The sequence below is a fragment of the Streptomyces sp. JK94 genome (assembly GCF_053613315.1).
On sequence record NZ_JBSICH010000014.1, the window covers coordinates 56,641 to 113,175 of the forward strand.

Below are 56,535 nucleotides of genomic sequence, written 5' to 3' on the forward strand. Positions count from 1 at the left end.
GAAGGCGTGCTGCGGGCCCGCGACGAAGCGCGCGACCTGCAGGGGCCGGGAGACCGCCCAGTTCTTGGGCACCAGCTCGCCGATCACCATCTGCACCGCCGAGGCCAGCAGCATGCCGACGACGACCGCGACGCCGGGTACGGCGCCGTCGGGGATGCCGGTCGCCGTGAACGGGCGGTCCAGGAGCCGGGCGAGCGCCGGTTCGGCGAGCATGCCGACCACGAGGGAGGTGAGGGTGATGCCGAGCTGGGTGCCGGAGAGCTGGAAGGACAGCTCCCCGAGGGACTCGACGACCCGGCGGGCGCGTCGGTCGCCGTCGGCGGCGGCCTGTTCGGCGTCCGGACGTTCGACGGTCACCAGGCCGAACTCGGCGGCGACGAAGAAGCCGTTGGCGAGGATGAGCAGGAACGCGGCTGCCAGGAGCAGCAGGGGGGTGGTCATGATACCGCCGCCTGGGGGGAGTCACAGCAGGGGGCGGCGCAGGTACTGCAGGACGATCCGTCCATCGCCGGAGGGGGTCACTCCTCGGGTAGCAGGAACCCCCGCGCCCCGGGCGGAGCGACAGGGGTGAGGACGCGGCGGCCGCGTCGTCGTTCCCAGATTAATCAGGAAAAGGGCGCCTGCGGCAGGGGCGCCGCTCCCGCGTCAGTCGCGGGGCCCCTCGGGGGCGGCGGTGGAACGGGCCTCGACCAGGGCGCGCAGGGCCCGCGCGTCCTGGATGGCGCGCTGCCGGGCGATGCCCGGCTGGATGCCGAGGGCGGGCAGGCTGGTGCCGTCGCTGAGGTCGAGGAAGGCCCAGGGGTCGCCCTGCCGGAGGTTGACCCGCAGGATCTCGGCCCAGGCGAGGCGCCGCTTGTTGGTGAGGTTGACGACGGTGACGCCCGCCTCGTCGGCGGTGACCCGGGGCCGGGCCAGCAGGCACAGGACCCCGGCGAGGAGGAGGGCCGTCAGCGCGAAGCTGAGGCGCTCCCCCGCGCCGAGTCCCTCCAGCAGCATGCCGACCGCCGTGATCGCCGCGAAGGTGATCACGGCGAGGACGGTCAGGACCGCACGGGTGCGCCCCGGGCGGAAGGTCACCGGCAGGGCGGGCAGGTCCGGTGTGGTGTCGGGCATGGCGTCGCTCCGGGTCGTACTCAGAGACGGCAGGCGTGGATGGCCGTGGTCAGGATGGCCCGGGCACCGATCTCGTACAGGTCGTCCATGATCCGCTGCGCCTCCTTGGCGGGGACCATCGCGCGGACGGCGACCCAGCCCTCGTTGTGCAGCGGGGAGACGGTCGGGGACTCCAGACCGGGGGTGAGCGCGACGGCCCTCTCGAGCTGCTCCACGCGGCAGTCGTAGTCCATCATCACGTACGTCCGGGCCACCAGGACGCCCTGGAGGCGGCGCAGGAACTGCTGGACCTTGGGCTCGGTGGTCTCGTCGGGCTCCGCGCCGGCCCGGCGGACCACCACGGCCTCGGACGTCATGATGGGCTCGCCGAAGACCTCCAGACCCGCGTTGCGCAGGGAGGTGCCGGTCTCGACGACGTCCGCGATGACCTCGGCGACTCCCAGCTCGATGGCGGTCTCGACGGCTCCGTCGAGGTGGACGACGGAGGCGTCGACGCCCCGGTCGGCCAGGTAGGCCGCGACGATGCCCTCGTAGGAGGTGGCGACGGTGCGGCCCTCGAGGTCGGTGACGCCGTTCGCGGTGCCCGGCTTGCCGGCGAAGCGGAAGGTGGAGCGGGCGAAGCCGAGCGGGAGGATCTCCTCGGCCTCGGCGCCGGAGTCGACCAGCAGGTCCCGGCCGGTGATGCCGATGTCGAGCCGGCCGGAGGAGACGTAGATCGCGATGTCGCGGGGGCGCAGGTAGAAGAACTCGACCTCGTTCGTCGGGTCGACGACGCGCAGTTCCTTGGACTCGCGGCGCTGCTGGTAGCCGGCCTCATGCAGCATCTCCCCCGCGGGGCCTGACAGGGAACCCTTGTTGGGGACGGCGATGCGCAGCATGAGGTCGGCTTCCTTTGCGTGGTGGGGGTGGAGGAGGGGGGTCCGGCTTCACAGGTGGGCGTAGACGTCGTCCAGGGAAATGCCGCGGGCGACCATCATCACCTGGACGTGGTACAGCAGCTGGGAGATCTCCTCGGCCGCCGCGTCCTTGCCCTCGTACTCGGCGGCCATCCAGACCTCGGCGGCCTCCTCGACGACCTTCTTGCCGATGGCATGGACCCCCTTGTCCACCAGCTCGGCGGTGCGGGAGGTGGCGGGGTCGCCGTTCGCGGCCTTGTGCTGGAGCTCGGTGAAGAGCTCCTCGAAAGTCTTCTTGGACATGGTGGCGCCCACTTTACGCTTAGTGCCGGCCGGCCTGACGCCACGGTTCGGATACTGAGCGGAGCGTGGCCGCCGTGGCGACGGCCGCGGTCACCGCCTCGTGCCCCTTGTCCTCGCTGGACCCCTCGATACCGGCCCGGTCCAGGGCCTGTTCCTCGGTGTCGCAGGTCAGAACGCCGAAACCGACGGGGACACCGGTCTCCACGGAGACCTGGACGAGGCCCTGGGTCACGCCCTGGCACACGTAGTCGAAGTGGGGGGTGCCACCGCGGATGACCACGCCGAGGGCGACGATCGCGTCGTAGCCGCGGCCCGCGAGGACCTTGGCGACCACCGGGAGCTCGAAGCTGCCGGGCACCCTGAGCAGGGTCGGCTCGTCGATGCCCAGCTCGTGCAGGGCGCGCAGCGCGCCGTCCACCAGTCCGTCCATCACCTTGTCGTGCCACTGCGCCGCGACGACGGCGACCCGCAGGTCCCCCACGTTGCGTACGGACAGGTCCGGTGCGCCCTTGCCGCTCATGTCTCTCCTGGAGTCCTTGCTTACTGGTTGCCGCAGGTGGACACGGGGGTCGTGTCCAGCCAGGGCAGGTCGTGTCCCATGCGGTCCCGCTTGGTGCGCAGGTAGCGGAGGTTGTGCTCGCCGGCCTGGACGGGCATCGGTTCGCGGCCGGTGACCTCGATGCCGTGCCGTTCCAGGGCGTCGCTCTTGTCCGGGTTGTTGGTCATCAGGCGGACGGCGCGCACGCCGAGGTCCCGGAGGATCTGGGCGCCGGCGCCGTAGTCGCGGGCGTCGGCGGGCAGGCCGAGTTCCAGGTTGGCGTCGAGGGTGTCCCGGCCGCGCTCCTGGAGTTCGTAGGCGCGCAGCTTGGACATCAGGCCGATGCCGCGTCCCTCGTGGCCGCGCAGGTAGACGACGACGCCCCGGCCCTCGGCCTGGATACGGTCGAGGGAGGCGTCGAGCTGGGGGCCGCAGTCGCAGCGCTGGGAGCCGAAGACGTCGCCGGTGAGGCACTCGGAGTGGATGCGGACCAGGACGTCCGCGCCGTCACCCAACTCGCCGTGCACGAGGGCGACGTGCTCGACGCCGTCGACGGTGGAGCGGTAGCCGTACGCCGTGAACGCGCCGTGCCGGGTGGGCAGGTGGACCTCGGCCTCGCGGCGGACGGTGGGTTCCTCGCTGCGGCGGTAGGCGATCAGGTCCTCGATGGAGATGATCGTCAGGCCGTGCTTGCGGGCGAACGGGATCAGCTCGGGCAGGCGCAGCATGCGCCCGTCCTCGCCGGCGATCTCGACGATGGCGCCGGCCGGTCGCAGGCCGGCGAGGCGGGCGAGGTCGACGGCGGCCTCGGTGTGGCCGTTGCGGACCAGGACGCCGCCGGTACGGGCGCGCAGCGGGAAGATGTGGCCGGGGCGGACCAGGTCGTCCGGTTCGGCGGTGCCGCTCGCCAGGAGCCGGAGGGTGGTGGCGCGGTCGGAGGCGGAGATGCCGGTGCTCACGCCGTGGGCGGCGGTGGCGTCCACCGAGACCGTGAAGGCGGTCTTCATCGACTCGGTGTTGTCGTCGACCATCTGCGGGAGGCGGAGCCGGTCCAGTTCACCGCCCTCCATGGGGGCGCAGATCAGGCCGCGGCACTCGCTCATCATGAAGGCGACGATCTCCTCGGTCGCCTTCTCGGCGGCGATGACGAGGTCGCCCTCGTTCTCGCGGTTCTCGTCGTCGACGACCACGACCGGGCGGCCGGCGGCGATGTCGGCGACGGCCTGCTCGACGGGGTCGAGGAGCAGGTCCTCGGGGCCGTCGGTGCTGTAGAGGACGGGTGCCGTGCTCATGCGGGCGCTCCTTCCGGGACGGGCCGCGCCGCGGTGCGGGAGCGCAGCCACCAGTCGCGCAGGCCCCACAGGACGAGCGCGCCGTAGATGACGTAGACGAAGCCGGAGAAGGCGAAGCCGTTGGCGAAGTTCAGCGGGACGCCGACCAGGTCGACCAGTAGCCAGGCGAACCAGAACTCGACCATGCCCCGGGCCTGGGCGTACATGGCGACGACGGTGCCGACGAAGATGTACGCGTCCGGCCAGGGGTCCCAGGACAGGGTCGGGTAGGCGGTGAACAGGCCGCCGACCGCGAGGGTGCCGACGGCCGCGGCGGCGGCCAGGGCGCCGCGTTCGCGCCAGGTGGCGAACCGGACGGCGATGGAGCCGTCCTGGGTCTGCCGCCGGCCGCGGTTCCACTGCCACAGGCCCCAGGTGGCGACGATCATGACGACGACCTGCTTGCCCGCGCTGCCGGAGAGGTGGGCGGTGGCGAAGGCCGTGAAGAGGACGAGCCCGGAGACGAACTGCACGGGCCAGGTCCAGATCGAGCGCCGCCAGCCGAGCGCGAGGCCGAGCAGACCGATCACGTTGCCGATCATGTCCGACCACTTGATGTGCTGGCCGAAGAGCGTGAACGCCTCGGAGTTGAGCCAGTTCACCGGGTGCCCCCCTGGGCGCCGAGCAGGCGCTCGACGTACTTGGCGATGACGTCCACCTCGAGGTTGACCGGGTCGCCGGGCTGCTTCAGGCCCAGCGTGGTCAGGGCGAGGGTGGTGGGGATGAGGCTGACGGTGAAGAAGTCGGGGCCGGCGTCGACGACGGTGAGGCTGATGCCGTCGACGGTGATGGAGCCCTTCTCCACGACGTAGCGCGCGAGGTCCGCGGGCAGGGAGATCTTCACGATCTCCCAGTGCTCGGAGGGCTTGCGTTCGAGGATCTCGCCGGTGCCGTCGACGTGGCCCTGCACGATGTGCCCGCCCAGGCGGGCGCCGACGGCGGTGGGGCGCTCCAGGTTGACGCGGGAGCCGACGGTGAGGGCGCCCAGGCTGGAGCGGTTCAGGGTTTCGGCCATCACGTCGGCGGTGAACTCGTCACCCTCGTGGCCGACGACCGTGAGGCAGACGCCGTTGACGGCGATGGAGTCGCCGTGCCGTGCGCCTTCGGTGACCGCGGGGCCGCGCAGGCGGAAGCGGCAGGCGTCGTCGAGGGTCTCGACGGCGGTGATCTCGCCCAGCTCTTCGACGATTCCGGTGAACACTTCCCGGGTCCTCCTGCCTCTTCGGGCACGGACTCCGGGGCTGTCGAGAGCGACAGACGTCGCGAGCGAGGACACCGGGGGCGACGCCGGACGGGACCCGCCCGGCAACGGGCGAGCCCAGAGATCGGCGGCGCGCACGTGTGCTCGCCCGCCGCGCACTGCCTCCCATCCGGACTTTAACCGTCGGTCCAGGAATTTCACCTGGTCAACCGGTCGCTGGAGGCGACCGGGTCGCGGACTGTAACCGCCGGTTCGGACTTTCACCGACCCCGGAGTGCGCTGCTTCTGGTACAGGGTCAGTGTGCCACGCCCGGTCGCGGTCCATGCGGACGGAGTGTGTGGAGTGGCTCACAGACCCCGGCTGCTTCGCCGACGACGGCACCCGCGTGGACTCGGGCGGCTTCTACTCGATGGCCGCCCACGCCGGCGGTTCGGTCGACCAGGCGGGCGTCGACACCTTCGCGGACTCGGCGGTGGACTTCGTCCGGGCGTACGGCTTCAACGGCGTCGACATCGACTGCGAGTACCCGACGACGACGAAGGCCGCGGGCAACCCGCTCGGCCGGTTCTTCGCGGGCGGCCGCCGGGCAGGGCCGGTCGAGGGCTGCGCGGCACTGATGAAGACGCTGCGTGAGAAGCTCGACCGCGCGGGCGCCGCGGACGGCAGGCACTACCTCCTCTCCGTCGCCACCTGCCGGTGTCGACGCCGTCGAACTGGACGGTGGCGTTCGGCGGGAGGACGTACTCCCTGACGCGCGACCTGGCCCGGGGGACGACCGCGGTGGAGCCCGGGACGGACACACCGGCCCCGACGCCCACGCGCACCGGGGCGCCGAGCCCGACGGACGGCGCCGGGCCGTGCGCGGCGGGCGCCGGGCCGTGCGCGGCGCCGGCCTGGAACACGGCCACGCCGTACGGGGGTGGAGTCATCGTGTCCCATGTGGGGCACTCGTGGAGGGCCAAGTGGTGGACGAAGGGCGAGGAGCCCAAAACCACCGGTGAGTGGGGCGTCTGGCAGGACCTCGGCGCCTGCTGACCCCGGCGGGACCGGCCCGGCGGCGGTGACGACGGCCCTTGCCCGCCGCCGGGTCTCCCGAGGTTCGCCGCCGGGCTTCTGGCAGGGCGGGACGCGTGATGACCGCGACCGCCGAGGAGTTCGAGCGCCACCGGCCGGGTCTGTTCGCCCCGGCCGACCGCATGCTGGGCGCCGCCCACGAGGCCGAGGACGCCGTGCAGGACGCCTACCCGCGCTTCAGCGCTCGACGGCGTGGACACGGTGGTGCACCGCGCGTCCAGCCCGCGCGGGGGTGACGAGCAGGCGGCGGCCCACCTGATCACGACGGCGCGGCGGGCCGGGGCGGGGTATCCGGTTCACTTCTCGATCGTCGGCGTCGCCCGGGTGCCGGCTACCACCGCTCCGAGTTCGCGGTCGAGCGACGGGGTCAGGAGGCGGGGCTCGGCTGGACCGTGCTGCGGGCGGCGGCCCGGTTCCACACAGTGGTGGTGCAGGTCCTCCGGGGGCTGAACTACCGCTCCGGCGGTGCGAACAGGGTGTCCTGGGCGCGATCGCGGGCGGTCAGCAGTGCCCCGCGCAGGACGGCTCCGCCGCCCAGCGTGGTGGGCCGCACCTCGGTGGCCAGCGGCGACATGCGGCTGAGGCGATGCTGGACGCGGGTGGCCAGCGCGTCGGCGCCGGCCCGGCCGACCTCGCCGGCCAGCACCACGCAGCCGGGGTCCAGGACCGAGACGACGGCGGCGGTCCCGAGGGCGACCCGGTCGGCGAGCGCGTCGAGGAAGCGGGCGGCGGCCGGGACGGTGCCGGACCGGCGCACCGCCTCCCGCACCAGCGCGGCGGCGTGCCGCTCGGGCTCGTCGGGCGGCGCCGTCACTCCGTGCTCCGCCGCGAGGGCCACGACCGCCGCCGCACCGGCCACGGAGTGGAAGCCGCCGTCGCAGTCGGTGGCCGACGGCAGTCCCGACGTGCCCGGCACCGGCAGGAAGCCGATCTCGCCGGCGCCACCGGACACACCCCGCCGCAGCGTGCCGTCGAGGACCACCGCGGCACCGATACCGAGGCCGAGCCAGAGCAGGACGAACGTGTCCCGGTCCCGGGCCGCCCCGTCGCGCTGCTCGGCCAGGGCGGCGAGGTTGGTCTCGTTCTCGACGCCGATCCGCGCCTCGGGGAACGTCTGCTGCAACGCCGCCACCAGCCGGCGGTGCCACTCGGGCAGTCCGGTGGAGTCCCGCAGCTCGCCGTTGGCCGGATCGATCAGGCCGGGAGCGCCGATGCCGACGGTGTGCAGCCGCGCGGCGCCGGCCTCCTTCGCCGCGCGCTCGACCAGACCCACCGCCCGCTCCACCGCGGGCCCCGTCCCGGCGTCGTCGCCGATCGGCGCGGACCCCTCGGCGAGCACCCGGCCGAGCAGGTCGGACACCAGCACGGCGACGCCCTCGGTGCGGACGTCGAGGGCGGCGAGGTGGGCGCGGTCGGCAACGATGCCGTACAGCTTGGCGTTCGGCCCGCGGCGCTGCTCGCCGGACTCCCCGGCGACCTCGATCAGGCCGGAGGCGGTGAGGCGTTCGACGAGGTCGGCCACGGTGGGCCGGGACAGACCGGTCAGCTGCTTCAGCCGCCCCGCCGTCAACGGGCCCTCCTGCTGGAGCAGGCGCAGGGCGAGCCGGTCGTTGATGGCCCGGGCGGTGCTCGGGGATGCGGGCATGCCGGGATCCTTCCAGATCGGCGGCGCGGAGGCTCACACCGGTGCGCCCTATCTATCAGGCAGGGTTCCTGATAGTTTACGCGGCGCAGCGAAGCGGTGGCCCGGTGGCGCAGCGAACCGGCGGTACCGGGAAGCCGAGCCGGCGAGGCCCGACGGAGGGGATGCGAGCATGAGCACAGTGGTCTACGGGCGACGCGAGGTGAGGCGTGCCCGTCACGCCGTGGCGGCGGTGTTCGCCGTGCACGGCGCCGTCACCGGCTCGTTCGCGACCCGGGTGCCGTGGATCCAGGACCACGCCGGGGTGAGCGCCGGCCAGTTGGGACTCGCGCTCGCCTTCCCGGCGCTCGGCGCCTCCGTCGCCATGCCGCTGGCCGGCAGCGTCAGCCACCGCTTCGGCGCCCGCACCGCCCTGCGCGGGCTGCTGGCCCTGTGGACCCTGGCACTGGTCCTGCCGTCCCTCGCGCCGAACCTGCTCACCCTCTGCTTCGCCCTGTTCGTCTACGGCGCCACGGCGGGCATGTCGGACGTGGCGATGAACGCGCTCGGTGTGGAGGTCGAGAACCGGCTCGACAAGTCGATCATGTCCGGTCTGCACGGCATGTGGAGCGCGGGCGCCCTGATCGGCTCGGCGGCCGGCACACTCGCCGCCCACCTGGGCTCGGACGCCCGGCTGCACCACGTCCTGGCCGCCGCGGTGCTGACCGTGGCGGGCCTGGTCGCCTGCACCTGGGTGCTGGACCTCCAGCCCGCCGAGGACGAGGACCCGCCGCCGAGGTTCGCGCTGCCGCCCCGGTCGGCGCTGCTGATCGGGGCGGTCGGGTTCTGCGCGGTGTTCGCGGAGGGCGCGAGCCTGGACTGGTCCGCGGTCTACCTGCGGGACGAGTTGGAGACCTCGGCCGGCCTGGCGGCGGCGTGCACCACGGGCTTCACGCTCACCATGGCCCTGGCCCGGTTCGCCGGCGACAAGGTGGTGGACCGGTTCGGCGCGGTGCGCACGGTCCGGGTGAGCGGTGTGCTGGCCGCCCTCGGCGGTCTGCTCATCGTCCTCGGGGGGCATCCGGCGGTGGCGATGACCGGCTTCGCGCTGATGGGCCTCGGCATCGCCGTGGTCGTGCCACTGTGCTTCGCCGCGGCCGGGCGCGCCGGCTCCAACCCCAGCCTGGCCATCGCGGGCGTCGCCACCATCACCTACACCTCGGGCCTGGTCGCGCCGAGCGCGATCGGCGGCCTGGCCGAGGTGACCAGCCTGGTGGTGTCCTTCGGCCTGGTGACCGCGCTGACCTGCTGTCTGGTGGTGTTCGCGAAGGTGCTGCGCGCCGGGGACCGGGACCGCCCGAAGATCAGTCCGTCGACCGCAGGAGTGCCCGGCCGGCAGTCCTGAAGGTGTCGCTCCACGGCGCCGGACGCAGCGTCTCGGAGTCCAGCCGGACCAGCACCCGGGTGCCGCGGGCGTACGTGGTGGCGCCGTCCGCCGAGCAGAACCGGAAACCGTAGGTCAGCCCGGTCGTGCCGAGCCGGTCCAGCCAGAGGTGGACGGCGTACGCACCCGGCCGGGTGACCGGCGCCTCGTACGTGATGGTCAGTTCCTTGACCGCGTTGCAGGCGTCGCCGGCCGCCGCCCAGTCGCCCTCGAAGCGGAACCCGTACTCGGTCCACAGCCCGGCCCAGGCCCGCTCGACCATCACGGGATAACGGGCGTTGTGCAGCAGGCCGAGTGCGTCCAGGTCGTCGAAGTGGACGGTGACGGGGACGAGCCGGCCGTGGGAGAGGGCGGGGTCGGTGGGGGCTTCGGTGGTCACGGCGGGCTCCTGGATGGTGCGCGGTGGTGCTGATGAACGGACGATCCCCTCCATCCTAAGCGGACGCTCAGCATGCTCTTTCGGGAAGGTGCAGGTCAGTGGCACGGCCGGGCACCCCTGACAATGGTCCGGACAGTCCTCAGTACAGAGAAAGCGAAACCTCACCATGGACCTCGGCGTGCGCTGGAAGCTGCACGGTGACGGGCGCACGCCCGCACCCGGAGCGGTGGTCCGCCCCGACGAACGGCTCTCGTGGCCCCGTACGGCCGGGCTCGGCGCCCAGCACGTGGTGGCCATGTTCGGGGCGTCCTTCGTGGCTCCGGTCCTGATGGGCCTGGACCCCAACCTCGCGATCATGATGTCGGGCGTGGCGACCGTCATCTTCCTGCTCGCCACCCGCGGCCGGGTGCCCAGTTATCTGGGCTGCTCGCTCTCCTTCGTCGGCGTCGCCGCGGTGATCCGCGCCCAGGGCGGCACCAGTGCCACGGTCACCGGCGCGGTGCTGGTCGTCGGCGCCGCGCTGTTCCTGGTGGGTCTCGCCGTGCAGCGGTTCGGGGCGCGGATCATCCACGCCGCGATGCCGCCGATCGTCACCGGCGCGGTGGTGATGCTGATCGGCTTCAACCTGGCCCCGGTCACCGCCTCCACCTACTGGCCGCAGGACCAGTGGACGGCGCTGCTGGTGATGCTGTTCACCGGTCTGGCCGTGGTCTGCCTGCGCGGTTTCTGGTCCCGGATCGCGATCTTCCTGGGGCTGGTCTTCGGCTACGTCCTCTCCTGGGCCCTCGACCGGGTCTTCGGGAGAATCCACTCGGTGGACGGCAGCGGCAAGCTCACCGACCACTGGCGGCTGGACCTCTCCGCCGTGGGCCAGGCCGACTGGATCGGCCTGCCGGCCTTCCACGGACCGAGCTTCGAGTGGTCGGCGATCCTGGTCGCCCTGCCCGTCGTCATCGCGCTCGTCGCGGAGAACGCCGGGCACGTCAAGGCGGTCGGCGAGATGACCGGCGACCCGCTCGACGACAAGCTGGGCACGGCGATCTCCGCGGACGGCGTCGGCTCGATGCTGTCCACCGCGGTCGGCGGTCCGCCCAACACCACGTACTCCGAGAACATCGGCGTGATGGCCGCGACCCGCGTCTACTCGACAGCCGCCTACTGGGCCGCCGCGGGCTTCGCCCTCCTCTTCGGCGTCTGCCCCAAGTTCGGCGCGGTGGTGGCCGCGATCCCCGGCGGCGTCCTCGGCGGCATCACCGTCATCCTCTACGGCATGATCGGCCTGCTCGGCGCGCAGATCTGGGTCAACGCCAAGGTGGACCTGCGCAACCCGCTGAACCTGGTGCCGGCCGCGGCGGGCATCATCATCGGCGTCGGCAACGTCAGCATGGAGTTCACCGACACCTTCTCGCTCAGCGGCATCGCGCTCGGCACCGTGGTGGTCATCACCGGCTACCACGCGCTGCGGGCCTTCGCCCCGGCCCACCTCAAGACGCAGCAGCCGCTGCTCGACGAGGGCACGTCGTCGTACGACCGGGGGGCCGGGGCCTCGCACGACGAGAGGCCCGGCGGCGGCGACGGGGCTCAGCGCGCCAAGTCGTAGGCGTAGGACGGCGTGAAGGTGCCCGGCTCGCCTCTGCAGCCGTCCGACTCCCCCGGCAGCTTGACCCACAGGTAGGCGTCGATGCGCTCCGAGCCGGTGTTCAGCGTCGGTGCGCGGCCCAGTGTGCGGCCGTCCGGGTCGCACCACTCGCCGTCGGGCGGGGCGCCGTTGCCGTTGCGGCTGGTGTCGATGACGGCACCGAGGCTCGCGGGGCCGCCGAGGGCGTCGAGGACGGCGCGGTCGTAGGCGACCTCGTCGGCGGTGGCGTGGAAGTTGGAGACGTTGCTGAAGACACCGTCGGAGGAGGCGGCCGAGGCGGCGCCGGCCTGTTTCAGCCAGCCCGCCTGCTTGGCGGGCGCGTGCCAGCCCGAGTGCCCCGCGTCGAAGTAGACCCGGGCGTTCGGGTTGGCCTCCTTCAGCACCCTGCCCGCCCGGGCCAGCGAGGCGAAGCGGTCGGCGCGCTCACCGGCGGACAGGCACTCCGCCTGGGCGACCGAGTCGGGCTCCAGCACGACGATGACGTCACCGGAGCCGAGTCCGGCGGCGAACCGCTCGATCCAGGCGTCGTAGGCACCAAGGTGGGGCGCCCCGCCCTCGCTGTGGCCACCGCAGTCGCGGCCGGGTATCGCGTACGGCACGACGACCGGCACCCGGCCCTCCGCGGCGCCCCCGGACGTGACGGCCCGGACCCGGGAGGTGATGGTCGCGGGGGTGTGGTCGGCGAACCACACGGCGGCCGGATGGCCGGCTATCCGGGAGCCGATGACGTCCTGGCGCGGATCGTCGGGGTGGGACCGGACCCAGTCGAGTACCTGGGACTCGGGGTGGCGGTAGAGCCGGGTGGCGGTTTCCGCGCTCGGGGGCGCCTTCTTCGCGGGCCTCTTCTGCGGCGAGGGGCCGGAGCCCGCCTTCTTCGCCGACGGCGACGGCGAGGCGCCGGCCGACGGTGTCACCGACGGAGCCGAGGACGGGGACGGGGACGGCACGAGGGACGGGGAGGGCGGTCGCGGCGACCGCGTCACCTCCGGCCGTGCCTCGTCCGCGCCGCCGCCGCCGTCGTCGAGCGCGGACAGCATGCCGGTCACGGCGCCCATCACGACCACGACGGACGCCGCCGCGACCATGGCGCCGCGGCGGGCGGTACGCCTGCGTTCCGCCCTGCGAGCGGCCAGGCGCCGGGCACGAAGGCCTGACACGTACGGTTCCCCCTCCCACGCGCGGCGGGCGCGTTCCCCCGTTATGGGGAAGCGTCGGGCCCGCCGGCACTCCGGCCAGCCTAAAGCTGGGACCCTGCCGCCATGGCGCACTGCGAACAAGTACCGGTGGCCGTCCGGACGGTGGACTCGGTCCTCGCCCGGATGCGCGCCCTCGACGCGGCGCTGCCCGCCCGGGACGGGGTGGCGGTCTTCAACCGCGTCTACCTGACCGTCACCGGGGCGGCCGGCCGGCGCCCCGACGACGGCCGGTTCGCGGACGGCCGGGCCGCGAACGCGCTGGACGTGCGGTTCGCGGAGCGCTACCTGGCGGCCGTCGACGCGCTGGAGGAGGGGCAGCGGCCGCCCGCGTGCTGGCGGCCCCTGTTCCAGTTCCGCCGCCATCCCGGCGTACGGCCGCTGCAGTTCGCGCTGGCGGGCGTCCACGCGCACATCGGTCACGATCTCGCGCTGGCGGTGGTGGACACCTGTCGTACGCTCGACTGCGATCCCGTCGAGCTGGAGGACGAGTTCGACCGGGTGGGCGGTCTCCTCCTGTCGCTGGAGGAGCGCATCCGCGACGAGCTGATGCCGGGCCCCGACCTCCTCCGGGTCGCCGACCCGCTGACGCATCTGCTCGGTTCCTGGAGCCTGGACCACGCCCGGGACGCGACCTGGGCCGCGGCCCGCGCCCTGTGGGCCCTGCGCCGGCTCCCGGACGTCGCCGGGGAGTTCGCGGAGCGGCTGGACGCGGCGGTCGGCTTCGCGGCGCGGCTGCTGCTCACGCCCCTGCCGGACTGATCCGACCGTGCTTCCCGGCGCGCCCCGTGACGGCCGTACGGTGGGCGGACGGACCTCGCCGTCCACGCGCGCAGACGCCGGCGGGCGGCGGCCGGACGGCGGGCGACGCGGCCGGGACCGGCCTGGACGAGATCCTCATCGGTCCCGGGCGCTCCGCGCGGGGGCGCCCCCGGGAGGCTCCGCGCGGGGAGTCCGGGGAGCCGGCGGACACGGCCGCCGAGGGGGACGAGAGGCCGGGGCGGCCGGGCGCGGGTCCGCGGCCCCGCGGGCCCCCTCCCGGGTCAGTCCTCGGGAAGCTCGACCGGCGCGATCTCGTCGTAGACGTCGCCCGGTCCGGGGTTGGTCGCGTCGGTCGTCCCGCCGAAGTGGTGCATGACGCCCCAGACGGCGTTCAACGCGGTCTGGACGGCTCCCTCGGCCCAGCCGGCCGTCCAGGAGACGTCGTCGCCGGCGAGGAAGATGCCCCGCTTGTCCTCGGGCAGGTCCTCCTGCATGAAATGCGTGAACAGGCGCCGCTGGTAGCGGTAGTGACCGGGCAGGTTGGCCTTGAACGCACCCATGAAGTAGGGCTCGTTCTCCCAGGAGACCGTCACCGGGTTGCCGATGACGTGCTTCCTGATGTCGACCTTCGGGTAGATCTCGCCGAGCGACTTCAGCATGACCTCCATCCGCTCGTTCGCGGAGAGCGGCAGCCACTTCAGACTGTCGTCGCACCAGGTGTACGAGAGGCAGATGACGGCGGGCCTGTCCGGGCCGTCGTCCAGGAGGTAGGTGCCGCGGGTCATGCGGTCGGTGAGCGTCATCGACATGACGTCCCGCCCGGTCTCCTCGTCCTTGTCCAGCCAGAAGGGCCGGTCGACGGGTACGAAGAGCTTGGAGGACTCCATGTAGTGGGTGCGCTCGATCGCGGTCCAGTGGTCGATCGGGAAGAGCGAGTCGTCGCAGGCGATCTTCGAGAGCAGCATCCAGGACTGGGCGGTGAAGATCGCCGCCCGGTAGGTGCGGATGTCCCCGTCGGCGTCGGTCACGGTGATCCGGTTGCCGGCGGTGCGGTCCAGGCGCGTCACCGCGGGGCGCGGCTCGCCTTCCACGTGCAGGGACTTCAGCGAGGTGCCGTACGGCCAGTGGACGATCTTGTCCGGCTCGCGCTCCCAGAGCCGGAGCGGCAGCTGCTGGGAGCCGCCGACGATGCCGCGGTGGTGGTCGTCGGCCTCGGTGTAGACGACGCGGAGGATCTCCAGAATGGAGTTGGGGAAGTCCGTGTCCCAGCCACCCGTGCCGAAGCCGACCTGGCCGAAGATCTCGCGGTGCCGGAAGGACCTGAAGGCCTCGGAGTCGCAGAGGAAGCCGTAGAAGGTCTGGTTGTCGAGCTTCTCGACCAGCTGCGCCCATATCTCACGGATGCGCGGGACGTCGCGCTCGCGCAGGGCGCGGTTCATGTCGGAGAAGTCGGCGCCCTCCTCCAGGCACCTGGCCCAGGCGTCGGCCACGTCCCGGTAGACCTGCGGCAGGTCGTCGAGCGTCTCGGCGTAGTGCGACTCGCCCTTGAGGTCGACGACGGTCGAGGGCGTCGCCTCGGCGAGGGGGTTGGGGAACGGCCGGGTCTCCAGTCCCACCAGGTCGATGTAGTGCTGCAGGGCGGTGGAGGAGGGCGGGAAGCGCATCGCGCCCATCTCGGCGGTCAGGGACGGGTCGCAGCCGTCGAAGCCGACGGTCCGCAGCCGGCCGCCGATCCTGTCGGCCTCGTAGACGACGGGCTTGAGGCCCATCTTCATCAGCTCGTAGGCGGCCACGATGCCGGACATGCCGCCGCCGATGACGGCGACCTCGGTGCCGTGCTCGGTCGCGGGTACCTGGCCGAGACCGGCCGGGTGGGCGAGGTAGTCGTCGTACGCGTACGGGAAGTCCGGACCGAACATGGTGATCGGCGGCTGCTGGTCGTCTGCGTGCTCGATCGCGTTGGGCACGGTGGACGTCATGGGGTACGGACTCCTTGCACAGGTGGAACGGGGTGAGGGCGCGCGGGACCCGGGACTCGGACGAGGGCCCCGTAGAGACCGGGGCGGCGGTCCTCCAGGTACGGGTTGGCCTCGCGGGAGGCGGCGAGGAAGGCCGGGTCGACGTCGGCGAGGACCAGTTCCTCGGCCCGCCCGGCCCGGGCGCGGGCGGTTCCGTCCGGTCCGGCGAGTGCGGACAGCCCGACGAACTCGAACTCGCCCTCCCGGCCGACGCGGTTGACGTACGCCACGTACATCTGGTTCTCGAAGGCCCGCACCGGCACGACGGATTCGGCGACGAACTGGAAGGGGTGCATCTGCGCGGTCGGGACGAGCAGCAGGTCGGTGCCGGCCAGGGCGTGGGCGCGGACGTTCTCCGGGAACTCCACGTCGTAGCAGATCATCAGGCCGACGGTGACCCCGTCGAGCCGGGCCTGGACGACGGACCGTTCGCCGGGGGTGAAGTGGTCGCGCTCGAAGCAGCCGAAGAGGTGGGTCTTGCGGTAGTTGGCCAGGCGGCTGCCGTCGGCGGCGATCAGCTGGACGGAGTTGAACACGTCCGCGCCGGCCCGCTCCGGGTAGCCGTACGCGACGGCGAGGCCGTGGCGCCCGGCGATCTCCGCGACCGCGTCGGCCGAGTCGCCGTCGGCGGGCTCGGCGAGGGCGGCGACGGCGTCGCCGATCGCGTACCCGGTGAGGAACAGTTCGGCGGTGACCAGCAGCCCGGAGCCCGCGGCGGCGGCCCGGCCCGCGGCCTCGTCGAGGACCTTGAGGTTCTCGACGGTGGAGCCGGGCCGGCCGGAGCTCTGGAGCAGGGCGGTACGCATGCGTGTTCCTCACCGGTGGGAGGGGGGTCGGGGGCCAGATAGACGGTACGGTCGGCGGACTCGGCCGGACAAGCGGCACCCGTTGCGCGGTGGTGAACGTTTCGTTGCGTCCGCCGCGCACCCGGCGGCGATTCGTTGCGCACCACCGCTCCCGGACCACTCCCGCAGCCGCGCGGCCCGACCAACCGCCGCCCCCGGACCGCGCTCCCGGACCGCTCCCGGGCCGCTGGACCCCGGCGGCCTGCCGCCCCCGAACCGCCCCCACAGTCACTCGGCCCCGCCGAATCGCTCCCGGGCCACTGGGCCCGGCGACCCGCCGCCCCCGGACCACCCCCCGCCCACCCGGCCCCGGCGACCCGCGGGCCGGCTCGCCGCGCGGCCCTCCCGCTCGCCCCCGCGCGGTCGCCCCGGCGGGCGGGTCAGGAAGCGGGCCGTCGGTCTCGGGAAGGTGCCCCGGCAGCCGCGGACCCGGTCCGGGCGGTGGGGGCGAGCAGCAGCGCCGTCACCAGGTACGGCACCGCGAACCAGGCGAACACCGTGCCGTGCCCCGTCACCGTGGCCGCCGCCGCGTAGACGCCGAAGGTGGTGAGGGTGCCCAGCTCGGTGGCCAGGCCCGCGACGGAGGTGAGCGTGGCCCGGCCGGTGGCGTCGATACGGCGCTGGAGGCGGGCGTCGGCCAGCACGGTCGCCAGCTGGAAGCCCCCGAAGGCGAACGCGACCAGCACCAGGGCGAGCGGGGTGCCCGCCGCCGCGCCCACCGCGAGGGCGAGCGCGGAGCCGGTGAGCAGGGCCGCGAACCCGGTCGTCGACAGGTCTTCGGCGGCACCGGCCAGGAGACTGCCGACCGTGGCACCGGCCCAGATCACCAGCAGCAGCCACGGGACGGTCCGCTGCGCCACTCCCGTCTCGTGCACCAGCAGCGGCGTGTACTCGTCGAGCGCGCCCCACACCGCCGTGACCGCCGGTACGAGCAGCAGCGCGCCCCGCACGGAACGGTCGCCGCGGGCCTCGGCGAGTCCCGCGCGCAGTGCCGCGGTCCAGCGGTCGCCGGCGTCGGACGGTGTGCGGTGCTCGGGGAACCGGGCCGCCACGGCCGCCCCGGCCAGGCAGGTCAGCACGCTCGCGGCGCCCACCGCCTCGTAGCCGCCCCAGGCGAAGACCGGACCGGCCAGGCCCATCGCGGTCATCGTCGCGGCGATTCCGGTCGCCCGCGCCCGGCCCATGACGCGGGCGTACCGGCTCGCCGCGCCCACCCGGTCCAGTTCGTCGTGGACCAGCGCCTCCAGCGCCCCCGAGCCGAGGGCTCCGCCGGCGCCCCACAGCACGAAGCCGGCCGCGAAGGCGCCGTAGGACGGCACGAGTACCCACAGGGCGAAGCCGGCGGCGGTGAGCAGCGGACCGAGGACCAGCAGCCGCCGCCGGGAGACGGCGTCGGCCCAGACGCCGGAGGGCACCTCCAGAACCACGTTGGTCAGCGACCACAGGGCGAACAGGGAGGAGATCTGCCAGACGGAGAGACCGGTGTCGCTGAACAGCAGCGCGTACACCGGGTAGAGCAGGACGAAGTCTTCGCAGAACGCGGACGCGTACAGCGTGCGCGTCAGCCGCCGGGTACCGGCGGTGGCGGGGACACGCTCGGGTGAGAGAGTCATGAGGCCTTCCCGAAGGGGCGGATCGGACACCGGGGGTACGGCGTCCGAGGCGGCCCTCGACAGGAGGCGCGGCGGGTGGATCAATGTCGCCAGGTCATGGCACCGATGCTAGCGCGCGCCCGGCTCCGGGGTCTGCCCGATGGGCGAGCGGGCATCGCCGTACTACGTGGGCGATCCCGACGAGAAGCGCCGCAGCAGGGGCGACAGCACCAGCACGGACCTGGTCCGCTCGACGAACGGCTCCCCGGCGATCCGCTCCAGGACCCGCTCGAAGTGGCGCATGTCGGAGGCGAAGACCTGGGCCACCGCGTCCGCGTCACCGGTGACGGTGGACGCGGCCACGACCTCCTGGTAGCGCTCCAGGCCCCGCTGGATGGTCTCGGGCGAGGTGTTGCGGCGGCAGAAGATCTCGACGAACCCCTCGGTCTCCCAGCCGAGCGCGGCGGGGTCGACCCGTACGGTGAATCCGGTGATGGCTCCGGTGGCGCGCAGCCGGTCCACGCGCCGTTTCACGGCGGGCGCGGACAGGCCGATCGACTGCCCGATGTCCGCGTAGGAGCGGCGGGCGTCCTCGGCGAGGGCGTGCACGATGCGTTCGTCGAGATCGTTCAGCACTGCGGGTGGTTCACTTCACTTCTGGAGCTGCCGTCGCTGCTGGAGCTTCGGGACTACTGGAGCTTCGGGACTACTGCGGCTTGGGGACTTCCGGGGCGGCCGGGGCGGCGAGCCGGGAACGGCGGTGGCCGTACCCGAAGTAGAACACGAGCCCGACGGCCATCCAGACACCGAAGACCACCCAGGTGACGGTGGACAGGCTGCCCATCATCCAGACGCAGAAGGCGAGGCCCAGGGCCGGCAGGACCGGCGACAGCGGCACCCGGAAGGTGCGGCGCATGTCCGGGCGGGTCCGGCGCAGCACCACGACGGCCACGTTGACCAGGGCGAAGGCGAAGAGGGTGCCGATGCTGGTGGCGTCGGCGAGCTGCCCGAGCGGGATGGCGGCGGCCAGGACACCGCAGAACAGGGAGACGATCAGCGTGTTGGCGCGGGGCGCGCCGGTCCTCGGGTGGACCCGGGAGAACACCTTGGGCACGAGCCCGTCGCGGGACATGGCGAACAGGACGCGGGTCTGGCCGTAGAGCACGGTCAGGACGACGCTGGCGATGGCGATGACGGCGCAGAACGCCAGCAGGGTGCCCCAGAAGTCCTGTCCGGTGACGTCGGTCATGATCTGGGCGAGGGACGCCTCGGAGTCGGTGAAGCTCCGCCAGGGCCTGGCGCCGACGGCGACGGCCGCGACGAGGACGTACAGCACCGTGACGATGACCAGGGACAGCATGATCGCGCGGGGCAGGTCGCGCTGGGCGTTCTTCGCCTCCTCACCGGCGGTGGAGGCGGCGTCGAAGCCGATGTACGAGAAGAACAGCGTCGCGCCGGCCGCGCTGACGCCGGCCATGCCGAGCGGCATGAAGTCGTCGTAGTTGCCGGAGCGGAAGCCCTGCACGCCGATCGCGCAGAACAGCACCAGCGCCGCGATCTTGACGACGACCATGATCGTGTTGGCGCGGGCGGACTCGCGGGCACCGCCCAGCAGGAACGTCATGGCCAGGAGCACCACGATCAGCGCGGGCAGGTTGAAGACGCCGCCCTCGCCCGGCGGGGCGGACAGCACGGCCGGGACGGTGACGCCGAGGGTGCCGTCGAGCAGTTCGTTGAGGTACTCGCCCCAGCCGACGGCGACGGCGGCGACCGACACGCCGTACTCCAGGACCAGGCACCAGCCGCAGACCCATGCGACCAGCTCGCCCATCGTGGCGTACGCGTAGGAGTACGAGGACCCGGCGACCGGGATGGTCCCGGCCAGTTCGGCGTAGGACAGGGCGGAGAAGAGCGCCGTGAGACCGGCGATGACGAAGGACAGTGTGACGGCGGGCCCGGCCTTGGGGACGGCCTCGCCGAGGACGACGAAGATGCCGGTGCCGAGGGTGGCGCCGATGCTGATCATCGTGAGCTGCCACAGGCCGAGGGAGCGGCGGAGGCTGCCGCCCTCGCCCTGGCCGCCCTCGGCCACCAGTCGTTCCACGGGCTTGCGGCGCATGAGGCGCGCGGCCAGGCCCGGGGACGGCGGGGTGGCCGGTGTGTCGTGGTGCGGGGGTGCGCCTTGGTCGAGCACGCGTTGACTCCTTTGTCGCTGCCGGTCGCACCGCCGGTGATGAGCGGGCGGGCTCCCGGCGGGCCTCTGGAGCGGCGGGGACCGGCGGACGCCCCCGTGCAGGAGCGGGAACCCACCGAGCGGGGTCCCCGCCACGCCACGTACAGCGCAGAACACTACGAGGGGGGCGGTGTCCGGGTAATGCAGCAACCTTGCGCGTTCCCGCACGATCGTTGCGTTGGCCGGGGCGCGGCGCGTGTTCGTTGCGCGGAGGGTCGTGAAGCGTTGCGTACGGCGTCACGACGCGGTCGTCCGCCCCTGGTCAGCGCCTGTCCGGCCGCCCCTCGACCGCCCGTGCGGCCGACCATCTGCGCCCATACCGCGTCCGCCTCCACCCGGGCCTCAGCCACCTCCGCCCGCGCCCCGGCCGCCCGCGCCGGGTCGGGACCACCGGTCCGTCCGGGGCCCCGGGCGGGAGGTGTCCTGGTGGGTACGCGGCCCGCTCGGCGGACGCCCGCCCCGGGACGCAGCACGGCCCCCGGCCCTCCCGGACGACGGGACGGTCGGGGGCCGTGCGAACGGCTGGGCGTGCTCAGCTCCAGCTGGCGTGCAGCGGCTTGCCCTCGGCGTAGCCGGCGGCGCTCTGGATGCCGACGACGGCCTTCTCGGCGAACTCCTCCAGGGAAGCGGCGCCGGCGTAGGTGCAGGAGGAGCGGACGCCCGCGATGATCGAGTCGATCAGGTCCTCGACGCCCGGGCGGGTCGGGTCGAGGAACATCCGGGAGGTGGAGATGCCCTCCTCGAACAGCGCCTTGCGGGCCCGGTCGTACGCCGACTCCTCCGAGGTGCGGTTGCGCACCGCGCGGGCGGAGGCCATGCCGAACGACTCCTTGTACGGCCGGCCGTTGGCGTCGTGCTGGAGGTCGCCCGGGGACTCGTACGTGCCCGCGAACCAGGAGCCGACCATCACGTTGGACGCGCCGGCCGCGAGGGCCATCGCCACGTCGCGCGGGTGGCGGATGCCGCCGTCGGCCCACACGTGCTTGCCGTGCTTCCTCGCCTCGGCGGCGCACTCCAGGACGGCGGAGAACTGCGGCCGGCCGACGCCGGTCATCATGCGGGTGGTGCACATGGCGCCGGGGCCCACGCCGACCTTGATGATGTCGGCGCCCGCCTCGACCAGGTCGCGCACGCCCTCGGCGGAGACGATGTTGCCCGCGACGATCGGGACCCGCGGGTCGAGGTCGCGCACCAGCTTGACGGCGCCGATCATCGACTCCTGGTGGCCGTGCGCGGTGTCGATGACGAGGGTGTCCACGCCCGCGTCGAGCAGCTGCTTCGCCTTGCCCGCCACGTCGCCGTTGATACCGACGGCGGCGGCGATGCGGAGCCTGCCGTCCGCGTCGAGGGCCGGGGTGTACAGGGTGGCGCGCAGGGCGCCCTTGCGGGTGAGGATGCCGGCCAGGCGGCCGTCCTTGTCGACGGCCGGCGCGTAACGGCGGTTGGCGGCGTCGAGGGTGTTGAAGGCCTCGCGCGGGTCCATGTCCGCGTCGATGAGGATCGGGTCCTTGGACATGACCTCCTCGAGCCGGGTGAAGCGGTCCACACCGGTGAGGTCGGCGTCGGTGACCACGCCGACCGGCCGGTCGTCCCCGTCGACGACGACACCGGCGTTGTGCGCCCGCTTGGGCAGCAGGGACAGCGCGTCGGCGACGGTCTGGTGCGGGGCCAGCACGATCGGGGTGTCCAGTACGTGGTGGCGGCTCTTCACCCAGGTGACGACGTCGGTGACGACCTCGATCGGGATGTCCTGCGGAATGACCACGAGGCCACCGCGCCGGGCCACCGTCTCGGCCATCCGGCGGCCCGCGATGGCGGTCATGTTGGCGACGACCAGCGGGATGGTGGTGCCCGTGCCGTCCGGGGAGCCGAGGTCCACGCCCATCCGGGAGCCGACGGCGGAGCGGCTCGGCACCATGAACACGTCGTCGTACGTCAGGTCGTACGAGGGCTGGATGTCATTCAGGAAACGCACGTGCTGCACATCCCAGTCGATCAGAGGTGGCCCCCGGACAGGTCAGCCAGGGGGAAAGAGCACGTACTTCATTCTCCCACGGCCGGCGGCCGAGAAGCCCCGGGCAGATCATCCAGGCCGGACGGAGACCTTCTCGGAGGATCGTCCAGGGCTCAGCCGGGGCCGAGGGTGACGAAGAGCCCCGGACCTCGGTCCGTCGCCTCCGCGAAGACCTCCTCGGCGACGGCCCACTCGTCCGGCCGGGCCTCGGCGTACGCCCGCCAGCCCCGTACGACGAGGACCAGTCCGCGCTCCGCCGTCCCCCCGGGCCGGACGGAGGGGGCGGCGAGCGCGTCGGCGAGCGCGTCCCAGTCCCGGCCGAACCGGTCGGGCAGGGCCAGGTCACGGGCGCAGCGGTCCATCAGGCCCGCCTTGTCCGTGACCCCGTCGAGGTCCAGCGTGACCACGAGCCGTCCCGCGGGATCCTCCGTCATACCGCGCCCTCCCCTCCGCTTCCCGGGAGCCCGCCGGGCTCCGCCCGGGCCGTCCCCGTTCGGATCGTTCCCGCCCGGACCGGCCCCGCCCGGACCGCCCGAACCGTCAGACTCCGTCCGGGTCCGTCCGGTTCAGCGTCGACTTCGGCGCCGAGCCCGCCGTCATCAGGTAGTCCGCGGCCGACGTGTCCGTCACCAGGCTGGTGACCAGCCCGGAGCGCAGCACCGCGTCGATGGCCGCCGCCTTGCGCTGGCCGCCCGCGATCGCCACGACCTCGGGGATACGGCGGAGCTGGTCGGCCTTGACCGTGATGCACCGCTCCCCCAGGTCCCGCCCGACCCGGCGCCCCTCGGCGTCGAAGAGGTGCGCGGACATCTCGGCGGCGACGCCGAGCGAGGCGTAGTGCGCGCGCTCCTCGTCGCTGAGCATGTCGTGCACCGTCGAGATGCCCGGCTCCCAGGAGCCGATGGAGACGCAGGCGACCGTGACCTTGTCGAAGTACTCGAAGGCCCGGGCGATCCCGGTCTGGTGGCGCAGCGCCTGCGCGGTGGCCGCGTCCGGCAGCAGCATCGGCCCGTAGATGGGGTGGGCGTCACCGCCCGACACCTGGGCCGCGCGGCGGACGGCCTCGACCGACCCGCGCTCGGCGGTCCCGGCGTCGTACACGCCCGTCAGCTGCACCACCGTGCACGGCGGCAGCCGGTCCAGCGCCGCCGCCATGTGGATGGTGGACCGGCCCCAGGCCAGGCCCAGCACGTCGCCCTCGTTGACCAGCTCACCGAGCAGGTCGGCGGCCACCTCTCCCAGGTTCTCCGGGTCGGGCGTCTCCTCGGCGTCGGCCGGGGACTCCACCACGACGGCGTGCCTGAGGCCGTAGCGGGCCCGCAGGGCGTCCGAGCGTTCGGCGTCCAGTTCGGCCGGCACCCGGATCTCGATTCGTACAAGGTCCCGCTCGAGGGCGGTCTCCAGGACCCGGGCCACCTTGAAGCGGCTGACGCCGAACTCCTCCGCGATCTGGATCTTGGACTTGCCCTCGAGGTAGAAGCGGCGGGCCATGGCCGCCGCCTGGACCAGCTCAGCGGGTCCCATCCGCATCGCTGAACGGCCCGCCGACATACCCGACACGGCGATCTCCTCACTGCTGTTCACACTCTGGATTCGCCGTTCATCCTTGCAGATTCGGCGCGCTTGATCAGCCCTGATGGGAGCCGTTCACGTTCTGTTCCTCAGTGGTCGCACGCCCAGGACGCCTCGGCGGTCACCGACTCGGCCTGCGTGCGCAGTGCACGTACCGCCTCGGCCGGGTCGGACGCCCCGTACACGGCGGAGCCCGCGACGAAGACGTCCGCGCCGGCGTCGGCGCACCGCTCGATCGTCGACGCCGACACCCCGCCGTCGACCTGGAGCCACAGCTCCAGCCCGTGCTTCTTGATCAGCTCCCGGGTGCGCCGGATCTTCGGGAGCATGATGTCCAGGAACGCCTGCCCGCCGAAGCCCGGTTCAACCGTCATGATCAGCAGCATGTCCAGCTCGGGCAGCAGATCCTCGTACGGCTCGACCGGCGTCGCGGGCTTGAGCGCCATGGAGGCGCGGGCGCCCTTGGCCCGGATCTCCCGGGCGAGGCGCACCGGCGCGGCGGCGGCCTCGGCGTGGAAGGTGACGGAACCGGCGCCGGCCTCCACGTACTGGGGCGCCCAGCGGTCGGGGGCCTCGATCATCAGGTGGCAGTCCAGCGGGGTGTCCGTCGCGCGGGCCAGCGACTCGACGACCGGCACGCCGAGCGTGAGGTTCGGGACGAAGTGGCTGTCCATGACGTCGACGTGGAGCCAGTCGGCTCCCTCCACCGCCCTGGCCTCGTCCGCGAGGCGGGCGAAGTCGGCGGACAGGATGCTGGGGTTGATCTGCGCGGCCATGCCCCAAGCCTGCCATGCCCCGCGGGGGCGGGAGGCATCGGTCCCGGAGGGCGCGGCCGCCGGCCCGGTGCGGGCGGGGCGCGGCCGGTCGCGCCGTTCCCCGCCCTCTCCGGGGCCCGTTTCCGCCGCCGCGCGCGGTGCGGGGTCAGGCGGTGCGTCGGATCAGGGCCAGGTACATCGCGTCGGTTCCGTGGAGGTGGGGCCAGAGCTGGACGTCCGGGCCCTCGCCCAGGTCCGGTACGCCGGGCAGCAGCGGGCGGGCGTCGAGCAGTTCGGTGTCCGGGTGTTCCTTGAGCGCGTCGGCGACGACGGCACGGGTCTCGGCGAGGTGCGGCGAGCAGGTCGCGTAGCCGACGACACCGCCGGTCCGCACCGCCTCCAGGGCGCTGCGCAGCAGCCCGCGCTGGAGCGGGGCGAACCCTTCCAGGTCCTCGGGACGGCGCCGCCAGCGCGCCTCGGGACGGCGGCGCAGGGCGCCGAGTCCGGTGCACGGCACGTCGACCAGGACCCGGTCGAAACTGCCGGGCCGCCAGGGCGGGCGGGTCCCGTCGGCGGTGACGACCTGGTACGGCCCCGGATTGCCGTCCAGCGCCTTGGCCACGAGCCCGGCCCTGTGCGGCTGCTTCTCCGAGGCGAGCAGGAAGGCCCCCCGTGCGGCGGCCAGCGCGCCGAGGAGCGCCGCCTTGCCGCCCGGTCCGGCACACCCGTCCAGCCACCTGCGGTCCGGCCCGTCCAGGGGCGCGTTCGCCAGCGCGAGCGCGACGAGCTGACTGCCCTCGTCCTGCACCCCGGCCCGGTTCTCCCGCACGGCGTCGACGGCCCCGGGCTCGCCGCCCTCGCTCAGTCGCACGGCGTACGGGGACCAGCGGCCGGGCACCGCGGCCTCCTCGACGAGCAGTTCGTCGGTCGTCGCCCGTCCGGGACGGGCGACCAGCGTGACCTCCGGCCGCTCGTTGTCGGCGGCCAGCAGCTCCTCGATGCCCGCCCGGCCACCGCCGAGCGAGTCCCACAGCGCGGAGACGACCCAGCGCGGATGGGCGTGCACGACGGCGAGGTGGTCCTCGGGGTCCTCGTCGTAGGGCGGGGCGACCCGCGCCAGCCACCCGTCGAGGTCGTCCCGCGCGACCTTGCGCAGCACGGCGTTGACGAACCTGGCCCGCCCGTCGCCGAGCACGACCCGCGCCAGCTCCACGGAGGCCGACACGGCGGCATGGCTCGGGATACGGGTCCCGAGCAGCTGGTGGACGCCGAGACCGAGCACGTCCAGGACGGGCGGGTCCACCTCCCGCAGCGGCCGGTCGACACAGGCGGCGATGATCGCGTCGTACGTGCCCTGCCTGCGCAGCGTCCCGTACACCAGCTCGGTCGCGAGGGCGGCGTCCCGGGCGTCGAACTTCTCCGGCCCCTCCTTCTCCCGCGCCCTGCGCAGCAGCGGCGGCAGGACGAGGTTGGCGTACGCGTCCCGCTCGTCCACGGCCCTGAGCGCCTCGAAGGCGAGGAGACGGACGGGGTCCTTCTGCGGCCTGCGGTGCGGCTTGCCGGGTTTGCGGGGACGACGAGGCTGCTCGCTCACGAAAAAGGTGCTCCGGGTGTGGGGTGACGTGCGCCCACCAGCGTACGTCGGGCCGGCGGACGGTGATACGGAGGCCGAGGTCAGCCGCCGAGCGACTCGCCCTCGGCGATCCGCGCCCCGCGCGCCCAGTCCGCGGCCCGCATCGGCTTCTTGCCCTGGGCCTGCACCCACACCAGCTCGACGGCGTACGAACCGGTGCCGACGTGGACGTCGTTCTTGCCGGTGGCGAGCTGCCCGGGGGCGAGGTCCGTACGGTCGGGCACGGGCACGGCCTGCACCAGCTTGAGCCGCTCGCCCCGGAAGGTCGTCCAGGCCCCGGGGGCGGGGGTGCAGCCGCGCACCACCCGGTCCACGCGCAGCGCCGGGGCGGACCAGTCCACCCGCGCGTCCTCGACGGCGATCTTCGGGGCGAGGGTGACGCCGTCGGCCGGCTGCGGCACGGCCTTCAGGCTGCCGTCCTCGATGCCGTCCATGGTGGCCGCGAGCAGTCCGGCACCGGCGAAGGCGAGCCGGGTCAGCAGGTCGCCGCTGGTGTCGGTGGGGCGGATGCCCTCGGTGACCGTCCCGTAGACGGGGCCGGAGTCGAGGCCCTCCTCGATCAGGAAGGTGGACGCGCCGGTGATCTCGTCGCCCGCCATCAGGGCGTGCTGCACGGGCGCGGCGCCGCGCCACGCGGGGAGCAGCGAGAAGTGCAGGTTGACCCAGCCGCGGGCGGGCACGTCGAGGGCGACGCGGGGCAGCAGCGCCCCGTAGGCGACGACCGGGCAGCAGTCGGGCGCGATCTCGCGCAGTCGCTCCAGGAAGGCGGCATCGCGCGGCTTCGCGGGCTTGAGCACCTCGATCCCGGCCTCCTCCGCCCGCTCGGCCACGGGAGAGGCGACCAGCCGGCGTCCGCGCCCGGCCGGAGCGTCGGGCCGCGTGACGACGGCGGCCACCTCGTGGCGCCCGGAGGCGATCAGGGCGTCCAGGGCGGGAACGGCGACCTCGGGGGTACCGGCGAAGACGAGCTTCATGGGTGGGACGGGCCTCTCGGGCGAGGGTGGTTGCTGGGCGGCGCACCAGTCTACGAGCCCGGCCCGGGCCGGAGTCCGCCGACGGCGTGGCACGACGACGGCAGGGGCCCGTCCCCACGGACGGCGGGGAGGCGGGGGCGCACGGGCGGGAGAGGAACCGCAGGCCGAGGGCCGAGGCGCACAGGCCACCGTACGGCGCACGCATATGCCGCCGCGCCCCACCCCGTGACCAGCGGAGCGCCCACGCGTTGGTCAAGGAAGAGTTGACCACCGGACCGCCCGCGCGGCCCGATCCCTTGCAACGCCGGTTCGAGAGGCTTGTTCATGGCCGACCACGCAACCCACGACGCCCAGGCTCGGGCCAGCCTGCACTTGCTGGTGCGGGACATCGAGCGGGTCCGCCGGCAGGTGGACGCACTGCGCACCCTCACCGCCCAGCTGGGCAACGTCTACCGCCCGCGCCGCTCCGGCCCCTCCACGGGCTTCGTCGTCTACGGACGCGCCCCCGCTCCGACGGTCCGTCTCGCCCAGGAGCTGCGGGACAGTGTCGAGACGCTGGTCACGGCCGCCGTGGACTTCGACCGCTCGCTCGGCTTCTCGTGGGACGCGGTGGGCTCCGCACTCGGTGTCACCAAGCAGGCGGTGCACCGCCGCTACGGCTCCCGCCGCGCCGCGGCCCAGGCGGCGCCCGCCGTCGAGGTCCCCGAGCCCGCACCGGAGGCGGCGGGCGCCGCCCGCGCGGTCAACGCGGGCTCCGGTCTGCCCGCCGTGCCCACGGTCCCTGCCGCCCGCTCCATGCCGACCCAGCCGACGGCGGGCAGCCAGGCCCTGCGCGAGGACGTCCGGCCGCCCACCTTCCCCGGCCCGCGCAACGGCTGAACCGCGACGGCCCCCGCCCTCCCGCCTCACTCGGGGGGACGGCGGGCTCCCGTCCGCGCACGCCCCACGCTGCCTCCCTCCCACTCTGCGGGCAGGGAGGCGCGCTCCGCCCCCCTCTCCCCCGCCGCGAGCCGGGATCGCATCCCGCTCACTCCCCCGCGCCGCGAGCCTCAACGGCCCTTCCGCGCCACAGGCCACAAACCGCCACCCCGCCGCTGGCCCGGGACCACACCCCGCCCACTCCCCTGCGCCTCGCGACCCGTGCCTCGCGCCTCAGGCGACCTTCCACGGCACGGGCCGCACCCGCACCCGCCCCCCGCCCCCTCCCCGCCGCAGGCCCCGCCCTCCTCCACGGACCCGACCACGCGTCCCCGCTGCGCGCCTCACCCGATGTCGGGCGGATCGATCCGCACCCACACCGCCGTCTCGCTCCCCCGCGCCATCCGCGCCGCCTGGGCGGCCTTCAGCGCGCCCGCCAGCGCCGCCCCGCGCCCCGGCGGCACCCGGACCAGCGCCCGCTCCCACTGCTCCCCCGGCGGTGGAGCGCCCACCCGCCGAGGGCGCCCCGCGGACGTGACCGGCAGCGGCACCGGACCGAGCACCTCGGCCTCCCCCGGCAACTCCACGGCGCGTAGGAAGCCGGCCACCGCCTGGGGCGGGCCCGCCACGGACGCCATCCGCGACACCGGCGGAAAGCCCAGCTCGGCCCGCTCGGCCAGCTCCCGCACCGCATGGCCGACGGGATCCCAGCGCACCAGCGCCTGCACCGGCCGCAGGGTCGGCTCGGCGACCGCGACGACGGTGCCCCCGGCGCTCTGCGGGCGCACCAGCGCGGCGGCGGCCAACCAGCGCCGCAACGCGTCCTCGCCCGCACGCAGGTCGGGCCGTCCGAGCATCGCCCAGCCGTCGAGCAGCAGGGCCGCCGCGTAGCCGCCCTCCGCGACGGGCTCGGCACCCGGGGTGCTCACGACGAGGGCGGGAGCCTCGGACACGGTGTCCAGCACATGCTCGCGTCCCGAGGTGCGCACGGGCACGGCCGGGAACGCCCGTCCCAGCTCCTCGGCCGTACGCCGCGCCCCCACGACCTGCGCACGCAGGCGGAAGGCTCCGCACTCCGGGCAGTGCCATCCGCCCTCCTCGCGGCCGCACCACCCGCAGCGCAGCGCGGCCCCCGCCTTCTGGCCCTCCAGCGGCCCGGAGCAGTGCCGGCACCGCGCGGGCGTCCGGCAGGCGGCACACGCCATTCTCGGTACGTAGCCCCGCCGGGGCACCTGCACGAGCACCGGTCCCTGCCGCAGTCCGTCCCGGACGGCCTGCCAGGCGAGGGTCGGCAGCCGCGCGGCCCGGGCGGCCTCGTCCCGCGCCAGGTCCCCGTCCCCCACGGTCCGTACGAGCGGGGCGGCGGACCGCACCTCCTCCCGTCCGGCGACCAGCGGCCGGGCCCAGCCGGTCTCCACCAGCTGGGCGGCCTCCACGGTGCAGCCCCAGGCGCCCAGCAGGAAGGCGCACCGGTCCTGGGCGGCGCGCAGCAGCAGCACGTCCCGCGCGTGCGGTTGCGGGGCGTGGGGCTCGCTGTGGCTGCCGTCGCCGTCGTCCCACAGGGCGACCAGCCCGAGGTCCCGCACCGGCGCGAACATGGCGGCACGGGTCCCGACGACGGCCCGCACGGCCCCGCGGCGCACCGCCAGCCACTGCGCGTACCGCTTCTCGGGTCCCGCGTCGGCGGTGAGCACCGCGTGCCGCCCCTCGCCCAGCAAGGAGGTCAGCGCGGCGTCGACGCGGGCGACCGCCCGGCCGTCCGGCAGGACCACGAGCGCGCCCCGGCCCGAGGCCAGCGTCGCCGCGACGGCCCGCGCCAGCTCCTCGCTCCACCACGGCCCCGGCAGGGCGTTCCACACCGCGCGCGGCGCTGCTCCGGAGGCGAGGGCCGCGACGAAGACGGCCCCCTGTTCGTACCGCGCCCAGGTGCCCGGCTCGGGCACCGGCGGCGGGGGCGGAGGGGCGGGCGAGGCCCGCTTCTCGGCGCGCGCGTTGCGTGGAGGTACGGCGAGCTGCAGCACGTCGGCGAGGCTGCCCGCGTACCGGTCGGCGACCGCCCGCGCGAGGCCCAGCAGCTCCTCGTCGAGCACCCGCTCCGGCGAGACGACCTGGGCCAGCGCGGCGAGCGGCCCGGAGTAGTCGGACTCGGCGAGCCGCTCGATCAGGAAACCGTCGATGAGGCCCCCGCCCTCGCGCCGCCCGTCCCGCACCCGGTGCCGCCCGGCACCGAAGCGCACCCGCACCCGCACGCCGGGCTGGGCGTCGGCGTCCAGCTCCTCGGGCACGGCGTAGTCGAAGTACCGGTCGAGATGGAGGACGCCCTTGTCGACGAGGACCCGGGCGACGGGCAGCTCCTTGGCGAGCGCGGCTCCGCGCCAGGTCCGCGGCTTGGCCCGGGGTGCCTTCGCCCGGCGCACGCTCTCCCGGATGAGCGCGAGCTGCTCCGGTGGCGCGTCCTGCGCGTCACCGTCCGCCGGTTCGTTCTCGCTGCTCACGCCTGTATTCCTACCAAAGACCACTGACAACCGACCGGCGCCCGGCACCCCTCACCGTGCGGCACCGGGGTGCGACGGCGACGGTGGGGTCCGGCCCCGGACCGGACGGCCGCACCGCACCCGCCGGCGACGGAACGCGAACCCACGGTCCCGCACGCGCACCGCGGCACACACCCGTGGTGACGCGCTCGCACCGCGCAGGAGTACGTGTCAGCGCCTCCCCGGCACACTCGCGGGCCGGGTGACGGCACGCGCAGGGCCCGGCGTCCCCACCGGGAACACCGGGCCCTGCGTCGTACCGCCGTGCTGAACGCCTCGGGGCCCTACAGCCCCGCCGCCTGCCGCAGCGCGTCCACCCGGTCCGTGCGCTCCCAGGTGAAGTCGGGAAGCTCACGGCCGAAGTGGCCGTACGCGGCGGTCTGGGCGTAGATCGGGCGGAGCAGGTCGAGGTCGCGGATGATGGCGGCCGGGCGGAGGTCGAAGACCTCGTCGATCGCCTTCTCGATCTTCTCGGCGTCGATCTTGGCCGTGCCGAAGGTCTCCACGAACAGGCCGACCGGCTCGGCCTTGCCGATGGCGTAGGCGATCTGGACCTCGCAGCGGGCGGCCAGGCCCGCGGCGACGACGTTCTTGGCGACCCAGCGCATCGCGTACGCGGCGGAGCGGTCGACCTTGGACGGGTCCTTGCCGGAGAAGGCGCCGCCGCCGTGACGGGCCATGCCGCCGTACGTGTCGATGATGATCTTGCGGCCGGTCAGGCCGGCGTCACCCATCGGGCCGCCGATCTCGAAACGGCCGGTGGGGTTGACCAGGAGGCGGTAGTTCTCCGTGTCGAGCTTGATGCCGTCCTCGAGCAGTGCCTTCAGCTCCGGCTCGACGACGAATTCCTTGATGTCGGGGGCGAGCAGCGACTCCAGGTCGATGTCGCTCGCGTGCTGGGAGGAGACGACGACCGTGTCGAGGCGGACGGCCTTGTCGCCGTCGTACTCGATGGTGACCTGGGTCTTGCCGTCCGGGCGCAGGTACGGGATCGTCCCGTTCTTGCGGACCTCGGACAGGCGCTTGGACAGGCGGTGCGCCAGGAAGACCGGCAGCGGCATCAGCGTCGGCGTCTCGTCGGACGCGTAACCGAACATCAGGCCCTGGTCGCCGGCGCCCTGCCGGTCCAGTTCGTCCTCGTCGCCCTCGACCCGGTTCTCGTAGGCCGTGTCGACACCCTGCGCGATGTCCGGGGACTGTGCGCCGATCGAGACCGAGACGCCGCAGGACGCGCCGTCGAAGCCCTTCTTGGAGGAGTCGTAGCCGATCTCCAGGATCTTGCCGCGGACCAGCGTGGCGATGTCCGCGTAGGCCTTGGTCGTGACCTCGCCGGCCACGTGCACCAGGCCGGTGGTGATCAGGGTTTCGACGGCGACCCGGGAAGCCGGGTCCTCACGCAGAAGCGCGTCGAGAATGGTGTCGCTGATCTGGTCAGCGATCTTGTCGGGGTGACCTTCGGTCACGGACTCCGAGGTGAACAGGCGACGGGACACAACGCTCCCTGGGGTTGCAGCGGCTGCTGGCTGATCATTGGTGGACGGCACGGGGAGCTGCACCCGGCGACGTCCGACAACAGTTTATCGGTCGCGCTCCGCCCCAGGCCCACCCGTCTCGTCTCTCGGAAGGGCTGTGACCTGCGGCACGGGCATTCTGCCCAGAACGCGGCGCCGTTGGCCAGGGTCGCCACGCTCGAATGCCCGGCGTTCGCGAGGTCCGTGGAGTGAACGGGTCATTCAGCCGAGCCGTTCCGCCACGAGGTCCCACACCGTTTCGGCGAGCGCCTCCTTGGGTCCGTGTGCCACCGGGGTCTCGCTGCCGTCGGCGCCGAGGACCACGGCCTCGTTCTCCTCGGAGCCGAAGGTCTTGCGTTCCCCCACCTCGTTCACCACGAGGAGGTCGCAGCCCTTGCGCTTCAGCTTGGCCCGTCCGTTGGCGAGGACGTCGTCGGTCTCGGCGGCGAAGCCGACGACCACCTGTCCCTCGCGCGCCCGCTCCGCGGCGACCTCCGCGAGGATGTCCGGGTTGCGCACCAGGGTGATCGGCGCGGGTTCCCGGCCGTCCTCCTTCTTGATCTTCCCGGCCGCGTACGTCGCCGGGCGGAAGTCCGCGACCGCCGCGGCCATCACCACGGCGTCGGCGTCCGCCGCGGCGCGCAGCACCGCCTCCCGCAATTCCACCGCGGTCCCCACCGGGACCACGTCCACGCCGGCCGGGTCGGGAAGCGACGCGTTCGCCGCGACCAGCGTGACCCGGGCGCCCCGGGCGGCGGCGGTGCGGGCGAGGGCGTAGCCCTGCTTGCCCGAGGAGCGGTTGCCGAGGAAGCGGACCGGGTCGAGGGGCTCGCGGGTACCGCCGGCGCTGACGACGACGTGCCGCCCGGCGAGGTCGGGCCCGGCCACGCTGCGGGCGAGGACCCGGCGGCACACCTCGAAGATCTCACCCGGGTCCGGCAGCCGGCCCTTGCCGGTGTCGACGCCGGTGAGGCGGCCGACGGCCGGCTCGACGACGACGGCGCCGCGGCGGCGCAGCGTCGCCACGTTCTCCCGGGTGGCCGGGTGCTCCCACATCTCGGTGTGCATGGCGGGGGCGAGGACGACGGGGCAGCGGGCGGTGAGCAGCGTGTTGGTGAGGAGGTCGTCGGCGAGGCCGTGGGCCGCTCTGGCGAGCAGGTCGGCGGTGGCCGGGGCGACGACGACCAGGTCGGCGCGCTGACCGATGCGCACGTGCGGGACCTCGTGGACGTCGTCCCACACCTCGGTCAAGACCGGGTTGCCGGAGAGGGCGGACCAGGTGGCCGCGCCGACGAAGTGCAGCGCCGAGGCGGTGGGAACGACCCGGACCTCGTGCCCCGACTCCGTGAAGCGGCGCAGCAGCTCGCAGGCCTTGTACGCGGCGATGCCGCCGCTGACCCCCAGAACGACCTTGGGCTTGTCCATCGTCTCTCCCCGGCCTCGACGAACGTACGCCCGAACGGAAGAACGTACGCCCCCATCACACACCACAGGCCCGGCAGTCGCTCTGCCGGGCCTGTGGAAAAGTCAGCTTCAGGCTGAAAATACTACCGCCGATGCTGCGGTACTACTGCGCCGGACCTTCGATGGCCTCGGAGGTCAGCAGCCCCGCGTTGATCTCGCGCAGGGCGATCGAGAGCGGCTTCTCGTGGACGTGGGTGTCGACGAGGGGACCGACGTACTCGAGGAGGCCCTCGCCGAGCTGCGAGTAGTACGCGTTGATCTGGCGGGCCCGCTTGGCCGCGTAGATCACGAGGCTGTACTTCGAGTCCGTGGCCTCGAGGAGCTCGTCGATCGGCGGGTTGATGATGCCCTCGGGCGCGGAGATGGAAGAGGACACGCTCTACCTTCCGATGGATGGGAAAGATGCAGTCGGGCGACCGTCCGGTTGACCGGCCTGTGCCGGTCGGTGGCGACCAGTGGGCCGGCCGCGGTCACACGACGTTCGTCAAGGCTAGCAGCTCGCGGGCCACGTCCTCGACGGAGGTGTTGACCAGGGTCTGGTCGAACTCGGGCTCGGCCGCCAGCTCGACCCTGGCCGCGGCGAGGCGGCGCTCGATCACTTCCGGCGGTTCGGTCCCCCGACCGGTGAGCCTGCGCACCAGCTCCTCCCAGGAGGGCGGAGCCAGGAACACGAGCTGGGCCTCCGGCATGGACGCGCGGACCTGCCGGGCGCCCTGGAGGTCGATCTCCAGGAGCACCGGCTCACCGGCCTCCAGGCGCTCCAGTACGGCCGCGCGCGGCGTGCCGTAGCGGTTGCCGGCGAACTCGGCCCATTCCAGCAGCTCGCCGTTGGCGATCAGCTTGTCCATCTCCTCGTCGGTGACGAAGAAGTAGTGGACGCCGTGCTGCTCGCCGGGGCGCGGCCTGCGGGTCGTGGCCGAGACCGACAGCCACGCCTCGGGGTGTTCCTTGCGCATATGAGCGACGACCGTGCTCTTGCCGACCCCCGAGGGGCCGGAGAGCACGGTCAGCCGCGGACGTGCGTCCGGGGGTACGGGGGACGTCCCCCGGGGTGTTGCAGCCATGCAGCGATTATTCCAGCAATCCGGGAGTGGTCCGGACTCAGCTGCCGGTGCTGCCGAACTCTCGCTCCAGGGAGGCGATCTGGTTGGAGCCGAGCCCCCGCACGCGGCGGCTCTCGGAGATGCCCAGTCGCTCCATGATCTGCTTGGCGCGGACCTTGCCCACGCCCGGCAGGGACTCGAGGAGGGCGGAGACCTTCATCTTGCCGATGACGTCGTTCTCCTGGCCCTGCTTGATGACCTCGTGGAGGGAGGCGCCGGAGTGCTTGAGTCGATTCTTGACCTCGGCCCGCTCCCGGCGAGCCGCGGCGGCCTTTTCGAGCGCGGCTGCGCGCTGTTCAGGGGTAAGGGGCGGAAGAGCCACGCCTACGTCACCTCGGATGTCGAACTGTCGGATACGGACCGGTGAGGAACCTAGTCGCCCCACACCAGGGGAGCTACGAGCAACACGCTCGCCCGTTGACTCTTCCCGGAGACTAGCGTCCAAGTCCTCCAGAGTCAGCGAGAACAGCGGAAAAGTCCTGGTCAGCCTCTGCCAGGCCGGACATTCAGGACAAAACGCATCGGATTCGCGGATGTATCCGGACTCAGGCCGCCGTGACCGCGGTCCGGATCTCCTCAGCGAAACGGTCCGCGGCCGTGCGCAACGCGGTCACATCGGGTCCGTGACGCAGAACACCCCGGCTGACGTTGGGAACGACGTTGCGCACCGCGCGGCCGAAGACCCGCGGCAGATCCGCGGGGGTGGCTCCCTGGGCACCGATGCCGGGAGCCAGGAGCGGGCCGTTGATGTCCAGGTCGTACGACGACAGGTCGCCCAGGGTGGCGCCGACCACCGCGCCGAAGGAGCCGAGGGGCGCCTCCCCCGCGTTCTCGGCGGCCAGGTGCGCCAGCATCGTCGCGCCGACACCGCGCCCGTCGGACCGCACCGCGTGCTGGACCTCGCCGCCCTCCGGGTTGGAGGTCAGCGCCAGCACGAACAGGCCCGAGCCGCTCTCGCGCGCCGTGTCCACGGCCGGCCCCAGGGAGCCGTAGCCGAGGTACGGCGAGACGGTGAGCGCGTCGGAGAACAGCGGGGCGTCCGCGCGCAGGAACGACTCGGCGTAGGCGGCCATGGTCGAGCCGATGTCGCCGCGCTTGGCGTCCATGACGACCAGCGCGCCGGCCGCCCGGGCCTGCGCCACCGTCTTCTCCAGGACGGCGACGCCGCGCGAACCGAAGCGTTCGAAGAAGGCGCTCTGCGGCTTGAGGACGGCCACCCGGTCGGCCACCGCCTCCACGACGGTGCGGCTGAAGCGCTCCAGACCGGCCACGTCGTCCGTCAGGCCCCACTCGGCGAGCAGGGAGGCGTGCGGGTCGATGCCGACGCACAGCGGGCCGCGTTCGTCCATCGCGTGACGCAGCCGGGCTCCGAAGGGCTCGAGTACCGTCATGCGTTCTTCCTCACGTCGGCGCCGACCGCGTCGGCGAGGGTGGCGTACGGGCTCTGCCGCAGCCGTGCGGCGAGCCCCTTGTGGACGGAGCGGCTCCAGAAGGGCCCCTCGTAGACGAGGGCGCTGTAGCCCTGGACCAGCGTGGCGCCGGCCAGGATGCGCTGCCAGGCGTCCTCGGCGGTCTCGATGCCGCCGACGCCCACCAGGGTGATCCGGTCGCCCACGCGCGCGTAGAGGCGGCGCAGCACCTGAAGGGACCGCGCCTTGAGGGGGGCTCCGGACAGTCCGCCGGTCTCCTGGACGAGGGCGGGCGAGGAGGTGAGGCCGAGCCCCTCGCGGGCGATGGTGGTGTTGGTGGCGATGATGCCGTCCAGCCGCAGTTCCACGGCCAGGTCGGCGACCGCGTCGACGTCCTCGTCGGCGAGGTCGGGCGCGATCTTGACCAGGAGGGGCACGCGCCGTGCGGTGACGGCGCGGTCGGCGGCCTCGCGGACGGCGCTCAGCAACGGACGCAGGTGGTCCACCGCCTGGAGGTTGCGCAGGCCCGGCGTGTTCGGCGACGACACGTTCACGACCAGGTAGTCGGCGTACGGCGCCAGCCGCTCGGCCGACTTCACGTAGTCGCCGGCGGCCTCCTCCTCCGGCACGGCCTTGGTCTTGCCGATATTGACCCCGACGACCGTCCTGAGGACCGGCGTGCGGGAGGCCAGCCGGGCGGCCACGGCCAGCGAGCCGTCGTTGTTGAAGCCCATGCGGTTGATCAGGGCGCGGTCCCGGACCAGGCGGAACAGCCGCTTCCTGGGGTTGCCCGGCTGGGGCTCCCCCGTGACCGTGCCGATCTCGACGTGGTCGAAGCCGAGCATCGCCATGCCGTCGACGGCGACCGCGTTCTTGTCGAAGCCGGCGGCCAGCCCGAAGGGGCCGTGCATCCGCAGGCCGAGGGCCTCGGTGCGCAGTTCCTCGTACCGGGGTGCGAGGACGGCGGCGACGAAGGTGCGCAGGACGGGCACGCGGGCGGTGAGGCGGATCCACCGGAAGGCGAGGTGGTGGGCGGTCTCCGGGTCCATCCGTGTGAAGACCAGGCGGAAGAAGAGTTCGTACATCTCTCAGTGTCCTCATGAAGAGGGGGACACCGTTTCCGGTGCCCCCCTCGGGGTGCTAGTCGCGGGCCGCGGTCAGGAACTCGGCGTGTTCCTGGAGTGAGCGCACCCCCACGTCGCCGTGGGTGAGGGCGTCGATGCCCTGGACGGCCGCGGCGAGCGCCTGGACCGTCGTCAGGCACGGAACGGAGCGTGCCACCGCCGCCGTACGGATGTCGTAGCCGTCCAGGCGGCCGCCGGTGCCGTACGGGGTGTTGACGATGAGGTCGACCTCGCCGTCGTGGATCAGCTGGACGATGGTCTTCTCGCCGTTCGGGCCGGTGCCCTCGGACTGCTTGCGCACGACCGTGGCGTTGATGCCGTTGCGGCGCAGGACCTCGGCGGTGCCGGAGGTGGCCATCAGCTCGAAGCCGTGGGCGACCAGCTCGCGGGCCGGGAAGATCATCGAGCGCTTGTCACGGTTGGCGACCGAGATGAAGGCGCGTCCCTTGGTGGGCAGCGGGCCGTAGGCGCCCGCCTGCGACTTGGCGTAGGCCGTGCCGAAGACGGAGTCGATGCCCATGACCTCGCCGGTGGAGCGCATCTCGGGGCCGAGCACCGTGTCGACGCCGCGGCCGTGGATGTCCCGGAAGCGGGACCACGGCATCACGGCCTCCTTGACGGAGATCGGCGCGTCCAGCGGCAGCTCGCCGCCGTCGCCGGTGGCCGGGAGCAGGCCCTCGGCGCGCAGCTCGGCGATGGTCGCGCCGAGCGAGATGCGGGCGGCGGCCTTGGCCAGCGGCACCGCGGTCGCCTTCGAGGTGAAGGGCACCGTGCGCGAGGCGCGCGGGTTGGCCTCCAGGACGTAGAGGATGTCGCCGGCCAGCGCGAACTGGATGTTGATCAGGCCGCGCACGCCGACGCCCTTGGCGATGCCCTCGGTGGAGGCACGCAGCCGCTTGATGTCGAAGCCGCCGAGCGTGATCGGGGGCAGGGCGCACGCCGAGTCGCCGGAGTGGATGCCGGCCTCCTCGATGTGCTCCATGACGCCGCCGAGGTACAGCTCCTCACCGTCGTACAGGGCGTCGACGTCGATCTCGATCGCGTCGTCCAGGAACCGGTCGACCAGGACCGGGCGGGACGGGCCGATCTCCGTCGACTCGGCGATGTACGCCTCCAGGCGGGTCTCGTCGTAGACGATCTCCATGCCGCGTCCGCCGAGGACGTAGGAGGGCCGGACGAGGACCGGGTAGCCGATCTCGTCGGCGATCGCCTTGGCCTCGGTGAAGGTGGTGGCGGTGCCGTGCTTGGGGGCGGGCAGGCCCGCCTCCTGCAGGACCCGGCCGAAGGCGCCGCGGTCCTCGGCGGCGTGGATGGCCTCGGGCGAGGTGCCGACGACCGGCACGCCGTTGTCCTTGAGGGCCTGGGAGAGGCCCAGCGGGGTCTGGCCGCCGAGCTGGACGACGACGCCCGCGATCGGTCCGGCCTGCTGCTCCGCGTGGACGATCTCCAGGACGTCCTCCAGCGTGAGCGGCTCGAAGTACAGCCGGTCGGAGGTGTCGTAGTCGGTGGAGACGGTCTCCGGGTTGCAGTTGACCATCACGGTCTCGTACCCGGCGTCGCCGAGCGCGAAGGAGGCGTGGACGCAGGAGTAGTCGAACTCGATGCCCTGCCCGATGCGGTTCGGGCCGGAGCCCAGGATGATCACCGCGGGCTTCTCGCGCGGCGCGACCTCGGTCTCCTCGTCGTAGGAGGAGTAGAAGTACGGCGTCCGCGCGGCGAACTCGGCGGCGCAGGTGTCGACCGTCTTGTAGACCGGGCGGACGCCGAGCGCGTGCCTCACCTCGCGGACGACGTCCTCGCGCAGGCCGCGGATCTCGCCGATCTGCTGGTCGGAGAAGCCGTGCCGCTTGGCCTCGGCGAGCAGGCCGGCGGTCAGCTCGGGTGCCTCGGCCAGCTCGTCGGCGATCTCCTTGATCAGGAAGAGCTGGTCGACGAACCAGGGGTCGATCCTGGTGTACTCGAAGACCTCCTCGGGCGTGGCGCCCGCGCGGATGGCCTGCATGACGACGTTGATCCGGCCGTCGGTCGGCCGGACGGCCTCCTCCAGGAGGGCGGCCCTGTCGCCGGGCTCGCCGACGAAGGTGAACTGGCTGCCCTTCTTCTCCAGCGAGCGCAGCGCCTTCTGGAAGGCCTCGGTGAAGTTGCGGCCGATGGCCATGGCCTCGCCGACCGACTTCATGGTGGTCGTGAGGGTGGAGTCGGCCGACGGGAACTTCTCGAAGGCGAATCGCGGAGCCTTGACTACCACGTAGTCGAGCGTCGGCTCGAAGGAGGCCGGGGTCTCCTGCGTGATGTCGTTCGGGATCTCGTCCAGCGTGTAGCCGACGGCGAGCTTGGCCGCGATCTTCGCGATCGGGAAGCCGGTCGCCTTGGAGGCCAGCGCCGAGGAGCGCGACACGCGCGGGTTCATCTCGATGACGATGACACGGCCGTCGGCCGGGTTCACCGCGAACTGGATGTTGCAGCCACCGGTGTCGACGCCGACCTCGCGGATGATCGCGATGCCGACGTCGCGCAGCACCTGGTACTCGCGGTCGGTCAGCGTCATCGCGGGTGCGACGGTGATCGAGTCGCCGGTGTGGACGCCCATCGGGTCGAAGTTCTCGATGGAGCAGACGACCACGACGTTGTCGTGCTTGTCGCGCATCAGCTCCAGCTCGTACTCCTTCCAGCCGAGGATGGACTCCTCCAGGAGCACCTCGGTGGTCGGCGAGAGGGTGAGGCCCTGCCCGGCGATGCGGCGCAGCTCCTCCTCGTCGTGCGCGAAGCCGGAGCCGGCGCCGCCCATGGTGAAGGAGGGCCGGACGACGACCGGGTAGCCGCCGAGTTCCTCGACGCCCCTGAGGACGTCGTCCATGGAGTGGCAGATGTAGGAGCGGGCCGACTCGCCGTGCCCGATCTTCCTGCGGACCTCTTCGACGACCTCCTTGAACAGGTCGCGGTCCTCGCCCTTGTTGATGGCCTCCACGTTGGCGCCGATCAGCTCGACGCCGTACTTCTCCAGGACGCCGTTGCCGTGCAGCGAGATGGCGGTGTTGAGCGCCGTCTGGCCGCCCAGCGTGGGCAGCAGCGCGTCGGGCCGCTCCTTGGCGATGATCTTCTCGACGAACTCGGGGGTGATCGGCTCGACGTAGGTGGCGTCGGCGATCTCCGGGTCGGTCATGATCGTCGCCGGGTTGGAGTTCACCAGGACGACGCGCAGGCCCTCGGCCTTCAGCACGCGGCACGCCTGGGTGCCGGAGTAGTCGAACTCGGCGGCCTGGCCGATGACGATCGGGCCGGAGCCGATGACCAGGACGGACTGGATATCGGTGCGCTTAGGCACGCTGGCCCTCCATCAGGGAAACGAAGCGGTCGAACAGGTAGGCGGCGTCGTGCGGGCCGGCTGCCGCTTCGGGGTGGTACTGGACGCTGAAGGCCGGCTTGTCGAGGAGCTGGAGGCCCTCCACCACGTTGTCGTTGAGGCAGACGTGGGAGACCTCGGCGCGGCCGTAGGGGGTGTCGGAGACCTTGTCGAGCGGGGCGTCGACGGCGAAGCCGTGGTTGTGCGCGGTGACCTCGACCTTTCCGGTCGTGCGGTCCTGCACCGGCTGGTTGATGCCGCGGTGGCCGTACTTCAGCTTGAAGGTGCCGAAGCCCAGGGCGCGGCCCAGGATCTGGTTGCCGAAGCAGATGCCGAAGAGCGGGGTGCCGCGCTCCAGGACGCCCTGCATGACGGAGACCGGGTGGTCGGCGGTGGCCGGGTCGCCGGGGCCGTTCGAGAAGAACACGCCGTCGGGCCGGACCGCGTAGACGTCCTCGACGCTCGCGGTCGCCGGCAGGACGTGCACCTCTATGCCGCGCTCGGCCATGCGGTGCGGGGTCATGCCCTTGATGCCGAGGTCGACGGCGGCGACGGTGAACTTCTTCTCGCCGATGGCCGGGACCACGTAGGCCTCGGTGGTGGCGACCTCGGCGGAGAGGTCGGCGCCGGTCATCTGGGGGGCCTCCTGGACGCGGGCCAGCAGCGCGGCGTCGTCCTGGATGGCGTCACCGCTGAAGATCCCGACGCGCATGGCGCCCCGCTCGCGCAGGTGCCGGGTGAGGGCGCGGGTGTCGATGCCGGAGATGCCGACGACGCCCTGGGCGGCCAGTTCGTCGTCCAGGGTGCGCGTCGAGCGCCAGTTGGAGGGCACGCGCGCGGGGTCGCGCACGACGTAGCCGGAGACCCAGATCTTCCTGGACTCCATGTCCTCGTCGTTGATGCCGGTGTTGCCCACGTGCGGGGCGGTCATCACGACCACCTGGCGGTGGTACGACGGGTCGGTGAGGGTCTCCTGGTATCCGGTCATGCCGGTGGAGAACACGGCTTCGCCGAACGTGGCCCCCACGGCCCCGTAGGCACGGCCGCGGAAGGTCCGGCCGTCCTCCAGGACGAGTACGGCGGGAGCCTTGCCGGCTCCCCTGGTGGAGGTCGTCATCGTGCGCCTTCCGGTTTCGTCTTGTTGATCATGTCGTTCAGTGTTTCGACCCACTCGGTGTGCTCCGCCGCCCGGTCGGAGCGGAAACCGGAGTCGAGCAGCTTGTCGCCGTGGGCCCAGGTGACGACGAGCAGGCCGCCCTCGGTGAGCACCTTGCCGGCGATGCCCTTGTCGAGGCGGGCCTCACGCAGCGCGGCGAGGGGGATGAAGAAGTCGTTCGCGCCGGGGCGTACGACGTCCAGTCCCGCGCCCGTCAGGGTGAGCTCGACCCGGCTGCGGGTGCCCAGGCCGTGCGCCACGATGCGGTCCAGCCACTGACCGGCGGTGGTCGAGCCGTGGTAGCGGCCGCTCATCGTCAGTCTCACCGGGCCTGGGTCGTCCGGCGCGCCGGGCAGCTCCGGCAGGTCGCCCTGCAGGGTGCTGCGCCACTTCCAGCCCTCGCGCATCAGCCAGTAGAGGAGCGCGACGAACAGGCCGAGGCCGACGACCCACCCGATGCGGGCGGCCCAGTCGGTCACTTCCGCCGATTCCCTCTCGGCGGCCAGCAGGATTACAGGTGTCACGTGAGCTTCCCGTCGACGAGCGTGGCCTTGCCCCGCAGCCACGTGTGCGTCACACGGCCCGGCAGCTCACGCCCCTCGTACGGGGTGTTGCGGCTGCGCGAGGCGAAGCCTGCGGGGTCCACCCTGCCACGGTATGCCTCCTCGACGAGGGTGAGGTTGGCGGGCTCACCAGCCGAGACGGGGCGGCCGTGCCCGGTGGCCCGTCCGATCCGCGCGGGCGTGAAGGACATGCGGTCGGCGACGCCGGCCCAGTCCAGCAGGCCCGTGTCCACCATGGTCTCCTGGACCACCGACAGCGCGGTCTCCAGGCCGACCATGCCCATGGCGGCGGCCGCCCACTCGCAGTCCTTGTCCTCGTGCGGGTGCGGGGCGTGGTCGGTGGCCACGATGTCGATCGTGCCGTCGGCGAGCGCCTCGCGCAGGGCCATGACGTCGCGCTCGGTGCGCAGCGGCGGGTTGACCTTGTAGACCGGGTCGTACGACCGGACCAGCTCGTCGGTGAGCAGCAGGTGGTGCGGGGTGACCTCGGCGGTGACGTCGATGCCCCGGGACTTGGCCCAGCGGACGATCTCGACGCTGCCCGCCGTCGACAGGTGGCAGATGTGGACGCGGGAGCCGACGTGCTCGGCGAGGAGCACGTCCCGCGCGATGATCGACTCCTCGGCGACGGCCGGCCAGCCGCCGAGGCCCAGCTCGGCGGAGACGACGCCCTCGTTCATCTGGGCGCCCTCGGTGAGGCGCGGCTCCTGGGCGTGCTGGGCGACGACCCCGTTGAAGGCCTTCACGTACTCCAGGGCGCGGCGCATGATCACGGCGTCGTGGACGCACTTGCCGTCGTCGGAGAAGACGGTGACGCCGGCCGCGGACTCGTGCATGGCGCCCAGCTCGGCGAGCTTGCTGCCCTCCAGGCCGACGGTGACGGCGCCGATGGGCTGCACGTCGCAGTAGCCGGACTCCTCGCCGAGCCGCCAGACCTGCTCGACGACGCCGGCGGTGTCGGCGACCGGGAAGGTGTTGGCCATGGCGAAGACGCTGGTGTAGCCGCCGCTCGCCGCCGCGCGGGTGCCGGTCAGGACGGTCTCGGAGTCCTCGCGGCCGGGCTCGCGCAGGTGGGTGTGCAGGTCGACCAGGCCGGGCAGCAGCACCTTGCCGCCGGCCTCGACGACCTCGGCGCCCTCGGCGGACAGGCCGGTGCCGACCTCGGCGACGGTCGCGCCGTCGATCAGCACGTCCTGCGGCCGGCCACCGAGCACCTTCGCACCGCGGATCAGGGTCTTGCTCATCTGTCTTACTTCTCCTCGGTGGGGCGGGCGTGGGAGACGGCGGGTTCGTTGCCGCCGAGCAGCAGGTAGAGGACGGCCATCCGGATGGAGACGCCGTTGGTGACCTGCTCGACGACGGTGCAGCGGTCGGAGTCGGCGACCTCGGCGGTGATCTCCATGCCGCGGACCATCGGGCCGGGGTGCATGACGATGGCGTGCTCGGGCATCTTCGCCATGCGGTCGCCGTCGAGGCCGTAGCGGCGGGAGTACTCGCGCTCGGTCGGGAAGAACGCGGCGTTCATCCGCTCGCGCTGCACGCGCAGCAGCATCACCGCGTCGGACCCGGGGAGCGTGGAGTCCAGGTCGTAGGAGACCTCGCAGGGCCAGGTCCCGACGCCGACCGGCAGCAGGGTGGGCGGGGCGACCAGGGTGACCTCGGCGCCGAGGGTGTGCAGCAGGTCGACGTTGGAGCGGGCGACGCGGCTGTGCAGGACGTCACCGACCAGGGTGATCCGCCGGCCGTCGAGGCCCTTGCCGAGCCCGGCGTCGCGGCCGACCAGGCGGCGGCGCATGGTGAAGGCGTCCAGCAGGGCCTGGGTGGGGTGCTGGTGGGTGCCGTCGCCGGCGTTGATGACGTGGGCGTCGATCCAGCCGGAGGTGGCCAGGCGGTACGGGGCGCCGGAGGCGCCGTGCCGGATGACGACGGCGTCGACGCCCATGGCCTCCAGGGTCTGGGCGGTGTCCTTGAGGGATTCGCCCTTGGAGACGCTGGAGCCCTTGGCGGTGAAGTTGATGACGTCCGCGGACAGGCGCTTCTCGGCGGCTTCGAAGGAGATCCGGGTCCGGGTGGAGTCCTCGAAGAAGAGGTTGACGACGGTACGGCCGCGCAGGGTCGGCAGTTTCTTGATCGGCCGGTCGGCGACCCGGGCCATCTCCTCGGCGGTGTCGAGGATCAGGACGGCGTCGTCGCGGGTGAGGTCGGCGGCCGAGATGAGATGACGCTGCATCTGTCAGGCTCCGTAGGGCGATTCATGCGGAAGAGCGGGATAATTCGGGCGGCCGGGCACGCGTGCGGGCGCACCGAGCGGGCGTACGGCGCGGCTGGGCGCGTGCGCGAAGGGTTACGGGTGGGCGCCCGGGGCGGCCGGCTTGGCACCGAGCAGCACGGTGTCGCGACCGTCCTCCTCGGCGAGCTGGACCTTGACCGTCTCCCGCAGCGACGTCGGGAGGTTCTTGCCGACGTAGTCGGCGCGGATGGGCAGTTCGCGGTGGCCCCGGTCGACGAGGACCGCGAGCTGCACCGCGCGCGGACGGCCGATGTCGCCCAGCGCGTCGAGGGCGGCGCGGATGGTGCGGCCGGAGAAGAGCACGTCGTCGACGAGGACGACCAGGCGGCCGTCGATGCCGTCACCGGGGATCTCGGTGCGGGCCAGCGCGCGCGGCGGGTGCATGCGCAGGTCGTCGCGGTACATCGTGATGTCGAGCGAGCCGACCGGCATCGTGCGCTCGGTGATCTGCTCGAGCTTGTCGGCGAGCCGCCGGGCGAGGAAGACGCCCCGGGTCGGGATGCCGAGGAGCACCACGTCGTCGGCGCCCTTGGCGCGTTCGACGATCTCGTGGGCGATGCGGGTCAGGACCCGTGCGATGTCGGGCCCTTCGAGAACGGGCCGCGCGTCCGACCGTGCGTCGGCCTGCGTGTCCTGCTCGTCACGCCTGTCGTGCTTGTCCATACGAAACGGACCTCCTTCTCCGCCTCACGGGACGGACCTTAAAGGACGTCGGGATGTGCGTCACCCACGGTATCAGGCTCACAGAGGGGCCCCGATGACCCCCGGGACACTCCCCCGTCACCCTTCCACCGCCTCCACGTCACCCGCTTGGAGCAATGGGCGGCGGATATCACGGAAGCATCGGTGCGGACCATCCGGCTTGACGGGGGAGAGTAACGCTGCGTAACCTCACAGTGAGTCACCAGCCGCGCGGCGGGCAACACAGCAGACCGCGTCGACACCTTGTCCGGGGAGCCATATGTCCAGCGAATACGCCAAACAGCTCGGGGCCAAGCTCCGGGCCATCCGCACCCAGCAGGGCCTTTCCCTCCATGGTGTCGAGGAGAAGTCCCAGGGCCGCTGGAAGGCCGTCGTGGTCGGTTCGTACGAGCGCGGCGACCGTGCCGTGACCGTGCAGCGCCTCGCCGAGCTGGCGGACTTCTACGGCGTTCCCGTGCAGGAGCTGCTGCCGGGCACCACCCCGGGCGGTGCCGCCGAGCCGCCGCCGAAGCTGGTCCTGGACCTGGAGCGGCTGGCCACGGTGCCGGCCGAGAAGGCGGGCCCCCTGCAGCGCTACGCGGCCACGATCCAGTCGCAGCGCGGCGACTACAACGGCAAGGTGCTCTCGATCCGCCAGGACGACCTGCGCACGCTCGCCGTCATCTACGACCAGTCGCCCTCGGTCCTGACCGAGCAGTTGATCAGCTGGGGTGTTCTGGACGCGGACGCGCGTCGCGCGGTGGCGTCCCACGAGGAGCTCTGAGCCGCGGCCGGCTCAGCAGAAACGTGCCGCCAGGGGGGGGGGGGGACCCTGGGTTCCATCCCCCCCACCGACTCTTTTTTCCGAGAGGAAAGTAGTTACGGGGGTTGCGGCACCCTTGGTTCCTGGCCCACCCCGGCGGCTTCTTCGTGCCTGCGGCGGGCCGGCGAGACGGGCGGGAACGCCGGAGGGCCCACAGCGGTGTGCTGTGGGCCCTCCGGCATGGTGGGTCTCTCCCGGGGCGCTGCTCAGCTCTCGTCGTCGCGGCGCAGCGAGGGCTTGAGGTCCTTCAGCCGGCCGAGCAGGCCGTTGACGAACGCGGGCGACTCGTCCGTGGAGAACTCCTTCGCCAGCTGCACCATCTCGTCCAGGACGACGGCGTCCGGGGTCGCGTCGACCCAGATCAGCTCGTACGCCCCGAGACGCAGGATGTTGCGGTCGACGACCGGCATGCGGTCCAGCGTCCAGCCGACCGAGTACTGGGCGATGAGCTCGTCGATGCGCCGGGCACGCTCGGCGTAGCCCTCGACCAGCTCCATCGTGTACTCGCTCACCGGCGGCTGCCGGGTGTCGGACCGGGAGTGCCGGACCCAGTCGGCGAGGACCGTCAGGACGTCGGCGCCGCGCTGATCGCCCTCGAAGAGGATCTGGAAGGCGCGCTTGCGGGCCGTGTTGCGGGCAGCCACGGTTAGCTGTTCACCCGGCCGAGGTAGTCGCTCGTGCGGGTGTCGACCTTGATCTTCTCACCGGTGGTGATGAAGAGCGGGACGTTGATCTGGTGACCGGTCTCCAGGGTGGCGGGCTTGGTGCCGCCGGTGGAGCGGTCGCCCTGGACGCCCGGCTCGGTCTCCTGGATGACCAGCTCGACGGCGGCCGGCAGCTCGACGAAGAGCACCTCGCCCTCGTGCTGGGCGACGGTGGCGGTGAAGCCCTCGATCAGGAAGTTGGCGGCGTCGCCGACGGCCTTGCGGTCGACGTGCAGCTGGTCGTAGGTCTCCATGTCCATGAAGACGAAGTACTCGCCGTCCATGTACGAGAACTGCATGTCACGCTTGTCGACAGTGGCCGTCTCGACCTTGACGCCGGCGTTGAAGGTCTTGTCGACGACCTTGCCGGAAAGCACGTTCTTGAGCTTGGTGCGCACGAAGGCCGGGCCCTTGCCGGGCTTGACGTGCTGGAACTCGACGACGGACCAGAGCTGGCCGCCTTCGAGCTTGAGCACCATGCCGTTCTTGAGGTCGTTCGTGGAAGCCACGGTTGCGGAATCTCCTGGACTGGACTGACGTGGACGACCCCGGTGCAGGCATGCGCACAGCGCGAGGCTAGAGCGCGAGCAGCTCCTTGGTCGTGATGGTGAGTAGCTCGGGCCCGCCGTCCGCCTCGGGGCGCACGACGAGTGTGTCATCGATCCGGACCCCGCCCCGGCCCGGGAGGTGGACCCCCGGTTCGACGGTGACCGGCACACAAGCGTCCAGTTTACCCATGGCCGCGGGGGCCAACTGCGGGTCCTCGTCGATTTCGAGTCCGACCCCGTGACCGGTGAGGGCCGGGAGGTTCTCCGCGTACCCGGCCGAGTCCAGTGCCTGCCGGGCCGCGCGGTCCACATCCCGGCAGGCGGCGCCCGGTACGAGGGCCTCCCGGCCGGCCCGCTGGGCGGAGAAGACGAGGTCGTACAGCTCGATCTGCCAGTCGGCCGGCGAGGTGCCGATGACGAACGTACGGCCGATCTCGCAGCGGTAGCCGCGGTAGGTCGCGCCCAGGCAGACGGAGAGGAAGTCGCCCTCCTCCACCCGGCGGTCGGTGGGCCGGTGGCCGCGGCGCCCCGAGTTCGGGCCCGTGCCGACGGAGGTGGGGAACGCGGGACCGTCGGCGCCGTGATCGACCAGTCGGCGCTCCAGTTCCAGCGCGAGGTGCCGCTCGGTACGGCCCACCAGGATGGACTCCAGGAGTTCGCCGAGTGCCTGGTCGGCGATCTCGGCGCCGATGCGCAGGCAGGAGATCTCCTCCTCGTCCTTGACCACCCGCAGTTGCTCGACCGCCTGGCCGAGGTCGGTCAGGCGCAGCCGGGGGGCGACCGAGCGCATGGCACGGTGCCGGACCACGGTGAGGTGGTGGTCCTCCGTGGCGAGGGACTCCGCGCCCTGGGCCGCGGCGAGGCCGGCGGCCGCGACGGCCGGGTCGCCGCCGGGTCCGGGCAGCGCGCGTACCGGCAGCGACTCGTCGGGCCGGACTCCCGTCGACCGGTCGTCCGGCGGGCCGGAGCAGACCAGCAGGTCGTCGGTCCTGCCCAGCAGCAGCACGGCGCCCTGCGGGACGGCGCCCGCGAGATAGTGCACGTTGGCGGGTCGGGAGACGAGCGCCGCCGCGCTGCCGCCCGCGTTGCAGCGTTCTCGTAGGCGCGTCCGGCGGGCCGCGTACACCTCTGACATGAGCCGAGCGTAAGAGCTCCGCTCGGGGCGCGCCGCTCGGGAGAGGCCGAGTGGGCGGCGCGGCGAGCGTGCGGGGGCGCGGGGGCTCCGGGGTGCAGGGGGCCGGGGTGCAGGGCGGCCCGGGTGCAGGGGCGGCCGGGGGATGCGGCAATCGCGCGGGGTTGCGGGGGGGGGCGGCGAGCGTGGAGAGGTGCGGCACGTGGATGGGGGGTGTGGAGGGTGCCGCCGAAGGTGCGGTGACGCCCGGCCCGGATCCGCACCGGCCGACGGCAGGGGCCCTCACCTACCGCGCGCGGGCGCCCCGGTCCCCTTCGTCACCAGTTCGGCGGGCTCGCCATGGAGCGGGCGAGGACCTCGTCCAGGACCCGGGCCGTCTCCGGTACGTCGAGCTGGGAGTTGTCGATGATGGGGAGGCCGGAGCCGTACCAGCCGGCCATACGGCCGTGGATGCGGGCGACCTCCTCGTCGGTGAGCCGCCGGTTGCCGCTGCGCTCGGCGTTGCGTTCCAGGACGACGTCCAGGCCCGGCAGCAGGACGACCGGGAGCAGACCGGGGCCGACGTGCCGCTTCCAGCCGCCGAGGCCGACGACCGGGCGGTCCGGGAAGACCGCGTCGTCGAGGATGCAGGAGATGCCGTTGGCGAGGAAGTTGCGTGCGGAGAAGCCGCAGGTGCGGCGGGCGAGGCGGTACTGGGCCTCGGAGTGCTCGTTCCACCCCGTCTGCGGGTCGGCGAAGCCGGAGCGGACCCACTCGCGGACGTCGTCGAGGCTGATGTGCGCGGTGGGGACCCGGCGGTGGCCCGCCCAGTACTTGGCGACGCTGGTCTTGCCGGCCCCCGCGGGGCCGATCAGCAGCACCGCGAGGGTGGTCGTGGTGGGGTCCGGTGCGGAGGCCGCGGCGGGCGGCACGCTGGGCACGGCCACGGGGCCGCCGGGCGGCAGCGTGACGTGACCGGTGGTCTCCGGCGGCGGCACGGGGGCGGCCGGGTGCGGACCCGGGGCCTGCTGCCCGGCGGGGGCCTGCTGGGGAGCCGGGGCCTGGTGAGGAGCCGAGGCCTGGTGCGGGGCCACCGGGGGCGGGACCTGCACGGGGTACCCCGGCGCCGCGGGCGGCGGCACGGGGGCGGAACCCCCCGGACCCGGGCGATGTGCGGCCGGGGACCAGCCGACGGCCGGTCCGTGCCCCGGCTGATGGGGCGGCGGCAGCGGAGAACCCACTGCGTGCTGCATCCGGTGCCACTCCGTCTCGTACAGGCGATGGGCGCTGACGGCGGGAAGGGGCCGCCCGCTCTCCCCCACACCCTAGAGGGCGTGCAGGACGCCCGTCCGAACGGTACCGCCCCCGGCCGTCGTTTGGTGAACGGCCGGGGGCGGTCCGAAGTGCCCGTCCGGCAAGGCGAATCGGGCGGATGGTGCGCGGGGGTACTACTCGCCCACCTCGCCGTAGGCGGCGAGGAGGACGGCCGGGTCGGGGCCCTCCAGCACGGTGGGCCTGGCGAGGCCGTCCAGGACGATGAAGCGCAGCAGGTCGCCGCGGGACTTCTTGTCGATCTTCATGTTCTCGACGAGCTTGGGCCACTGGTCGTAGCGGTAGTGCAGCGGCAGGCCGACCGCTTCGAGGATGCTGCGGTGGCGGTCGGCGGTGGCGTCGTCCAGGCGTCCCGCGAGGCGGCCCAGTTCGGCGGCGAAGTGCATGCCGACCGAGACGGCGGCGCCGTGGCGCCACTTGTAGCGCTCGTTCTTCTCGATGGCGTGGCCGAGCGTGTGCCCGTAGTTCAGGATCTCCCGCACGCCCGCCTCCTTCAGGTCGGACGAGACGACCTCCGCCTTGACCTTGATCGAGCGCACGATCAGCTCGGCCGTGTGCGGTCCCGCCGGGGTGCGCGCGGCCTCGGGGTCGGACTCGATCAGGTCGAGGATCGCCGGGTCGGCGATGAAGCCGGCCTTGATGACCTCGGCGAGTCCGGAGACGTAGTCGTTGACCGGGAGGGAGTCCAGCGCGGCCAGGTCGCACAGGACGCCGGCCGGCGGGTGGAAGGCGCCGACGAGGTTCTTGCCCTCGGCGGTGTTGATGCCGGTCTTGCCGCCGACCGCGGCGTCCACCATGGCCAGCACGGTGGTGGGGACGGCGATCCAGCGCACGCCGCGCAGCCAGGTCGCGGCCACGAACCCGGCCAGGTCGGTGCTGGCCCCGCCGCCGACGCCGACGACGACGTCGGTGCGGGTGAATCCGGACTGGCCGAGCGCCTTCCAGCAGTAGGCGGCGACCTCGGCGGTCTTCGCCTCCTCGGCGTTGGGCACCTGGATGGCGACGGCCTCGTAGCCCTGCTCGGCGAGGTCGGCGCGCAGCGCGTCACCGGTCTCGGCGAGAGCCTCGGGATGGATCACCGCGACCCGCTTGGCCCGGGCCCCGATCAGGCCGCCCAGCTCGCCCAGGAGCTGCCGGCCCACCAGGACCTCGTAGGGGTCGGACCCCGCCGTGCCGCCGACCTGGATCCGGGTGACTGCCTCGCTCATGCTTCCTTCAACTCCAGTGCGTCCAGGACGGCTCGGGTGACTTCCTCGGGGGCGCGCCCGTCCGTGGCCACGACGGCCGTCGCGACCTCCTCGTAGAGGTGGCGGCGGGCCTCCATCAGCTCGCGCCACTGCTTGCGCGGGTTGACCGCCAGCAGGGGGCGGGCGGCGTTCAGGCCCGTGCGCCGGACCGCCTCCTCGACGTCCATGGAGAGGTAGACGACCCGTCGGCCGGTGAGCAGGGTCCGGGTGTCCGCGTCCAGGACGGCGCCGCCGCCGAGGGCGAGGACCCCGTCGTGCTCGGTGAGAGCGGTCCGCACGGCCTCCTTCTCGAGGGACCGGAAGGCGCTCTCGCCCTCGTCCACGAAGATCTCGGCGATGGTCCGCCTCTGGGCGGCGACGATGTCCTCGTCGGTGTCCCGGTAGCCGGTACCGAGGCGCTCGGCCAGCAGCTGCCCGACCGTGGACTTGCCGACACCCATCGGGCCGACCAGGACGATCAGCGGCGTGCTCATCGGATGGCCAGGCTGTCGAGGTACGACCGCACGTTGCGGCGCGTCTCCGGCACGCTGTCGCCGCCGAACTTCTCCGCCACCGCGTCCGCCAGGACCAGGGCGACCATCGCCTCGGCGACGATGCCGGCGGCGGGTACCGCACACACGTCGGAGCGCTGGTGGTGGGCCTGCGCGGCCTCGCCGGTGGCGACGTCCACGGTCCGCAGGGCGCGCGGCACGGTCGCGATCGGCTTCATCGCCGCCCTGACGCGCAGCAGCTCACCGGTGGTCAGCCCGCCCTCGGTGCCGCCGGAACGGCCGGTGGCCCGCCTGATGCCGTCGGGGCCGGTGAGGATCTCGTCGTGCGCCTGCGAGCCGGGCACCCGGGCCAGGCCGAAGCCGTCGCCGACCTCGACGCCCTTGATGGCCTGGATGCCCATGAGGGCGGCGGCCAGCCGGGCGTCCAGCCGGCGGTCCCAGTGCACGTGCGAGCCGAGTCCGACCGGCACCTCGTACGCCAGCACCTCGACCACGCCGCCGAGGGTGTCGCCGTCCTTGTGGGCCTGGTCGATCTCCGCGACCATCGCCTTCGAGGCGTCCGCGTCGAGGCAGCGCACCGGGTCGGCGTCCAGCTTCTCCACGTCCGCCGGCGTCGGGTACACGCCGTACGGCGCCTTGGCCGCCGCCAGTTCCACGACGTGGCTGACGATCTCGATGCCGGCGGTCTCCTTCAGGTACGACCGCGCCACGGCGCCGAGGGCCACCCGGGCGGCCGTCTCCCGCGCGGAGGCGCGCTCCAGGATCGGCCGGGCCTCGTCGAAGCCGTACTTCTGCATGCCCGCGAGGTCGGCGTGGCCGGGGCGGGGCCGGGTCAGCGGGGCGTTGCGGGCCAGACCTGCCAGCACCTCCGGGTCCACCGGATCGGCCGCCATGACCTGCTCCCACTTCGGCCACTCGGTGTTGCCGACCATGACCGCGACCGGGGAGCCGAGGGTGCGCCCGTGCCGGACGCCGCCGAGGAAGGTGACCTCGTCCCGCTCGAACTTCATCCGCGCGCCGCGCCCGTAGCCGAGCCGCCGCCTCGCCAGGTGGTCCGCCACCATGTCCGTGGTGATCGGTACGCCGGCGGGCAGTCCCTCCAGCGTCGCGACGAGTGCGGGACCGTGGGACTCCCCCGCGGTCAGCCAGCGCAACCTGCTCAACGGTGCTCCTCAGTGCTCGCGCCCCGGTGTGCCCGCGTACGCCCTGTGCGTACGGCGACGGCGGTGCGGGTGCGCGGCCCCGGCCCGCCGCCTCCGATCCTCCCACGTCCGGAGGTACGGACCGGAATCGGTCCGCTGGACGGACGGGCGCGCGGGGCCGCCGGGAGACCACCGCACCGGGCGCGGGGGCGGCCCGTCCTCACTTCCCCGCGAGCGCGTGCTCCCCGGCGGCCCGCATCGCCGCGAGCGGGGCCGTTGGGCTGCCCGTCATCTGCTCCACCTGGAGCACCGCCTGGTGGAGCAGCAGGTCGAGGCCGCTGACGACGGCGCCGCCGTGGGCCGACCAGCGGGCGGCGAGCGTGGTCGGCCACGGGTCGTAGAGCACGTCGAAGAGGGTGGCGGGCATCTCGGGCACGGCGGCGGCGAGCGCGTCGGTGGTGCCGGCCGGGGTGGTGGAGACGACCAGCGGGGCGCGCAGCGCCTCCTCGGCGTCCGCCCAGTCCGCGATGCGCACGGCGACGTCCAGCCGTTCGGCCCAGCCCCGCATCTCGGCGGCGCGCGCCTCGCTGCGCACGTAGACGGCGATCTCGCCGGTGCAGACCCGGGCGAGCGCGGCCAGGGCTGAGGAGGCGGTGGCGCCGGCGCCGAGGATCGCGGCGGTCTCGGCCTTCTCGACGCCGTGCTCGCGCAGGGCGGCGACCATGCCGGGGATGTCGGTGTTGTCGCCGGTCCTGCGGCCGTCCGGGGTGAACACCACGGTGTTCACCGCGTCCACGGAGGCCGCTGTCTCGCTGATCCCGTCGAGCAGCGGGATGACCGCCCGCTTGAGCGGCATGGTGAGCGACAGCCCCGCCCACTCGGGGCCGAGCCCGTCGAGGAAGCCCGGCAGGGCCGCCTCGTCGACGTCGAAGCGGTCGTACGTCCAGCCCGCGAGGCCCAGCTCGGCGTAGGCGGCGCGGTGCAGGACCGGGGAGAGCGAGTGGGCGATCGGCGAGCCGAGCACGGCGGCCCGGCGGGGGTCAGTTGCCCGAGCTGGCATCGAACTTGTCCTTCAGTTTCAGGAACTCGTCGTGTGTCCTGGCGAACTCGGTCTTGCTCACGCCGTCGGTGGCCACGAAGTAGATCCAGCCGTCCTTCGTGGGATTCAGCGCCGCTCGCAGGGCTTCTTCGCCGGGATTTCCGATGGGTCCGGGCGGCAGGCCCCGGTGGAAGTAGGTGTTGTACGGGTCCGAGTTGCTGTTGATCTCGGACTCGCTGATGTGGATCTCACTCTGGCCCTTCAGGTAGTTGAAGGACGAGTCGAACTGGAGCTTCTGGTTGGTCTCGGTGTTCGTGGGCTTGAGCCGGTTGTAGACGACCTCGGACATCTTGCGGAAGTCCTCGTGCGTCTTGCCCTCCGCCTGCACCAGGCTCGCCACCGTGAGCAACTGCCACGGACCCTCGAGACCGAGGCCCTCCGCCTTCTCCTCGAGTCCGATCTTCTCGTACTGCTCGTCGGCCCGAGCCACCATCTGCTTCAGCACGTCCACGGGCTTCTGGCCCTCGGCCGCCGAGTAGCTCGACGGGTAGAGGAAGCCCTCCAGCGGGTCCTTCACGTCCTCGTGGTTGACCGCCCAGTCGGGCAGACCGAGGTTCTTCCACTCGGTCTCGGCGACCTTGGCCGTGGTGCCCTCGTCCACCCCGAGCTGCTTGTCGATCATCTTGTAGATGTCGACGTTGCGCTTGCCCTCGGCGATGATGAGGTTGCTGCGGCTCTCGGGGCTGAGCAGGAGTTCGACCGCGCTCTCGGCCGACATCTCCTTCTGCAGCGTGTAGGCGCCGTCCTGGATGCTCTTGCCCCGGGGGTTGCTCTGCTGGGCGGCGATGAAGGCGTCGACGCTCTTCACCACACCCTTGCGCTTGAGTTCCTGGCCGATCGTCGAGCCGCCGGCTCCCTTGGGGATGGTGACGATGACCTGCTCGCCGTTGCCGTCGCCCGCGTAGTCCGGAGCCGCGCCGAACCGATCCTGGTAGAACTGGTAACCGAAGTAGCTGACTCCCGCCACGCCACCGCCCAGCACGAGGCAGACCACCAGGCACGCGCATCCGTTGCGGCGCTTCCTGGGCTTGCCGCCCCGCCCCCTGCGGTCACCGCGGCCGTCGCCGGCGCCGTCGTCGGAATCGTCGCCGTCGTCCCCGCCCGCGAAGAAGGCGTGCTCTCCCTGGTCGGGCCCCGGGTCCCAGTCGGTGCGCTCCGGCTCGGGTTCGGTACGCCGACGGGCGGGCGGTTCCGGCGGCGGGTACGCCTCCGGAGTGCCGTAGAAGTCGGGCTGCTCCGCGCCGTAGGCGGCGGCCTGCTGGCCGTAGGGGTCGGCCGGGTCGGCGGGGTACTGCGTGTGGGGGTGCCCACCGGTGTCCCAGCCTCCGTCGCCGTAACCCTGCTGGTGCTGCTGGGACGCGTACTGCTGGTCGTACTGCTGCTGGTCGTACTGCTGCTGCCCGTACTGGTCGTACTGCGGCTCGGGACGCTGCTGTCCGTACTGGTCGTACTGCGGCTGCTGACCGTAGGCGGACTGGCCGCCGTCACCCCAGTCGCCGTACTGCTGCTGCGACTGCTGCTGCTCCGGATACTGCTGTGGCTGGCCGCCGTAGGGGGACTGCCGGCCCTCCTGGGCCTGCTGTCCGCCCCATCCGCCGTCCCCGTACAACGGGTCCTCCGGATGCCACGGTTCGGAGCCTGGGCCCCGGCCATACTCAGTCATCGATCCCCTAGAGCCGCGAGGCGGCGGCGCGCGCGGCCCGTCATGGGGGTGGCCGGCTCCCGTTCCGCCTCTTGCTGTGCGGTGGCTGTTCGAATGCCTCCGCATCGCGCGGAACGTTACCGTATCGCGATCAGATGACCACTTCGACGCCCTCGCCGGGCGCTGTGCCTGACACCCGTTCGGATTCCAGTGCCTGCTGGAGGATGATCACAGCGGCGGCCTGGTCGATGACGGACCGCCCCTTCTTGGACTTCACTCCCGAGGCGCGCAGCCCCTGGCCGGCGGTCACCGTCGTCATCCGCTCGTCGACGAGTCGCACCGGGACGGGCGCGATGCCGCGGGCCAGCTCCTGCGCGAAGCCCCTGACCTTGACCGCGGCCGGGCCCTCGCCCCCCTTGAGGGAACGGGGGAGCCCGACGACGACCTCGATCGCCTCGTACTCCTCGACCAGCTGCCTCAGGCGCCGGTGCGCCGCCGGGACGTCGCGGCCGGGGACGGTCTCGACCGGGGTGGCGAGGATCCCGTCGGGGTCGCACGAAGCGACCCCGATACGGGCGTCCCCCACGTCGATCGCGAGGCGGCGGCCCCGGCGCAGCGCCGGGGCGTCCTGCTGGTCGGCGCTCACTTGGCGGTGTCCGCCACGAGGCGCTCGACGGCGTCGACGGCGTCACCGACGGCGGCCGGGTTCTGGCCGCCGCCCTGGGCGACGTCCGGCTTGCCGCCACCGCCGCCGCCGAGCGTCTTGGCGGCGGCGCGGACCAGGTCACCGGCCTTGAGACCGCGTTCGCGGGCGGCCTCGTTGGTGGCGATGACGGTCAGTGGCTTGCCGTTGACCGTCGTGAACAGGGCCACGACCGCGGCCCCGCCGCCCTGGATGCGGCCGCGCACGTCGAGGACCAGCTTGCGCAGGTCGTCGGCGGCGGTGCCGTCGGGGACCTGGCCGGTCACCAGGGCCACGCCGCGCACGTCCTTGGCGGACTCGGCGAGGCCGCCGGCGGCCTGGAGGACCTTCTCGGCGCGGAACCTCTCGATCTCCTTCTCGGCGTCCTTCAGCTTGCCGAGCATGGCGGAGACCTTCTCCGGGAGCTTCTCCGGGCGGCCCTTGACCAGCTCCTGGAGCTGGGCGACGACCGTGTGCTCACGGGCGA

At 72.9% G+C, this 56,535-nt stretch carries 54 protein-coding genes, 1 pseudogene and 1 riboswitch (2 of these 56 cut by a window edge); of the genes and pseudogenes, 8 read left to right on the forward strand and 47 right to left on the reverse strand.

The genetic code is table 11. The features are described 5' to 3' along the window. The 8 genes from ACVV2G_RS13400 to ACVV2G_RS13435 all read right to left on the reverse strand — a co-directional run. Window positions 1-441: the start of a hemolysin family protein gene (locus ACVV2G_RS13400; protein WP_453842903.1), read on the reverse strand. The gene continues 891 nt to the left of window position 1, outside the view; 441 of the gene's 1,332 nt are visible here — the first part of the coding sequence; the start codon lies at window positions 439-441; the stop codon falls past the left edge of the window. A 204-nt stretch (window positions 442-645) separates the two neighbouring features. Beyond that, window positions 646-1,113, reverse strand: coding sequence for a PH domain-containing protein (locus ACVV2G_RS13405; RefSeq protein ID WP_453842904.1), 468 nt, complete (start codon window positions 1,111-1,113; stop codon window positions 646-648). Window positions 1,114-1,133: 20 nt separating this feature from the next. Then, entirely contained in the window at window positions 1,134-1,991 is an 858-nt protein-coding gene (gene hisG, locus ACVV2G_RS13410) for an ATP phosphoribosyltransferase (protein WP_453842905.1), read from the reverse strand. Window positions 1,992-2,039: 48 nt separating this feature from the next. Continuing rightward, the gene (locus tag ACVV2G_RS13415; RefSeq protein WP_011027788.1) at window positions 2,040-2,312 is read right to left on the reverse strand and encodes a phosphoribosyl-ATP diphosphatase; all 273 of its coding nucleotides are present in this window, start codon (window positions 2,310-2,312) and stop codon (window positions 2,040-2,042) included. Between the two features lie 19 nt (window positions 2,313-2,331). Beyond that, window positions 2,332-2,832 (reverse strand): 6,7-dimethyl-8-ribityllumazine synthase, encoded by a 501-nt coding sequence (gene ribH, locus ACVV2G_RS13420; protein ID WP_453842906.1) that lies wholly within the window; start codon window positions 2,830-2,832, stop codon window positions 2,332-2,334. A 20-nt stretch (window positions 2,833-2,852) separates the two neighbouring features. Next, window positions 2,853-4,142: a bifunctional 3,4-dihydroxy-2-butanone-4-phosphate synthase/GTP cyclohydrolase II gene (locus ACVV2G_RS13425; RefSeq protein ID WP_453842907.1), complete on the reverse strand. Its 1,290-nt coding sequence runs from the start codon at window positions 4,140-4,142 to the stop codon at window positions 2,853-2,855. Next, a complete protein-coding gene (locus ACVV2G_RS13430) occupies window positions 4,139-4,783 on the reverse strand; it encodes a nicotinamide mononucleotide transporter family protein (protein WP_453842908.1) in 645 nt (214 codons plus the stop codon). The genes ACVV2G_RS13425 and ACVV2G_RS13430 overlap by 4 nt, the downstream gene beginning before the upstream one ends. Beyond that, window positions 4,780-5,382, reverse strand: a complete 603-nt coding sequence (locus tag ACVV2G_RS13435; RefSeq protein WP_453842909.1) for a riboflavin synthase — start codon at window positions 5,380-5,382, stop codon at window positions 4,780-4,782. The genes ACVV2G_RS13430 and ACVV2G_RS13435 overlap by 4 nt, the downstream gene beginning before the upstream one ends. A gap of 151 nt (window positions 5,383-5,533) precedes the next feature. Next, window positions 5,534-5,664: riboswitch (FMN riboswitch) on the reverse strand. Window positions 5,665-5,741: 77 nt separating this feature from the next. Here ACVV2G_RS13435 and ACVV2G_RS13440 point away from each other — a divergent pair. The 3 genes and pseudogenes from ACVV2G_RS13440 to ACVV2G_RS13450 form a co-directional block, all read left to right on the forward strand. Further along, window positions 5,742-6,071, forward strand: a pseudogene (locus ACVV2G_RS13440) (glycosyl hydrolase family 18 protein); the annotation flags it as partial. 242 nt (window positions 6,072-6,313) lie between these two features. After that, the gene (locus tag ACVV2G_RS13445) at window positions 6,314-6,418 is read left to right on the forward strand and encodes a hypothetical protein (protein WP_453843086.1); all 105 of its coding nucleotides are present in this window, start codon (window positions 6,314-6,316) and stop codon (window positions 6,416-6,418) included. A 98-nt stretch (window positions 6,419-6,516) separates the two neighbouring features. Continuing rightward, window positions 6,517-6,693 carry a hypothetical protein gene (locus tag ACVV2G_RS13450; protein WP_453842910.1) on the forward strand — a complete coding sequence of 59 codons (177 nt, stop codon included), beginning with the start codon at window positions 6,517-6,519 and terminating at the stop codon, window positions 6,691-6,693. A gap of 215 nt (window positions 6,694-6,908) precedes the next feature. Here ACVV2G_RS13450 and ACVV2G_RS13455 read toward each other — a convergent pair whose 3' ends face one another. Next, window positions 6,909-8,102 (reverse strand): ROK family transcriptional regulator, encoded by a 1,194-nt coding sequence (locus ACVV2G_RS13455; RefSeq protein WP_453842911.1) that lies wholly within the window; start codon window positions 8,100-8,102, stop codon window positions 6,909-6,911. A 169-nt stretch (window positions 8,103-8,271) separates the two neighbouring features. Between ACVV2G_RS13455 and ACVV2G_RS13460 the strand changes: the two genes are divergently transcribed. Next, window positions 8,272-9,483, forward strand: coding sequence for an MFS transporter (locus tag ACVV2G_RS13460; RefSeq protein WP_453842912.1), 1,212 nt, complete (start codon window positions 8,272-8,274; stop codon window positions 9,481-9,483). Here the strand turns inward: ACVV2G_RS13460 and ACVV2G_RS13465 are convergent. Further along, on the reverse strand, window positions 9,443-9,901 hold the full coding sequence (locus ACVV2G_RS13465; protein ID WP_453842913.1) for an acyl-CoA thioesterase: 459 nt from the start codon (window positions 9,899-9,901) through the stop codon (window positions 9,443-9,445). The genes ACVV2G_RS13460 and ACVV2G_RS13465 overlap by 41 nt on opposite strands. 166 nt (window positions 9,902-10,067) lie before the next feature. Between ACVV2G_RS13465 and ACVV2G_RS13470 the strand changes: the two genes are divergently transcribed. Next, window positions 10,068-11,501: a uracil-xanthine permease family protein gene (locus tag ACVV2G_RS13470; RefSeq protein ID WP_453842914.1), complete on the forward strand. Its 1,434-nt coding sequence runs from the start codon at window positions 10,068-10,070 to the stop codon at window positions 11,499-11,501. On the opposite strand, the gene ACVV2G_RS13475 is transcribed toward ACVV2G_RS13470, so the two are convergent. Beyond that, window positions 11,483-12,625, reverse strand: coding sequence for a glycoside hydrolase family 6 protein (locus ACVV2G_RS13475; RefSeq protein WP_453843087.1), 1,143 nt, complete (start codon window positions 12,623-12,625; stop codon window positions 11,483-11,485). The two genes, ACVV2G_RS13470 and ACVV2G_RS13475, sit on opposite strands and share 19 nt — an antisense overlap. 174 nt (window positions 12,626-12,799) lie before the next feature. Here ACVV2G_RS13475 and ACVV2G_RS13480 point away from each other — a divergent pair, with 174 nt between their 5' ends. Beyond that, entirely contained in the window at window positions 12,800-13,495 is a 696-nt protein-coding gene (locus ACVV2G_RS13480; RefSeq protein WP_453842915.1) for a DUF5995 family protein, read from the forward strand. A 281-nt stretch (window positions 13,496-13,776) separates the two neighbouring features. Here ACVV2G_RS13480 and ACVV2G_RS13485 read toward each other — a convergent pair whose 3' ends face one another. The 11 genes from ACVV2G_RS13485 to fmt form a co-directional block, all read right to left on the reverse strand. Beyond that, window positions 13,777-15,474, reverse strand: coding sequence for a flavin monoamine oxidase family protein (locus tag ACVV2G_RS13485; RefSeq protein ID WP_453842916.1), 1,698 nt, complete (start codon window positions 15,472-15,474; stop codon window positions 13,777-13,779). Further along, window positions 15,471-16,319 (reverse strand): carbon-nitrogen hydrolase family protein, encoded by an 849-nt coding sequence (locus ACVV2G_RS13490; RefSeq protein WP_453842917.1) that lies wholly within the window; start codon window positions 16,317-16,319, stop codon window positions 15,471-15,473. Before ACVV2G_RS13490 ends, ACVV2G_RS13485 begins: the two co-directional genes overlap by 4 nt. 419 nt (window positions 16,320-16,738) lie before the next feature. After that, window positions 16,739-17,971, reverse strand: coding sequence for an MFS transporter (locus ACVV2G_RS13495; RefSeq protein ID WP_453842918.1), 1,233 nt, complete (start codon window positions 17,969-17,971; stop codon window positions 16,739-16,741). 162 nt (window positions 17,972-18,133) lie between these two features. Continuing rightward, window positions 18,134-18,586 (reverse strand): Lrp/AsnC family transcriptional regulator, encoded by a 453-nt coding sequence (locus ACVV2G_RS13500; RefSeq protein WP_453842919.1) that lies wholly within the window; start codon window positions 18,584-18,586, stop codon window positions 18,134-18,136. Between the two features lie 70 nt (window positions 18,587-18,656). Beyond that, entirely contained in the window at window positions 18,657-20,144 is a 1,488-nt protein-coding gene (locus ACVV2G_RS13505; RefSeq protein ID WP_453842920.1) for an amino acid permease, read from the reverse strand. 571 nt (window positions 20,145-20,715) lie between these two features. Further along, window positions 20,716-22,158, reverse strand: coding sequence for a GuaB1 family IMP dehydrogenase-related protein (locus tag ACVV2G_RS13510; protein ID WP_453842921.1), 1,443 nt, complete (start codon window positions 22,156-22,158; stop codon window positions 20,716-20,718). Between the two features lie 152 nt (window positions 22,159-22,310). Beyond that, window positions 22,311-22,631 (reverse strand): barstar family protein, encoded by a 321-nt coding sequence (locus tag ACVV2G_RS13515; protein WP_453842922.1) that lies wholly within the window; start codon window positions 22,629-22,631, stop codon window positions 22,311-22,313. Window positions 22,632-22,737: 106 nt separating this feature from the next. Further along, window positions 22,738-23,781 (reverse strand): sugar-binding transcriptional regulator, encoded by a 1,044-nt coding sequence (locus tag ACVV2G_RS13520; protein ID WP_453842923.1) that lies wholly within the window; start codon window positions 23,779-23,781, stop codon window positions 22,738-22,740. 77 nt (window positions 23,782-23,858) lie between these two features. Beyond that, entirely contained in the window at window positions 23,859-24,545 is a 687-nt protein-coding gene (gene rpe / locus ACVV2G_RS13525; protein ID WP_453842924.1) for a ribulose-phosphate 3-epimerase, read from the reverse strand. A gap of 145 nt (window positions 24,546-24,690) precedes the next feature. Continuing rightward, window positions 24,691-26,118, reverse strand: coding sequence for an RsmB/NOP family class I SAM-dependent RNA methyltransferase (locus ACVV2G_RS13530; protein ID WP_453842925.1), 1,428 nt, complete (start codon window positions 26,116-26,118; stop codon window positions 24,691-24,693). A gap of 80 nt (window positions 26,119-26,198) precedes the next feature. Further along, the gene (gene fmt, locus ACVV2G_RS13535; RefSeq protein WP_453842926.1) at window positions 26,199-27,131 is read right to left on the reverse strand and encodes a methionyl-tRNA formyltransferase; all 933 of its coding nucleotides are present in this window, start codon (window positions 27,129-27,131) and stop codon (window positions 26,199-26,201) included. Window positions 27,132-27,455: 324 nt separating this feature from the next. Here fmt and ACVV2G_RS13540 point away from each other — a divergent pair, with 324 nt between their 5' ends. Continuing rightward, window positions 27,456-28,010, forward strand: coding sequence for a hypothetical protein (locus tag ACVV2G_RS13540; RefSeq protein WP_453842927.1), 555 nt, complete (start codon window positions 27,456-27,458; stop codon window positions 28,008-28,010). Window positions 28,011-28,393: 383 nt separating this feature from the next. On the opposite strand, the gene ACVV2G_RS13545 is transcribed toward ACVV2G_RS13540, so the two are convergent. The 14 genes from ACVV2G_RS13545 to pyrR form a co-directional block, all read right to left on the reverse strand. Next, the gene (locus ACVV2G_RS13545) at window positions 28,394-30,544 is read right to left on the reverse strand and encodes a primosomal protein N' (RefSeq protein WP_453842928.1); all 2,151 of its coding nucleotides are present in this window, start codon (window positions 30,542-30,544) and stop codon (window positions 28,394-28,396) included. 323 nt (window positions 30,545-30,867) lie between these two features. After that, window positions 30,868-32,076: a methionine adenosyltransferase gene (gene metK, locus ACVV2G_RS13550; RefSeq protein WP_453842929.1), complete on the reverse strand. Its 1,209-nt coding sequence runs from the start codon at window positions 32,074-32,076 to the stop codon at window positions 30,868-30,870. Between the two features lie 240 nt (window positions 32,077-32,316). After that, window positions 32,317-33,519, reverse strand: a complete 1,203-nt coding sequence (gene coaBC / locus ACVV2G_RS13555) for a bifunctional phosphopantothenoylcysteine decarboxylase/phosphopantothenate--cysteine ligase CoaBC (RefSeq protein WP_453842930.1) — start codon at window positions 33,517-33,519, stop codon at window positions 32,317-32,319. A gap of 142 nt (window positions 33,520-33,661) precedes the next feature. Further along, window positions 33,662-33,934: a DNA-directed RNA polymerase subunit omega gene (gene rpoZ / locus ACVV2G_RS13560; protein ID WP_003977348.1), complete on the reverse strand. Its 273-nt coding sequence runs from the start codon at window positions 33,932-33,934 to the stop codon at window positions 33,662-33,664. Between the two features lie 94 nt (window positions 33,935-34,028). After that, window positions 34,029-34,622, reverse strand: a complete 594-nt coding sequence (gmk, locus tag ACVV2G_RS13565) for a guanylate kinase (RefSeq protein WP_453842931.1) — start codon at window positions 34,620-34,622, stop codon at window positions 34,029-34,031. A gap of 37 nt (window positions 34,623-34,659) precedes the next feature. Further along, the gene (locus ACVV2G_RS13570) at window positions 34,660-34,983 is read right to left on the reverse strand and encodes an integration host factor (protein ID WP_003977346.1); all 324 of its coding nucleotides are present in this window, start codon (window positions 34,981-34,983) and stop codon (window positions 34,660-34,662) included. A gap of 223 nt (window positions 34,984-35,206) precedes the next feature. Then, window positions 35,207-36,052, reverse strand: a complete 846-nt coding sequence (gene pyrF / locus ACVV2G_RS13575; protein WP_453842932.1) for an orotidine-5'-phosphate decarboxylase — start codon at window positions 36,050-36,052, stop codon at window positions 35,207-35,209. After that, on the reverse strand, window positions 36,049-37,155 hold the full coding sequence (locus ACVV2G_RS13580; protein WP_453842933.1) for a quinone-dependent dihydroorotate dehydrogenase: 1,107 nt from the start codon (window positions 37,153-37,155) through the stop codon (window positions 36,049-36,051). The genes pyrF and ACVV2G_RS13580 overlap by 4 nt, the downstream gene beginning before the upstream one ends. A 55-nt stretch (window positions 37,156-37,210) precedes the next feature. Then, complete coding sequence (gene carB / locus ACVV2G_RS13585) at window positions 37,211-40,519, reverse strand: carbamoyl-phosphate synthase large subunit (RefSeq protein WP_453842934.1); 3,309 nt, start codon at window positions 40,517-40,519, stop codon at window positions 37,211-37,213. After that, entirely contained in the window at window positions 40,512-41,654 is a 1,143-nt protein-coding gene (carA, locus tag ACVV2G_RS13590; protein ID WP_453842935.1) for a glutamine-hydrolyzing carbamoyl-phosphate synthase small subunit, read from the reverse strand. The genes carB and carA overlap by 8 nt, the downstream gene beginning before the upstream one ends. Then, entirely contained in the window at window positions 41,651-42,217 is a 567-nt protein-coding gene (locus ACVV2G_RS13595) for a PH-like domain-containing protein (RefSeq protein WP_453842936.1), read from the reverse strand. The genes carA and ACVV2G_RS13595 overlap by 4 nt, the downstream gene beginning before the upstream one ends. Beyond that, a complete protein-coding gene (locus ACVV2G_RS13600) occupies window positions 42,214-43,500 on the reverse strand; it encodes a dihydroorotase (RefSeq protein WP_453842937.1) in 1,287 nt (428 codons plus the stop codon). The genes ACVV2G_RS13595 and ACVV2G_RS13600 overlap by 4 nt, the downstream gene beginning before the upstream one ends. 5 nt (window positions 43,501-43,505) lie before the next feature. Beyond that, window positions 43,506-44,486, reverse strand: coding sequence for an aspartate carbamoyltransferase catalytic subunit (locus tag ACVV2G_RS13605; RefSeq protein WP_453842938.1), 981 nt, complete (start codon window positions 44,484-44,486; stop codon window positions 43,506-43,508). Between the two features lie 114 nt (window positions 44,487-44,600). After that, window positions 44,601-45,209 (reverse strand): bifunctional pyr operon transcriptional regulator/uracil phosphoribosyltransferase PyrR, encoded by a 609-nt coding sequence (gene pyrR, locus ACVV2G_RS13610; protein ID WP_453842939.1) that lies wholly within the window; start codon window positions 45,207-45,209, stop codon window positions 44,601-44,603. Window positions 45,210-45,507: 298 nt separating this feature from the next. On the opposite strand from pyrR, the gene bldD reads away from it, so the two are divergent. Beyond that, window positions 45,508-46,011, forward strand: a complete 504-nt coding sequence (gene bldD / locus ACVV2G_RS13615) for a transcriptional regulator BldD (protein ID WP_007447547.1) — start codon at window positions 45,508-45,510, stop codon at window positions 46,009-46,011. Window positions 46,012-46,256: 245 nt separating this feature from the next. Here the strand turns inward: bldD and nusB are convergent, their stop codons facing one another. From nusB to alaS, 11 genes are all read right to left on the reverse strand, one after another. Further along, entirely contained in the window at window positions 46,257-46,694 is a 438-nt protein-coding gene (gene nusB, locus ACVV2G_RS13620; RefSeq protein ID WP_453842940.1) for a transcription antitermination factor NusB, read from the reverse strand. A gap of 2 nt (window positions 46,695-46,696) precedes the next feature. Continuing rightward, entirely contained in the window at window positions 46,697-47,263 is a 567-nt protein-coding gene (gene efp / locus ACVV2G_RS13625; protein ID WP_095933031.1) for an elongation factor P, read from the reverse strand. Window positions 47,264-47,330: 67 nt separating this feature from the next. Then, complete coding sequence (locus ACVV2G_RS13630) at window positions 47,331-48,437, reverse strand: aminopeptidase P family protein (protein WP_453842941.1); 1,107 nt, start codon at window positions 48,435-48,437, stop codon at window positions 47,331-47,333. Between the two features lie 314 nt (window positions 48,438-48,751). Further along, a complete protein-coding gene (locus ACVV2G_RS13635; RefSeq protein ID WP_453842942.1) occupies window positions 48,752-49,666 on the reverse strand; it encodes a Pro-rich N-terminal domain-containing protein in 915 nt (304 codons plus the stop codon). Window positions 49,667-49,861: 195 nt separating this feature from the next. Further along, window positions 49,862-50,953 (reverse strand): 3-dehydroquinate synthase, encoded by a 1,092-nt coding sequence (aroB, locus tag ACVV2G_RS13640; protein WP_453842943.1) that lies wholly within the window; start codon window positions 50,951-50,953, stop codon window positions 49,862-49,864. Then, the gene (locus ACVV2G_RS13645) at window positions 50,950-51,465 is read right to left on the reverse strand and encodes a shikimate kinase (protein WP_453842944.1); all 516 of its coding nucleotides are present in this window, start codon (window positions 51,463-51,465) and stop codon (window positions 50,950-50,952) included. Before ACVV2G_RS13645 ends, aroB begins: the two co-directional genes overlap by 4 nt. Then, window positions 51,462-52,646 (reverse strand): chorismate synthase, encoded by a 1,185-nt coding sequence (gene aroC, locus ACVV2G_RS13650; protein ID WP_453842945.1) that lies wholly within the window; start codon window positions 52,644-52,646, stop codon window positions 51,462-51,464. The genes ACVV2G_RS13645 and aroC overlap by 4 nt, the downstream gene beginning before the upstream one ends. A 199-nt stretch (window positions 52,647-52,845) precedes the next feature. Beyond that, window positions 52,846-53,685: a shikimate dehydrogenase gene (locus ACVV2G_RS13655; RefSeq protein ID WP_453842946.1), complete on the reverse strand. Its 840-nt coding sequence runs from the start codon at window positions 53,683-53,685 to the stop codon at window positions 52,846-52,848. Next, window positions 53,666-55,387, reverse strand: a complete 1,722-nt coding sequence (mltG, locus tag ACVV2G_RS13660; RefSeq protein ID WP_453842947.1) for an endolytic transglycosylase MltG — start codon at window positions 55,385-55,387, stop codon at window positions 53,666-53,668. The genes ACVV2G_RS13655 and mltG overlap by 20 nt, the downstream gene beginning before the upstream one ends. Before the next feature lie 130 nt (window positions 55,388-55,517). Beyond that, window positions 55,518-55,982 carry a Holliday junction resolvase RuvX gene (ruvX, locus tag ACVV2G_RS13665; protein ID WP_453843088.1) on the reverse strand — a complete coding sequence of 155 codons (465 nt, stop codon included), beginning with the start codon at window positions 55,980-55,982 and terminating at the stop codon, window positions 55,518-55,520. A 26-nt stretch (window positions 55,983-56,008) separates the two neighbouring features. Beyond that, window positions 56,009-56,535, reverse strand: the 3' end of a protein-coding gene (alaS, locus tag ACVV2G_RS13670; RefSeq protein WP_453842948.1) for an alanine--tRNA ligase. It continues 2,146 nt past the right edge of the window; the window shows 527 of its 2,673 coding nt (coding positions 2,147-2,673); the start codon falls outside the window, past its right edge; the stop codon is at window positions 56,009-56,011.

Coding starts and splice junctions, on each gene's coding strand:
- ACVV2G_RS13475 (WP_453843087.1), bottom strand. CDS start 12,625: ATGGTCGCGGCGGCGTCCGTCGTGGTCGTGATGGGCGCCGTGACCGGC.
- ACVV2G_RS13605 (WP_453842938.1), bottom strand. CDS start 44,486: ATGCAGCGTCATCTCATCTCGGCCGCCGACCTCACCCGCGACGACGCC.
- pyrF (WP_453842932.1), bottom strand. CDS start 36,052: ATGACGGTACTCGAGCCCTTCGGAGCCCGGCTGCGTCACGCGATGGAC.
- aroB (WP_453842943.1), bottom strand. CDS start 50,953: ATGAGCGAGGCAGTCACCCGGATCCAGGTCGGCGGCACGGCGGGGTCC.
- mltG (WP_453842947.1), bottom strand. CDS start 55,387: ATGACTGAGTATGGCCGGGGCCCAGGCTCCGAACCGTGGCATCCGGAG.
- ACVV2G_RS13460 (WP_453842912.1), top strand. CDS start 8,272: ATGAGCACAGTGGTCTACGGGCGACGCGAGGTGAGGCGTGCCCGTCAC.
- ACVV2G_RS13540 (WP_453842927.1), top strand. CDS start 27,456: ATGGCCGACCACGCAACCCACGACGCCCAGGCTCGGGCCAGCCTGCAC.
- fmt (WP_453842926.1), bottom strand. CDS start 27,131: ATGAAGCTCGTCTTCGCCGGTACCCCCGAGGTCGCCGTTCCCGCCCTG.
- pyrR (WP_453842939.1), bottom strand. CDS start 45,209: ATGGACAAGCACGACAGGCGTGACGAGCAGGACACGCAGGCCGACGCA.
- ACVV2G_RS13600 (WP_453842937.1), bottom strand. CDS start 43,500: ATGAGCAAGACCCTGATCCGCGGTGCGAAGGTGCTCGGTGGCCGGCCG.
- ACVV2G_RS13645 (WP_453842944.1), bottom strand. CDS start 51,465: ATGAGCACGCCGCTGATCGTCCTGGTCGGCCCGATGGGTGTCGGCAAG.
- gmk (WP_453842931.1), bottom strand. CDS start 34,622: ATGGCTGCAACACCCCGGGGGACGTCCCCCGTACCCCCGGACGCACGT.
- rpe (WP_453842924.1), bottom strand. CDS start 24,545: ATGGCCGCGCAGATCAACCCCAGCATCCTGTCCGCCGACTTCGCCCGC.
- ACVV2G_RS13415 (WP_011027788.1), bottom strand. CDS start 2,312: ATGTCCAAGAAGACTTTCGAGGAGCTCTTCACCGAGCTCCAGCACAAG.
- ACVV2G_RS13425 (WP_453842907.1), bottom strand. CDS start 4,142: ATGAGCACGGCACCCGTCCTCTACAGCACCGACGGCCCCGAGGACCTG.
- ACVV2G_RS13630 (WP_453842941.1), bottom strand. CDS start 48,437: ATGTCAGAGGTGTACGCGGCCCGCCGGACGCGCCTACGAGAACGCTGC.
- bldD (WP_007447547.1), top strand. CDS start 45,508: ATGTCCAGCGAATACGCCAAACAGCTCGGGGCCAAGCTCCGGGCCATC.
- ACVV2G_RS13490 (WP_453842917.1), bottom strand. CDS start 16,319: ATGCGTACCGCCCTGCTCCAGAGCTCCGGCCGGCCCGGCTCCACCGTC.
- ACVV2G_RS13455 (WP_453842911.1), bottom strand. CDS start 8,102: ATGCCCGCATCCCCGAGCACCGCCCGGGCCATCAACGACCGGCTCGCC.
- ACVV2G_RS13580 (WP_453842933.1), bottom strand. CDS start 37,155: ATGTACGAACTCTTCTTCCGCCTGGTCTTCACACGGATGGACCCGGAG.
- ACVV2G_RS13485 (WP_453842916.1), bottom strand. CDS start 15,474: ATGACGTCCACCGTGCCCAACGCGATCGAGCACGCAGACGACCAGCAG.
- ACVV2G_RS13405 (WP_453842904.1), bottom strand. CDS start 1,113: ATGCCCGACACCACACCGGACCTGCCCGCCCTGCCGGTGACCTTCCGC.
- ACVV2G_RS13635 (WP_453842942.1), bottom strand. CDS start 49,666: ATGCAGCACGCAGTGGGTTCTCCGCTGCCGCCGCCCCATCAGCCGGGG.
- coaBC (WP_453842930.1), bottom strand. CDS start 33,519: ATGGACAAGCCCAAGGTCGTTCTGGGGGTCAGCGGCGGCATCGCCGCG.
- ACVV2G_RS13655 (WP_453842946.1), bottom strand. CDS start 53,685: ATGCCAGCTCGGGCAACTGACCCCCGCCGGGCCGCCGTGCTCGGCTCG.
- ACVV2G_RS13515 (WP_453842922.1), bottom strand. CDS start 22,631: ATGACGGAGGATCCCGCGGGACGGCTCGTGGTCACGCTGGACCTCGAC.
- carA (WP_453842935.1), bottom strand. CDS start 41,654: ATGACGACCTCCACCAGGGGAGCCGGCAAGGCTCCCGCCGTACTCGTC.
- ACVV2G_RS13495 (WP_453842918.1), bottom strand. CDS start 17,971: ATGACTCTCTCACCCGAGCGTGTCCCCGCCACCGCCGGTACCCGGCGG.
- hisG (WP_453842905.1), bottom strand. CDS start 1,991: ATGCTGCGCATCGCCGTCCCCAACAAGGGTTCCCTGTCAGGCCCCGCG.
- ACVV2G_RS13480 (WP_453842915.1), top strand. CDS start 12,800: ATGGCGCACTGCGAACAAGTACCGGTGGCCGTCCGGACGGTGGACTCG.
- ACVV2G_RS13450 (WP_453842910.1), top strand. CDS start 6,517: ATGACCGCGACCGCCGAGGAGTTCGAGCGCCACCGGCCGGGTCTGTTC.
- ribH (WP_453842906.1), bottom strand. CDS start 2,832: ATGAGCGGCAAGGGCGCACCGGACCTGTCCGTACGCAACGTGGGGGAC.
- ACVV2G_RS13470 (WP_453842914.1), top strand. CDS start 10,068: ATGGACCTCGGCGTGCGCTGGAAGCTGCACGGTGACGGGCGCACGCCC.